At 38.3% G+C, this 57,671-nt stretch carries 48 protein-coding genes, 4 tRNA genes and 1 pseudogene (2 of these 53 only partly in view); 34 read left to right on the plus strand and 19 right to left on the minus strand.

Translation table 11 applies throughout. The annotated features are described in order from the left end of the window. Positions 1 to 815, plus strand: the 3' portion of a protein-coding gene (locus tag O1450_RS01310) for a hypothetical protein (RefSeq protein ID WP_269229426.1). It extends 796 nt beyond the left edge of the window; 815 of the gene's 1,611 nt are visible here — the last part of the coding sequence; its start codon lies off the left edge, out of view; the stop codon is at positions 813 to 815. A 179-nt stretch (positions 816 to 994) separates the two neighbouring features. After that, on the plus strand, positions 995 to 1,930 hold the full coding sequence (locus O1450_RS01315; protein WP_004660107.1) for a hypothetical protein: 936 nt from the start codon (positions 995 to 997) through the stop codon (positions 1,928 to 1,930). A gap of 42 nt (positions 1,931 to 1,972) precedes the next feature. On the opposite strand, the gene O1450_RS01320 is transcribed toward O1450_RS01315, so the two are convergent. The 7 genes from O1450_RS01320 to O1450_RS01350 all read right to left on the minus strand — a co-directional run bounded on the left by O1450_RS01320 (position 1,973) and on the right by O1450_RS01350 (position 5,991). Next, positions 1,973 to 2,048: transfer RNA gene (locus tag O1450_RS01320), tRNA-Glu, on the minus strand. Between the two features lie 37 nt (positions 2,049 to 2,085). Next, a tRNA-Glu gene (locus tag O1450_RS01325) sits at positions 2,086 to 2,161 on the minus strand. A gap of 211 nt (positions 2,162 to 2,372) precedes the next feature. Then, positions 2,373 to 3,779 (minus strand): amino acid permease, encoded by a 1,407-nt coding sequence (locus tag O1450_RS01330; RefSeq protein ID WP_269229427.1) that lies wholly within the window; start codon positions 3,777 to 3,779, stop codon positions 2,373 to 2,375. 116 nt (positions 3,780 to 3,895) lie between these two features. Continuing rightward, positions 3,896 to 3,971 (minus strand) — tRNA-Glu (locus O1450_RS01335). Positions 3,972 to 3,997: 26 nt separating this feature from the next. After that, a tRNA-Ala gene (locus tag O1450_RS01340) sits at positions 3,998 to 4,073 on the minus strand. 58 nt (positions 4,074 to 4,131) lie between these two features. Beyond that, complete coding sequence (gene gltX / locus O1450_RS01345) at positions 4,132 to 5,640, minus strand: glutamate--tRNA ligase (RefSeq protein WP_269229428.1); 1,509 nt, start codon at positions 5,638 to 5,640, stop codon at positions 4,132 to 4,134. 105 nt (positions 5,641 to 5,745) lie between these two features. Beyond that, positions 5,746 to 5,991: a DUF4179 domain-containing protein gene (locus tag O1450_RS01350; RefSeq protein WP_413772447.1), complete on the minus strand. Its 246-nt coding sequence runs from the start codon at positions 5,989 to 5,991 to the stop codon at positions 5,746 to 5,748. A 465-nt stretch (positions 5,992 to 6,456) separates the two neighbouring features. Here O1450_RS01350 and O1450_RS01355 point away from each other — a divergent pair, with 465 nt between their 5' ends. The 8 genes and pseudogenes from O1450_RS01355 (at position 6,457) to O1450_RS01390 (ending at position 15,686) form a co-directional block, all read left to right on the plus strand. Then, entirely contained in the window at positions 6,457 to 7,452 is a 996-nt protein-coding gene (locus tag O1450_RS01355; RefSeq protein WP_269229429.1) for a sulfate ABC transporter substrate-binding protein, read from the plus strand. Positions 7,453 to 7,649: 197 nt separating this feature from the next. After that, complete coding sequence (rsmH, locus tag O1450_RS01360; RefSeq protein ID WP_269229430.1) at positions 7,650 to 8,573, plus strand: 16S rRNA (cytosine(1402)-N(4))-methyltransferase RsmH; 924 nt, start codon at positions 7,650 to 7,652, stop codon at positions 8,571 to 8,573. Next, the gene (ftsL, locus tag O1450_RS01365; protein WP_241334606.1) at positions 8,573 to 8,911 is read left to right on the plus strand and encodes a cell division protein FtsL; all 339 of its coding nucleotides are present in this window, start codon (positions 8,573 to 8,575) and stop codon (positions 8,909 to 8,911) included. Before rsmH ends, ftsL begins: the two co-directional genes overlap by 1 nt. Positions 8,912 to 8,921: 10 nt before the next feature. Continuing rightward, positions 8,922 to 10,755 (plus strand): annotated as a pseudogene (gene ftsI / locus O1450_RS01370) (penicillin-binding protein PBP3). Between the two features lie 3 nt (positions 10,756 to 10,758). Further along, entirely contained in the window at positions 10,759 to 12,258 is a 1,500-nt protein-coding gene (locus tag O1450_RS01375) for a UDP-N-acetylmuramoyl-L-alanyl-D-glutamate--2,6-diaminopimelate ligase (RefSeq protein WP_269229431.1), read from the plus strand. Positions 12,259 to 12,280: 22 nt separating this feature from the next. After that, positions 12,281 to 13,690, plus strand: coding sequence for a UDP-N-acetylmuramoyl-tripeptide--D-alanyl-D-alanine ligase (locus tag O1450_RS01380; protein WP_269229432.1), 1,410 nt, complete (start codon positions 12,281 to 12,283; stop codon positions 13,688 to 13,690). Further along, a complete protein-coding gene (gene mraY, locus O1450_RS01385) occupies positions 13,691 to 14,809 on the plus strand; it encodes a phospho-N-acetylmuramoyl-pentapeptide-transferase (protein ID WP_004660135.1) in 1,119 nt (372 codons plus the stop codon). A gap of 58 nt (positions 14,810 to 14,867) precedes the next feature. Further along, positions 14,868 to 15,686 carry a putative RNA methyltransferase gene (locus O1450_RS01390; protein ID WP_269229433.1) on the plus strand — a complete coding sequence of 273 codons (819 nt, stop codon included), beginning with the start codon at positions 14,868 to 14,870 and terminating at the stop codon, positions 15,684 to 15,686. 19 nt (positions 15,687 to 15,705) lie between these two features. Here the strand turns inward: O1450_RS01390 and ponA are convergent, their stop codons facing one another. Further along, positions 15,706 to 18,276: a penicillin-binding protein PBP1a gene (ponA, locus tag O1450_RS01395; protein ID WP_269229434.1), complete on the minus strand. Its 2,571-nt coding sequence runs from the start codon at positions 18,274 to 18,276 to the stop codon at positions 15,706 to 15,708. A 162-nt stretch (positions 18,277 to 18,438) separates the two neighbouring features. Between ponA and O1450_RS01400 the strand changes: the two genes are divergently transcribed. The 20 genes from O1450_RS01400 to O1450_RS01495 all read left to right on the plus strand — a co-directional run bounded on the left by O1450_RS01400 (position 18,439) and on the right by O1450_RS01495 (position 43,222). Beyond that, positions 18,439 to 19,497, plus strand: a complete 1,059-nt coding sequence (locus tag O1450_RS01400; RefSeq protein ID WP_004660139.1) for a pilus assembly protein PilM — start codon at positions 18,439 to 18,441, stop codon at positions 19,495 to 19,497. Then, positions 19,497 to 20,138: a PilN domain-containing protein gene (locus O1450_RS01405; RefSeq protein WP_269229435.1), complete on the plus strand. Its 642-nt coding sequence runs from the start codon at positions 19,497 to 19,499 to the stop codon at positions 20,136 to 20,138. The genes O1450_RS01400 and O1450_RS01405 overlap by 1 nt, the downstream gene beginning before the upstream one ends. Next, positions 20,135 to 20,884 (plus strand): type 4a pilus biogenesis protein PilO, encoded by a 750-nt coding sequence (locus O1450_RS01410; RefSeq protein WP_269229436.1) that lies wholly within the window; start codon positions 20,135 to 20,137, stop codon positions 20,882 to 20,884. The genes O1450_RS01405 and O1450_RS01410 overlap by 4 nt, the downstream gene beginning before the upstream one ends. Then, positions 20,884 to 21,411, plus strand: coding sequence for a pilus assembly protein PilP (locus O1450_RS01415; protein ID WP_241306541.1), 528 nt, complete (start codon positions 20,884 to 20,886; stop codon positions 21,409 to 21,411). The genes O1450_RS01410 and O1450_RS01415 overlap by 1 nt, the downstream gene beginning before the upstream one ends. A gap of 61 nt (positions 21,412 to 21,472) precedes the next feature. Further along, a complete protein-coding gene (pilQ, locus tag O1450_RS01420; protein ID WP_420002342.1) occupies positions 21,473 to 23,596 on the plus strand; it encodes a type IV pilus secretin PilQ in 2,124 nt (707 codons plus the stop codon). A 10-nt stretch (positions 23,597 to 23,606) separates the two neighbouring features. Continuing rightward, on the plus strand, positions 23,607 to 24,173 hold the full coding sequence (aroK, locus tag O1450_RS01425; protein WP_087535970.1) for a shikimate kinase AroK: 567 nt from the start codon (positions 23,607 to 23,609) through the stop codon (positions 24,171 to 24,173). A gap of 24 nt (positions 24,174 to 24,197) precedes the next feature. Then, entirely contained in the window at positions 24,198 to 25,280 is a 1,083-nt protein-coding gene (gene aroB, locus O1450_RS01430) for a 3-dehydroquinate synthase (protein ID WP_269229438.1), read from the plus strand. A gap of 19 nt (positions 25,281 to 25,299) precedes the next feature. Beyond that, complete coding sequence (locus tag O1450_RS01435; RefSeq protein WP_269229439.1) at positions 25,300 to 26,166, plus strand: hypothetical protein; 867 nt, start codon at positions 25,300 to 25,302, stop codon at positions 26,164 to 26,166. Positions 26,167 to 26,629: 463 nt separating this feature from the next. Then, complete coding sequence (gltB, locus tag O1450_RS01440; RefSeq protein ID WP_269229440.1) at positions 26,630 to 31,108, plus strand: glutamate synthase large subunit; 4,479 nt, start codon at positions 26,630 to 26,632, stop codon at positions 31,106 to 31,108. Positions 31,109 to 31,179: 71 nt separating this feature from the next. Next, positions 31,180 to 32,601 carry an FAD-dependent oxidoreductase gene (locus tag O1450_RS01445; protein WP_004660164.1) on the plus strand — a complete coding sequence of 474 codons (1,422 nt, stop codon included), beginning with the start codon at positions 31,180 to 31,182 and terminating at the stop codon, positions 32,599 to 32,601. 168 nt (positions 32,602 to 32,769) lie between these two features. Further along, on the plus strand, positions 32,770 to 33,660 hold the full coding sequence (locus O1450_RS01450) for a metal-dependent hydrolase (RefSeq protein ID WP_241306546.1): 891 nt from the start codon (positions 32,770 to 32,772) through the stop codon (positions 33,658 to 33,660). A 179-nt stretch (positions 33,661 to 33,839) separates the two neighbouring features. After that, positions 33,840 to 34,430 carry a LemA family protein gene (locus tag O1450_RS01455; RefSeq protein WP_269229441.1) on the plus strand — a complete coding sequence of 197 codons (591 nt, stop codon included), beginning with the start codon at positions 33,840 to 33,842 and terminating at the stop codon, positions 34,428 to 34,430. An 85-nt stretch (positions 34,431 to 34,515) separates the two neighbouring features. Continuing rightward, complete coding sequence (locus tag O1450_RS01460; RefSeq protein ID WP_442865408.1) at positions 34,516 to 35,523, plus strand: TPM domain-containing protein; 1,008 nt, start codon at positions 34,516 to 34,518, stop codon at positions 35,521 to 35,523. Beyond that, a complete protein-coding gene (locus O1450_RS01465; RefSeq protein WP_269229443.1) occupies positions 35,517 to 36,077 on the plus strand; it encodes a TPM domain-containing protein in 561 nt (186 codons plus the stop codon). The genes O1450_RS01460 and O1450_RS01465 overlap by 7 nt, the downstream gene beginning before the upstream one ends. Positions 36,078 to 36,492: 415 nt before the next feature. After that, complete coding sequence (locus tag O1450_RS01470; RefSeq protein WP_442865409.1) at positions 36,493 to 36,885, plus strand: pilin; 393 nt, start codon at positions 36,493 to 36,495, stop codon at positions 36,883 to 36,885. A gap of 94 nt (positions 36,886 to 36,979) precedes the next feature. After that, on the plus strand, positions 36,980 to 38,926 hold the full coding sequence (locus O1450_RS01475; protein ID WP_269229445.1) for a hypothetical protein: 1,947 nt from the start codon (positions 36,980 to 36,982) through the stop codon (positions 38,924 to 38,926). Continuing rightward, entirely contained in the window at positions 38,926 to 39,783 is an 858-nt protein-coding gene (locus O1450_RS01480) for a glycosyltransferase family 2 protein (RefSeq protein WP_269229446.1), read from the plus strand. The genes O1450_RS01475 and O1450_RS01480 overlap by 1 nt, the downstream gene beginning before the upstream one ends. Positions 39,784 to 39,882: 99 nt before the next feature. After that, a complete protein-coding gene (locus O1450_RS01485; protein WP_269230390.1) occupies positions 39,883 to 41,031 on the plus strand; it encodes a lipopolysaccharide biosynthesis protein in 1,149 nt (382 codons plus the stop codon). Next, the gene (locus O1450_RS01490) at positions 41,012 to 42,211 is read left to right on the plus strand and encodes a hypothetical protein (RefSeq protein WP_269229447.1); all 1,200 of its coding nucleotides are present in this window, start codon (positions 41,012 to 41,014) and stop codon (positions 42,209 to 42,211) included. Before O1450_RS01485 ends, O1450_RS01490 begins: the two co-directional genes overlap by 20 nt. A 197-nt stretch (positions 42,212 to 42,408) precedes the next feature. Further along, a protein-coding gene (locus O1450_RS01495; RefSeq protein ID WP_269229448.1) for an IS5 family transposase occupies positions 42,409 to 43,222 on the plus strand; the annotation gives its coding sequence in 2 pieces (ribosomal slippage) (positions 42,409 to 42,791 and positions 42,790 to 43,222; 816 coding nt in all). Between the two features lie 46 nt (positions 43,223 to 43,268). Here O1450_RS01495 and O1450_RS01500 read toward each other — a convergent pair. Genes O1450_RS01500 through O1450_RS01520 form a run of 5 tightly spaced genes read right to left on the minus strand, consistent with a single transcriptional unit; the run spans position 43,269 to position 49,097 of the window. Continuing rightward, on the minus strand, positions 43,269 to 43,913 hold the full coding sequence (locus O1450_RS01500) for a class I SAM-dependent methyltransferase (RefSeq protein WP_269229449.1): 645 nt from the start codon (positions 43,911 to 43,913) through the stop codon (positions 43,269 to 43,271). Further along, on the minus strand, positions 43,903 to 45,015 hold the full coding sequence (gene wecB / locus O1450_RS01505; RefSeq protein ID WP_269229450.1) for a non-hydrolyzing UDP-N-acetylglucosamine 2-epimerase: 1,113 nt from the start codon (positions 45,013 to 45,015) through the stop codon (positions 43,903 to 43,905). Before wecB ends, O1450_RS01500 begins: the two co-directional genes overlap by 11 nt. Before the next feature lies 1 nt (position 45,016). Beyond that, complete coding sequence (locus tag O1450_RS01510; RefSeq protein ID WP_269229451.1) at positions 45,017 to 46,045, minus strand: glycosyltransferase family 4 protein; 1,029 nt, start codon at positions 46,043 to 46,045, stop codon at positions 45,017 to 45,019. Next, on the minus strand, positions 46,042 to 47,181 hold the full coding sequence (locus tag O1450_RS01515; protein ID WP_269229452.1) for a glycosyltransferase family 4 protein: 1,140 nt from the start codon (positions 47,179 to 47,181) through the stop codon (positions 46,042 to 46,044). The genes O1450_RS01510 and O1450_RS01515 overlap by 4 nt, the downstream gene beginning before the upstream one ends. Then, complete coding sequence (locus tag O1450_RS01520) at positions 47,178 to 49,097, minus strand: acyltransferase family protein (RefSeq protein WP_269229453.1); 1,920 nt, start codon at positions 49,095 to 49,097, stop codon at positions 47,178 to 47,180. Before O1450_RS01520 ends, O1450_RS01515 begins: the two co-directional genes overlap by 4 nt. Before the next feature lie 164 nt (positions 49,098 to 49,261). On the opposite strand from O1450_RS01520, the gene O1450_RS01525 reads away from it, so the two are divergent. Continuing rightward, positions 49,262 to 50,896, plus strand: coding sequence for a PglL family O-oligosaccharyltransferase (locus O1450_RS01525; RefSeq protein ID WP_269229454.1), 1,635 nt, complete (start codon positions 49,262 to 49,264; stop codon positions 50,894 to 50,896). Between the two features lie 53 nt (positions 50,897 to 50,949). On the opposite strand, the gene bfr is transcribed toward O1450_RS01525, so the two are convergent. From bfr to gmk, 6 genes are all read right to left on the minus strand, one after another. Then, complete coding sequence (gene bfr, locus O1450_RS01530; RefSeq protein ID WP_269229455.1) at positions 50,950 to 51,414, minus strand: heteropolymeric bacterioferritin subunit Bfr; 465 nt, start codon at positions 51,412 to 51,414, stop codon at positions 50,950 to 50,952. A gap of 262 nt (positions 51,415 to 51,676) precedes the next feature. Next, complete coding sequence (locus tag O1450_RS01535; RefSeq protein WP_004660183.1) at positions 51,677 to 51,871, minus strand: bacterioferritin-associated ferredoxin; 195 nt, start codon at positions 51,869 to 51,871, stop codon at positions 51,677 to 51,679. A gap of 172 nt (positions 51,872 to 52,043) precedes the next feature. Continuing rightward, positions 52,044 to 52,433: a RidA family protein gene (locus O1450_RS01540; RefSeq protein WP_269229456.1), complete on the minus strand. Its 390-nt coding sequence runs from the start codon at positions 52,431 to 52,433 to the stop codon at positions 52,044 to 52,046. 172 nt (positions 52,434 to 52,605) lie between these two features. Next, positions 52,606 to 54,714 (minus strand): RelA/SpoT family protein, encoded by a 2,109-nt coding sequence (locus O1450_RS01545; RefSeq protein WP_269229457.1) that lies wholly within the window; start codon positions 54,712 to 54,714, stop codon positions 52,606 to 52,608. A gap of 208 nt (positions 54,715 to 54,922) precedes the next feature. After that, the gene (gene rpoZ / locus O1450_RS01550) at positions 54,923 to 55,201 is read right to left on the minus strand and encodes a DNA-directed RNA polymerase subunit omega (RefSeq protein WP_004660187.1); all 279 of its coding nucleotides are present in this window, start codon (positions 55,199 to 55,201) and stop codon (positions 54,923 to 54,925) included. Between the two features lie 70 nt (positions 55,202 to 55,271). Next, the gene (gene gmk / locus O1450_RS01555; protein ID WP_004660188.1) at positions 55,272 to 55,895 is read right to left on the minus strand and encodes a guanylate kinase; all 624 of its coding nucleotides are present in this window, start codon (positions 55,893 to 55,895) and stop codon (positions 55,272 to 55,274) included. 102 nt (positions 55,896 to 55,997) lie between these two features. Between gmk and ispH the strand changes: the two genes are divergently transcribed. The 3 genes from ispH to pilV all read left to right on the plus strand — a co-directional run. Continuing rightward, positions 55,998 to 56,948, plus strand: coding sequence for a 4-hydroxy-3-methylbut-2-enyl diphosphate reductase (gene ispH / locus O1450_RS01560; RefSeq protein ID WP_269229458.1), 951 nt, complete (start codon positions 55,998 to 56,000; stop codon positions 56,946 to 56,948). A 140-nt stretch (positions 56,949 to 57,088) separates the two neighbouring features. Then, the gene (locus tag O1450_RS01565; protein ID WP_241306567.1) at positions 57,089 to 57,604 is read left to right on the plus strand and encodes a pilus assembly FimT family protein; all 516 of its coding nucleotides are present in this window, start codon (positions 57,089 to 57,091) and stop codon (positions 57,602 to 57,604) included. Further along, a protein-coding gene (gene pilV / locus O1450_RS01570) for a type IV pilus modification protein PilV (RefSeq protein ID WP_269229459.1) crosses the window boundary here: on the plus strand, positions 57,601 to 57,671 show its 5' end (the start). The gene runs 424 nt beyond the window's last position; 71 of the gene's 495 nt are visible here — the first part of the coding sequence; its start codon is at positions 57,601 to 57,603; its stop codon lies beyond the right edge, outside the window. Before O1450_RS01565 ends, pilV begins: the two co-directional genes overlap by 4 nt.

Raw genomic sequence — 57,671 nt, forward strand, 5'->3', positions numbered from 1 at the left:
TAGGCGGACGGGATTTTCAGCTTCCTTACAATAAAGAAGTGATTGCAAATGCACCACAACTTTTAACTCATCCGCTCGTATTTGCAGGTCTTGCAGAATCTAGTGCGATACAAAATGCCCTATTACGTCTTTTGAAAAATGATCAACAGTGTGCTGATACTCTATTGTTGAAGTTATGGTTGGCGATTCAAAAAGATCTGGATATTTGGAGATGGCTGGTCGAGCCGATTCAAAGTGAAGAATTTATACAGGCTTTATCTAAAGTTGAATATGAACAACAGCCGACCATTATTTCAGGACCAATACAACTAGTTCTAGAGCAAGGGCTGATGCAATTTTTGGGTGACTTTCGTCTTGATAAACAACACGCTGAAAGACCTGCTTTATATGAGCAGCGAGATATTGTTGTCAATGAAATGGTGAGCTTTGCTCACATGTTCCAAAAGAATATTTTAGAACCTTATTTGGTAAAGCAGCGTTATTGCTCGCAACAGCTACAATTGAATTGGATGGGTAAGTTGAATGAAATTGCACTTTCAAGTGGTTTATTTGCTTATCAATTTAAAGCTGAACAACGTGCGCAAGCTTTATTTGATTGGATGCAACAAAAACTAGAGAAAGGGAACGACTTTGATAAAATGCAAGCCGCTTGGGTGGCATTGCGAGAAGTTGGTCATTTAGAGACAGTCGATATACAGGAAAAACTTGTTTCTATTGAAATTGCGCTAGAAAAGTATAAACAACTTCGTCTGAATCAAATGTTATTAAAAGCAGATATGGATGAAAAAGTGCAGCTCGAAGAAGGTGAAATGTAACGTTTTCTGAAACATATTTAGAAAATGGACGATTAAATTAATTTAAAAGTGTGCAACAAAAAGACGCAAATTGCGCTAAATAGCATGCTAATCTACATAAAAACAGCCAATAAGTTTATAAAACAGATTGTTGCTCATATCAAAATTGAGTTGCTGAGAAAGGGAAGAGGGAGAACATCTTGAATCGACAAGATGATAAAAAGGCAATGTTCGATATTATGCCTGCAGATATAGAATCATCAGATGAGAAACCGTCTTTATCACGTCGGTTAATCAATAAGACATTACAGCACGCACAAGATGCTGTTGAGTTTGCGAGTGATACCTCTCGTAATATCGCAGGTGTCGCAGATGCCGCCTTAGATGCCTTAGATCAAGTTACCCATCACACCAAACGTGGTGTTGAAGGGATGCGAAATACTGTTCGTGATATGGTATCAGAAACTAGCGAAGCAGCGCGTCAAGTTGCGTTAGCAATGGCACGAGCATCGTTAGGAAAAAGTAGCCTCACCTTATATTTGCCTGAAATGCTGCTCAATAATCAAATTCGGAAACGTATGGATCGTTCTGAAATTGATGATATTAAAATTGAATGTGGCAATGATCGCTTTCATATCGAATTAGATGGCCACTATCGCCGTTTCCTATATCGTCTGTCTTTAGAATTCAATGTTTTAGAATGTCGTATTGGGCAGGAAAAATATTTACGTCTTTGTCAGGTCGATGAGCATTTGGATTTACAAATTCGTCATGGTGGTACTTTAACAAATTGGGCAGCAAGACGTGTCGGTAATATCAGCTTTGAAGTGATTAATTCCTTACCGATCCCATTTTTGATCAATCACCTCATTCGTGATGTGCCGGGGATTCAAAAAGAAGGGCATCGTTTATGGTATATCGACCTTGAAGAAGCGGGTTTTATTGATTTCATTAATAACCGCTCATGGATGGTCGATAAGCTATTAAGCTTGACTGATTTTAGTATTTTGCCAGGACTTAATATTTTGCAAGAGAGTCGCGAATTGGTACAACAATTAGTTGATCAATTTGAGATCCGAGGCTTACGTGTTCAGTCTGGACGTTTAGAAGTTCAAGTTGGAATTGGAAGTGAGTAAGTAATAAAAAAGCCACTGTCAATGCAGTGGCTTTTTAGAATTTGGCGTCCCTACGGGGATTCGAACCCCGGTTACCGCCGTGAAAGGGCGATGTCCTAGGCCTCTAGACGATAGGGACTTATATGAGGCATACATCTGAAAACAATAATAAATATTGGCGTCCCTACGGGGATTCGAACCCCGGTTACCGCCGTGAAAGGGCGATGTCCTAGGCCTCTAGACGATAGGGACGTTTCAGAGGTGGGCGTATATTAGGGTGAATTGGGTAGGGTGTCAAACACTTTTCCAAAGAAAATCCAAAAAAATCTTGTGAGTGTCTAAAAATAAAACATATCGTAGAATAAATAATCAAAATAAGGAAGTTAAAGTAAAATTGTCAAGTAAGTTAATTTAAGTTAAATAAAAAATGCAGCCTAAGCTGCATTTTTTATTTATTGCCATTTTATTTACGATCACGGTAAAAAACGTAGTAACTTAAATAACAAGCGGCAATAAACAGTAAACATCCAATAAAACCAGCCTGCATTTCAGGATCGTATGCCATGCTGAGACCTGTAATTAAACAGAAAACAAAACCTAAGATGGGAACGATTGGATAAAGTGGTGCAGCAAATTTTAAATCTTTTGCTGAATGTCCAGCCTTGTACCATTGGCGTCTAAAGTTAAACTGACTCCAACAAATACTCATCCACACGATGACCATGGTAAATGCAGCAACACCTAGTAAATTTTTGAAAATTGTCTCTGGGGCAAAATGCTCAGATAGTAATCCGGGAATTGCGCCAAACATGGTTACCACTAGCGCAATGATAGGCGTACCACTCTTAGACAATTTTGAGAATATGCTTGGTAGTTGGCGTTGATCAGATAAAGACCACATCATGCGGGAAGCCGCATAGAGACCTGAGTTTGCAGCGGATAATAAGGCAGTAATAATCACGAAGCGAATAATATCGTCAGCATATGGAATACCGATGTATTTAAATACTGTTACGAAAGGACTGCTACTCACTCCGTCACCGCCTAAGCCAGCTACATGGAATGGAAGTAATGCACTAATAACAACAATCGTACCCACAAAGAAAATTAATAGTCGCCAAATTGCTGCATTAATTGCTTTAGGAACATTTTCAGCTGGATTTTGGGTTTCACCTGCGGCAACACCAATGAGTTCAGTTCCAGAAAAGGCAAAGTTAACAATTAACATCGTGGTGAAAATTGGAAAAAGACCTTGTGGAAACCAACCATGTGCCGTTAAGTTATGAAATAACGGTGCTGATTCAGTGCCTTGGAATGGAATGAAACCAAAAATTGCGCATAAACCTAAAAGGATAAAGGCAATAACGGTAATGACTTTGACTAATGCAAGCCAAAACTCTGATTCAGCAAAAATGCGGGTTGAACTTAAATTTAATCCTAAAATTGTAATCGCAAAAATAATGGTCCAAATCCACATCGAAATATGAGGGAACCATTCTTGCATGAGTAAGGCTGCGGCAGTAAATTCTGTACCAAGCGTTGCGGTCCATGTCAGCCAATACAGCCAAGAAATCATATAACCCGTTCCTGGGCCAATATATTTTTGAGCGTATGCGCCAAAAGATCCAGCCACAGGCATATGTACTGCGAGCTCACCTAAACAGAGCATAACCATATAGGCAATTAAACCACCTAAAAAGTAGGCAATAATTGCGCCGATAGGACCCGTTTGAGCGATGACCTCTCCAGAACCTAAAAATAAACCTGTACCAATTGCACCTCCTAATGAAAGCATAACTAGGTGACGGGTGCTCATTGCACGTTTTAATGTTTTTGATTCAGAGGTAGCATTTGAGTTGGAAGATTGCATACCACAATTTGTCCAAGCGTGGAGAAGCAAGTATTTTATGTAAAATTTTGAAATGTGCAATCTGAATAAATGAATGTTTAGTTGAAAATTATAATTTTAATTATTTTGCATAAATATGGCGTCCCTACGGGGATTCGAACCCCGGTTACCGCCGTGAAAGGGCGATGTCCTAGGCCTCTAGACGATAGGGACTTATTGAGGCAACACAAATTGAAGTTTGGTGGAGCCAAGCAGGATCGAACTGCTGACCTCTACAATGCCATTGTAGCGCTCTACCAACTGAGCTATGACCCCAGTCTGTGTGAGCGCAATATTAGGGCGAATGCGCTCACACGTCAATGATTAAACTGAATTAATTCTCACTATTTGCATCATTTTTCGGCAGTTTGAGTGATTCGTTTAATTTTTCCCAAACTTTAAGTTCTTTCTTGCTTGGTGCACCTACGATTTCTAAGGCATGACGCAAACGTGCAAAAGTCAAATCAGGACCCAATGTTACCATAGATTGCATCACAGGCGTTGAACTCGTTGAACCCGCAATCGCAATAAAGAATGCTGGCATAAAGTCACGAAGTTTAACTTCCATTTGAGTGGCTAAATCCATCAGCGTTTGGCTGACAGTATCATTATTCCACGTAAACTGACTTTCTAAGCGCCAAATTGCAAATTGTAAGCTTTGACGAACTTGTTCTTCGGTCAATTTTTTGCTTTCAAACTGTTCTTTACTGATTTGTGGCATGTGATTGAAATAGAAACCAGCCCAATTCACAGCTTCTGAAAGTAGATTGATACGAGGTTGAATCGCAGCTGCAATGTCTTCAAGTGTTTGACGGTCGCTTTTCCATGTTAATAGGCGATCTAGAAGTTGCCCCGGTGTTAAGCCTTTGATCCATTGACCGTTCAGCCAATTAAGTTTTTCAACATCAAAGATTGGGCCGCCCAATGAAACACGCTGTACATCAAAGTTTTCAACCATGTCCTGTAATGTGAATACTTCACGCTCATCAGGCATTGACCAACCCATGCGACCTAAATAATTCAATAATGCTTCTGGTAATACACCGATGTCGCGATAGTAGTTAATAGAAGTTGGGTTCTTGCGTTTAGAAAGTTTTGATTTATCTGGGTTACGTAACAATGGCATATGACATAAAGTTGGCATTTCCCAACCAAAATATTGGTAAAGTAACTGATGTTTAGGCGCTGAAGGCAGCCATTCTTCCCCACGTAACACGTGAGTGATTTCCATTAAGTGGTCATCCACGACATTAGCAAGATGATAAGTTGGTAAACCATCCGTTTTTAGCAACACTTGCATGTCAACTTGTGCCCAAGGAATCTCCACTTCACCACGAAGTAAATCATTAATCTTACAAATACCATCTTCAGGTACTTTCATTCGAATGACATGTGGTTCACCCGCAGCAAGGCGTTGTTGTACTTCTTCTTGTGAAAGTTTTAAGCCGCGACCATCATATTTTGGCGTTTCACCACGTGCTTGCTGCTCTGCACGCATTTGGTCAAGTTCTTCTGCGGTTGCAAAACAGTAGAACGCATGACCCTTTTCAATCAGGTCTAAAGCGTATTGCTTATAAATTCCCATACGTTCTGACTGACGATAAGGTGCATGTGGGCCACCGACATCTGGGCCTTCTGACCAGTTCAACCCCAACCAACGTAAAGAATCTAAAATCATTTTTTCAGATTCAGGAGTTGAACGGAGTTGGTCTGTGTCCTCAATACGTAAAATAAATTCACCGCCGTGCTCTTTAGCAAAACATAAATTAAATAATGCAATATAAGCAGTACCTACATGAGGGAAACCTGTAGGAGAAGGCGCAATACGGGTACGAACTTTCATAAATTATCGAAGCTTAAATTAAAATTGAAACTATTATAACGAAAAAGCCTAGTCACGGCATGACTAGGCTTATTTAAACATGTAGAGCTTTACATATTTAAAAGATTAAGATGTATGCGGTTGAAAAATAGTCTGAACAAAGCGCGAAAAACGTTCGTGTTGGCTTGCAAAGAACGTTTGTGTTGGCGTTGTGCGGATCGTATTCAACATTTTTAATTCGTCATCTGTTGAAGGCAACATGGCCGTATTACGTTTTTGTTGATCAAGCGCTTTCACAATTAACGAAGACGATTTGTCTATCGTTTTAATATTATTGTTTTCTTTAATTGCAGCTGCATGTCCAACTTGAATAGAACACACCAAAAATAAGCTTAAGCATAGTGTTTTTTTAAGTTTTGATGCTTGCACGGTAACATCCCCTTCATGACTTCGAGTCTACAAGACTAACTAAATGACTATAGTATTGCTTTAAGCATACGATTCAAACATAAATTTTAATAAAAAAGCATAACTAAGTCACACTTTTTACAAAAAAATAATAAATAAACACACTTTTGGGTATTGTAAGCCTGATGGCTAGAATATGTGCAAATCAAATTTAACAAGCAAATGTGTAGAAAAAGTGGAGAATGATAATTTTTCTCAAAATAAAAATAACATGAATAAACATTTAGTATTTTAACTGCAATATATCCTTAATATTACGATATATAAAAAAAAGAATAATTTCTAAATTATTGATATAACCATATGATTGTAAATTATTTTTAAATAAATATAGTGGTCACAAATATACAGAAAATGAGTGAATAATAAATGAAAACAGTGATCGCAGCGGCATTGCTCACTTTAGGTTTAAATAGTGTGGCGCAAGCAGCAACAACATTTCTGAATGTATCCTATGATCCAACACGTGAATTTTATCAAGAATATAATCAAGCATTTGGTCAGTATTGGAAACAAAGAACAGGTCAAAATGTAGACTTTAAACAATCGCATGGCGGTTCGGGTAAACAGGCACGATCGGTGATTGATGGTTTGCAGGCTGATGTTGTGACCTTAGCATTAGCCAATGATATTGATGAAATTGCCAATGCAGGTCTCATTCGTAAAGATTGGCAAAAACAATTTAAAAATAATTCTGCACCCTATACATCAACGGTAGTATTCCTTGTCCGCAAAGGAAATCCGAAAAATATCCGTGATTGGAATGATCTCACCAAAGAGGGTGTCGAAATTATTACCCCAAATCCGAAAACAGGTGGAGCACCGCGTTGGATCTATTTATCGGCATGGGGCTATGCCTTGAAACAACCCGGTGGTAATGAGACTAAAGCCCGTGATTTAGTCAAAAAATTATACCAAAATGTCAAAGTGCTTGATTCGGGAGCGCGAGGTTCTTTAACTACATTCGCTGAGCGAGGTATAGGCGATGTGTTACTGTCATGGGAAAATGAAGCTTTATTGGCGACCCAAGGTTTAGGTAAAGATAAATACGATATTGTTTATCCATCAATTTCGATTTTGGCTGAGCCTTCAGTTGCGATTGTAGATAAAACCGTGGATAAAGATGGTAATCGCAATTTAGCGCGAGGCTATTTAAATTTTCTTTATTCACCTTTAGGGCAGGAACTTGCGGCAAAACATTATTTCCGTCCACGTAATCCGCAAGTTGCAGCACAATATGCGAAACAATTTCCAAAGATCAAACTCTTCAGCATTAATGATGTATTTGGTGGATGGACAAAAGCGCAGAAAACCCACTTTGTGAATGGTGCGATTTTTGATCAAATTTATGCAGATAAACAGTAAATAAATTACATATAAAATTTGTGATTGAATATGGGAAAGCAAATACACGGAGTATTTGCTTTTTTGTTGCGTAAAAAATGATAAGAAAACGGTTTTATCTATGAAAAGTTAAGAATTCTCTACAAAAAGTCGTTTGGTACTGGGATAAAACAAGGTGATAATGTGCAGTTACATTTTTAGCTGTTGATCCCATTCCTATGTCGCATATTTCTGTCTTACTTCATGAAACCGTTGATGGCGTATTGGCAGGTCGCGATACTGGTGTTTTTGTCGATGCAACGTTTGGTCGAGGAGGGCATACTAAGCTCTTACTTTCCAAATTGGATCAAAATGCACGTGTTTACGCCTTTGACAAAGATCCTCAGGCACTTGAAGTTGCCGCGCAATTAGAACAAGAAGATCCGCGGTTTAAAATTATTCATGCCAGTTTTGCCGATATTCAGGCGGAATTAACAAATATTGGTATTACCGAAGTCGATGGCATTATGGCGGACTTAGGCGTGTCCTCACCGCAACTTGACCAAGCTGAACGTGGGTTTAGCTTTATGCAAGATGGCCCGCTAGACATGCGTATGGATAATTCTCAAGGTTTGACTGCGGCTGAGTGGTTATTAAAAATCGAAGAAGAAAAATTAGCCAATATTATTTTCCAATATGGCGAAGAGCGTTATAGCCGTCGTATTGCCAAAGCGATTAAATTGGCAGGTGAAATTACGACAACTGCTCAACTTGCAGAAATTGTCAAAGTTGCTCATCCGAAATGGGAAAAGCACAAACACCCAGCAACACGTACTTTCCAAGCGATTCGTATTGCAATTAATAAAGAGCTTGATGATATTGAAACATTTTTACCGCAAGCTGTAGAATTGTTGAAAGTACAAGGACAGTTGGCTGTGATTAGCTTCCACTCTTTGGAAGATCGTTTGATTAAACAGTTTATCCAAAAAGAATCAACTTTAGCGGAAGATCATGGTTGGGGGATGCCTCAAGCACAGGTTGATACGCGACGTTTAAAGAAAGTGTCTCGTATTCGTGCGAGTGAAGCAGAAGTAAAAGCAAATCCTCGTTCACGTAGTGCATGGTTGCGTGTGGCAGAGCGTTTAGAGCAAAAAGGTAGATAATGAATAAAAAAAATGATGATGAGGTTTTATCCAGTAGTAAAAAGGGACTGAAAAAAGTTGTGGTGTATGCTGTGCTTCTTGCATTGGTCTTCATTAGTGCGATGATGGTGGTGTTTCAAGTATTTGAATATCGTCATGATTATCGTGATTTGAGTGGGTATATGCGTGAAAAAGATGATTTAAATGCCGAATGGGGGCGTTTATTGATCGAGCAACAAACCTTTGGTGCGACTGCACAGATTGGTTCTCGTGCTGTGACACAGTTACGCATGTTTTCACCGCCTGCTGCACAAACCGTCGTGATTTCTTTACCTATGACTTCAAAGCAAGACAAATAAGGCATGCTGTATGGCAGATAAGCGAAGCAAACCAATACGAAAAAAACAGCAGTCCATTTCTGAAAGACCAACACTTGCTTTGGATATGTGGCGATTTTATTTGCTTTGGGGAACAGTGCTCCTTTGCTTTATTGTCTTGATCGCGCGCGCCTTTTATGTGCAAGTGGTCAATAAAGACTTTTTGCAGAACAAAGCCAATGCCAATATTTTACGTACCGAACGCTTAGAAGCGATGCGTGGGGTGATTAGTGATCGCCATGGTGTGCCTTTGGCGATTAGTACACCGATTATGAAAATCGTGATTGACCCAAGAGATTATTGGGAGACTAAAAAGCAGTATGATGACATTACGGCAGAACTACAAAAAGACCCAACCAACCGTAAACTCAAACGTCAGTTGCCAGATAAGAATCTAAATTTAGATGAATTGGCAGATGCAGTGGGTGTTGATCGTAATGATTTGAAGAAGCAAATGAGTGATCGACCACGTTCACGTTATTTGGTATTGCAAAAGGAAATTCCACCTCAGCAAGCTGACCTCATTACCAAGCGAAACTTTCAAGGGGTTTACGCCGAAAAGACGTATAAGCGTTACTATCCGCAACCGCAGCCGAATGCACAAATTATTGGTTTAACCAATAGTGAAGGGGTTGGGGTTGAAGGTTTAGAAATGCAACTGAATAAACAGTTGTCAGGGGTAGATGGTGAACAAAAAATTATTCGGGATAAAAAAGGTAACCGTCTTAAAGTTTCAGAAGTGATTAAAGAAGTCGAGTCAGGTGAAAATGTCACACTCAGTATCGACTCACGTTTGCAATATATTATGTATCGTGAATTGACGGCTGCTGGTGTCGCAAATAATGCTCGTTCGGCAACCGCTATTGCTGTAGATGTAAAAACGGGCGAAATTTTGGCAATGACCAGTTGGCCATCGTATAACCCGAATGATAAAAATGGTTTAGCCAACAAAGATGCAATGCGTAACCGTGGCGCAATTGATATGTTTGAGCCTGGTTCGACCATGAAGCCATTTACCGTTGCGGCTGCCTTAGAAAGTGGCAAATACACACCAAACACAATTGTTAATACGTCACCAGGTTCAATGAAGTTGGGATGGCATACCATTCGTGATACACACAACTATGGTGCATTAACTCTGACAGGTATTATTGTTAAATCATCTAACGTGGGTTCAGCAAAACTCGCATTGTCACTACCAAAGGATGCAGTACCTTCATTCTTCCGTCGTGTTGGTTTTGGGCATCGTTCTGATGTGAAATTCCCGGGTGAGAGCGCTGGTCTGCTGTATTCGGGTGATAAGTTAAACCCATCTCAGTTGGGTACGATGGCGTATGGTTATGGTTTAAACGCAACCATTCTCCAAGTTGCACAAGGTTATGCGATGCTCGCAAACCATGGTGTGGAGATGCCATTAAGTCTAAGAAAATTAGATCAAGCACCTCAAGGTAAGCAAGTACTTGATCCTAAGATTGCAGATCAAGTGTTATTGATGCTTGAGCAGGTTACTATGCCTGGTGGTACAGCTACGCAGGCCAATATTCCTGGTTATCGTGTTGGTGGTAAAACAGGTACAGCACATAAATTACGAGCTGACCGTAAAGGTTATTCGAGTAATGAATATCGTGCTTTATTTGCTGGGGTTGCTCCAGTGAGTGATCCTCGTCTGGCGATGATTATCGTCGTTGAAAATCCTCAAGGCCGTTATTATGGTGGTCTCGTTGCAGCGCCCGTTTTTGCGAGAATTATGCAAGAGTCGCTACGATTACTGAATGTTCCTTTAGATAAACCACTTGATACCTCTATAAAATCCAATCCGTAGGTAGATTATGTCGATTAGTTTTCAGCAGATATATCCGATTCGTATCGATGCGGCTTGGTTCACTCAGCCTTTTCAAGGCTTTTGTCTAGACAGCCGTAAGATTGAAGTTGGACAAATTTTTATTGCTTTAAGTAGTTATAGCCAACCTGAAAAAACCCGTCAATTTGCACAAAATGCGCTGAATGCAGGGGCATTGGCGGTTATTAGTGAAACAAGTTTAGGGCTTGCGAACGAGTGGGTTTGCCCTGAAGTGCGTTTTCTTATGGGTGAATGGCAGCAGCAATATTTACAAGCGGTCGATCCTGTACAGCCATTACGAGGAATTGCAGTCACCGGCACCAATGGTAAAACCACCATTTCACGTCTGATTGCAGAATTAGTCAGTTCACAAGCGAAAGGCTGTGCAGTGATGGGGACAACAGGCAATGGTATCTTGCCAAACTTGACCCCCTCAACCCACACCACTTTAGATGCGCTGCAATTACAGCAGGCATTGCATGATTACGCTAAACAAGGGGCTAATTTTGTTGCACTTGAGGCGAGTTCCCATGGTCTGGAACAAGGTCGTCTGAATGGTTGCGATCTTGAAATTGCAGTTTATAGTAATTTAAGTCGTGATCATTTAGATTATCACGGTACTTTAGAGGCTTATGCAGAAGCTAAGGCGCTATTATTTAAATTTACCACTTTAAAAGTCGTTGTAATTAACATCGACGATGCACATGCAAACGTGATGCTAGCTGCTGCAAAACAGAATCCATCAAAACCGAAAGTTTTGACTTATTCTTTGACTCAAACTTCTGCGGATTATCATATTGATCATTTGCAATATCGCTTGAGTGGTGCAAGTTTTACATTGATTAGTCCAATAGGTACTTTTGCTGTGCAAAGCCCATTGCTTGGGCATTTTAATGTAGAAAATTTATTAGCAAGCTTGATTGCAGCAGAATATGCTGGTTTTTCGCTTGCTGATTTAGTGCAGTTCGTTCCGCAACTTAAGGGTGCCCCAGGGCGCATGCAAGTGATTCAAGATACGGATCGTCTATTTGTCGTTGATTATGCACATACACCTGATGCATTGATTCAGGTGTTAACCACGTTGAAACGTCATGTCACTGGACAATTATGGGCGGTATTTGGCTGCGGTGGTGATCGCGATCGCGGTAAGCGTCCTTTAATGACTCAGGCTGCGCTTGATCATGCTAATCCTGTAGTTCTCACCTCGGATAATCCACGAACTGAAAATCCTGAACAGATTTTTGCTGATATGAAGCAGGGAATAGATTTTTCAGAACATATCGTGCATGAAATCCATGATCGTCGTGAAGCGATTAAGTTTGTGGTTGCTCAAGCTCAAGCAGGCGATATTGTGGTGATTGCGGGCAAAGGTCATGAAAACTATCAAGAGGTGGATGGCGTTCGTCACTGGTTTGATGATGTGGTCGAGGTACAGTCTGCGATTAATGCACAAGCCCATTCAGTCGATTCAGCTTATCCTGCGCAATAAGGTTAAAAGGTAAATAAAGCGTATGCATACTTCAACAACCAGCACCGTTCCACTAGAACCTTGGACAGCAGAGCAATTACAACAAGCGACTCAAGGTGAGTGGCATAATCATAAAATTCCACAAAGCGAAATCAAGCGTATTTTGACTGACTCTCGTCATGCTGAAGCTGGAGATGTTTTTCTTGCTTTAAAAGGTGAGCGCTTTGATGCTCATAACTTTATCGCTCAAGTGGCGACGCAAGGGTGTGAGATTGCAATTGTAGAGCGCCCAATTGATGCAGATATTGCACAACTCATCGTCAAAGATACGCGTTTGGCGTTAGGGCATCTTGGAGCGTATCGCCGTCAGCAAAATCCACAGTTGAAAGTCATTGCATTAACAGGCAGTAGTGGTAAAACCACCACGAAAGAAATGTTGGGTAGTATTTTATCCCGTTTAGCACCAACGCTGATTACGCGTGGTAACCTGAATAATGATTTGGGTGCCCCGATGATGTTACTTGAGTTACGTTCAGAGCATCAATATGCTGTGATGGAGTTGGGTGCGAGTCATCAAGGTGAAATTGACTATACTTCTCATCTGGTTCAACCGCATGTGGCTGGAATTTTGAATATTGGTACGGCACATTTAGGTGAATTTGGTGGACGTGAAGGAATTTGTCGTGCCAAGTCAGAGATTTATGCACATATTTTGCCTGACGGAATATCGGTCGTTCCCGCTGATGATGATTTTACAGCGGCCATTCGTGAAAATGCTCAAGCTCATTCAATTCTGAGTTTTGGTCAGGGTGGAGATGTGTTTGCAACAGATGTTGAATTACATCCTCAATCAGCAAAATTCAATTTACATACTCCACAGGGCATCCGGACAGTAGATCTACCGTTTGCAGGTGCACATAATGTGCAAAATGCAACTGCTGCAACAGCATTTGCCTTGGCAATTGGGATTGCGCTTGATGATATTATACAAGGCTTAGAACAAGCACAGGGTGCCAAAGGGCGTCTGAATTTTATTCAACACCAAAATCACTTATTCATTGATGATACTTATAATGCCAATCCAACTTCAATGCGTGCAGCAGCAGAAGTGCTTGCTCAACAAACGGGCATTAAAGTGATGGTAATCGGGGATATTGGTGAGCTTGGAAGTACAGCAGCGCAACAACATTATTTGTTGGGTCGAGATTTGGTTTCGATGCAAGGTATTCATTTTGTAGTTGCAGTGGGTGAATTCTCACCTGCCACTCAAGAAGGTGCAAGAAGCACACAATACGGTAAAAAATTACAAGCTTTTCTGAATCAGGGGCAAGCTTTGTCATTTTTAATGAGTTTAGTAGAGACACATCAACCCCAGCACATGAGTTTCCTATTTAAAGGTTCTCGCTATACCCATATGGAAACGTTGATGGCTGACTTGATGGAGAAGATTTAAATGTTGTTATGGTTATTTGAACAATTGGCAGGCTATAACAGCTCTTTCCAAGTGGTTCGTTATTTAACATTACGCTCTTTGTTGAGTGTATTAACTGCTTTGACCATTGGCTTGGCTTTAGGGCCTGTGATGATCCGTAAATTACAAGCCTTAAAATATGGTCAGGCGGTAAGCTCATTTGCTCCTGAAAATCATGCCAAAAAGATGGGTACGCCAACCATGGGAGGGATTCTAATCCTGCTATCCATCGGTATTAGTACTTTATTGTGGGCTGATTTATCAAACCCTTATGTTTGGATTGTATTGGGTGTTATGGTGGTCTTTGGTGCTGTTGGTTGGGCTGATGACTGGATTAAAGTTCGTTATAAAGATAATGCTGGTTTGCCTGCACGTAAAAAATTCTTTTGGACTTCTGTGGCATCATTAGGTGCTGGTATTGCTTTATATCTAATTGCAAAACAACAAGATAATCCAATGAATACTGCAAATATGCTAGATTTGCTGATTCCCTTCTTTAAGAATCTCTCTATTCCACTTTCAGCGGTGCCATTTGGTCTAGCATTTATTGTTTTTACTTATTTGGTGATTAATGGGGCATCAAATGCAGTCAATCTGACGGATGGATTGGATGGATTGGCAATTATGCCAATTGTCATGGTTGCAGCAGGTTTGGGCGTATTTGCTTATTTATCAGGTGATATTCGGTTTGCCAATTATTTGCATATTTCCTATGTGAAATATACCTCTGAATTGGTTGTGGTGTGTTCCGCCATGGTTGGCGCGGGTCTGGCATTCCTTTGGTATAATGCCCATCCTGCCCAAGTATTCATGGGCGATGTCGGGGCTTTGGCACTTGGTGCGATGCTGGGTACAATTGCTGTGATGGTACGCCAAGAAATCGTATTTGCGATTATGGGTGGTGTCTTTGTGATGGAAGCCGTTTCTGTATTTTTACAAATTGGTTCATTGCGAATGCGGAATAAGCGCGTTTTCTTGATGGCACCTTTACACCATCATTATGAAAAACAAGGTTGGAAGGAAACACAGGTTGTTATTCGTTTTTGGATTATTACCATTTTCCTTGTTGTGTTAGGCTTAATGACCTTAAAGTTGCGTTAAACCATGATTCAATAAGAAGCTGGTGATCACCAGCTTTTTTTATGTTTGGAGAAAATAGATGAATTTATTGATGTGTCCTGTTTGTCGCCAATCATTGAATTTGGTTGAGCGTTCTTGGCGTTGTGAAAAAGGCCATCATTATGATGTCGCCAAACAAGGTTATGTCAATCTACATGTGGTACAGCATAAGCATAGTAAGACACCAGGGGATACTGCAGAGTCGGTATTGGCCCGTCGTGAATTTTTGCAAACAGGTGCTTATCAGCCGTTACAGCAGGCGATTGTTGAACTGTTGCAGCGGCTCAAGCCGAAAACTATTTTAGATATTGGTTGTGGTGAAGGTTATTACACCAGTGCGATGCAAGCGCATACTCAACACTGTATAGGTGTGGATATTGCTAAAACTGCTGTACAACGAGCCGCAAAACTCAACTCCAAAGTCACTTGGATTGTTGGGACGGGTGCAACATTGCCTGTACAGGATCATTCAATCGATGTATGTACTAGTTTATTTAGCCCAATTCCACAAGAAGAGATCAGACGTGTTCTTCAAGAGAATGGTCATTTGATTGTGGTGACACCTGCACCTCGACATCTCTATAGGTTGCGTGAAGCTTTATTTGAGCAAGTAAATTTACACGAACCAGAAAAATTTGTAGAACAGCTAGATGATCAATTTGAATTGCAGCAACAACAGCTTGTAGAGAGTGCAATCGAGTTGGATCAACAAGCGCTAAAAAATTTGATTGCTATGACACCTTATGCTTATAAAGCGAATCCTGAACGAAGAATGATTTTAGAACAAGAACAGCATTTCTTAGTGACAGCCGCTTTTCAAATTTATGTATTCCAGAAAAGAAAGAAGCCATCAAATTGATGGCTTCTTTTGAATTTATTTATTGAATATTATTAATTAAATTTTCAATACCATCATGTTCTTTTTGAGGTGATGCTGTTCCCATCGCTGGTGGCTGTTTTTTCGCTGGAACAATAATTTGCTCTTCATCAGATAGCGCTGTATCTGGTAAATCTGAAAAGTCAGTTTGCGCGGAGCGAGTTGGTGCAACAGGAGCAGGGCGATAAAGTGGGCGTGCCAACGGTGGGGAAGCACGATATTCTTTTTGCCCTTCATTTTTCTCCAGTTGTAATTTGTCGAATGAAATTGGATCTTTCGCGTCTTTATCGAAATGTACCCAAGCCGATGGCGTATCTTTAAGTGAGTTCGCCATGAAATTTGTCCAAATTGGTAAAGCAGCAACTCCGCCGTATTCACGTCGACCGAGTGTGCGTGGTTGATCGAAACCAACCCAAGCGATTGCAACTAACTTGCCATTAAAACCTGCAAACCAAGCATCTTTTGCATCATTGGTTGTTCCTGTTTTCCCGCCTAAATCGTCACGACCGATTTTAAGTGCTGCTCGTCCCGTACCATGCTGAATCACATCACGTAAAATGTTAGCCATATCATAAGCTGAGCTAGATTTTAAAATGCGTTGAGCTTGGCGATAATTACTATTTGTCGATGCGGCTGTTTGAGAGTTAGACGCAACAGTTTCAGATGCGGCAGATACATCATCTAAAGTTTGATTGGTGATTTCATTTACAGCATCTTGCTCTTGAATAGCATCGGCTGTTGTATAGGCATTTGGATCACTAATACAAGGGATACAAGCATATTCTGGATTTGCTTCATAAATTACTTTGCCTGATGCATCTTCTATTCGTTTAATAAAATGGGGCTGAATGCGATAACCGCCATTTGCAAAAGTGGCATAGCCTGTAGCCATTTGCACAGGGAGTACTTGAGGTGTTCCTAATGCGATTGTGTAGTTACGAGGAATTTGATCTTCTTGTAACCCAAAATCCATAAATAGTTGGCGTGTGCGTTCAATTCCTACAGTTTGTAATAAACGGACAGAAACCGTATTCCTTGACAAATATAATGCACGACGTAGAGGAATCATGCCTAAGTAACGTCCATCGGAGTTTTTTGGAGACCATTTGCCAATACTGATGGGGCTATCGTTCACCATGCTATAAGGTGTCATACCACGTTCAAGTGCCAATGCATAAACAAATGGTTTAATAGTTGAACCTGGTTGTCTCCACCCTTGTAACGCACGGTTAAACTTAGATTGATAAAAACTATAGCCACCAACCACAGCTTCTATGGAGCCATCATTTGGATTCAAGGCAATCAATTGACCCTGAACTTTAGGAACTTGTACTAAAGACCAAACGGTTTTGTTTTCATTTGGACGTAATCGAATAATATCTTTCACTTTAACGATTTGTGAAGCATTGGATATCGCGCCGCCTACACTGTTAGCATTCCGATAAGGGCGAACCCATGACATTCCTGCCCAATTTACGGTAACTGTTGAGCCATCTTGCATCAAAGCATCAAAAGAATTGTTATTCACTTTTATGACTTGTGCTGGATAGGTATTTGCATATGGGACAAACTGGTTAAGAGGTTTGTCATGTGCTTCTGGCCCACGCCAACCATGGCGGCGATCGTATGCTTCTAAACCGTCTTGAATTGATTGTTCGGCGTAACGTTGGCGATTACTATCAATCGTCGTATATACCTTATATCCTGAATCAATCGCCTGCTCGCCAAAGTTCTCAACCAATTCTGAACGAACCATTTCGCCAACATAAGGGAAAACATTACTGACAGAGCGATCAATCATATTGAGGTTGATTGGCTCAGCAACAGCTTTTTGATATTGACTCTGATTAATATAGCCAAGTTGTAGCATACGCCCTAAAATCCAATTCCTGCGTTCAAGCGCGCGTTCTGGATTTACGACGGGATTGTATTTTGATGGTGCTTTCGGTAATCCTGCAATCATTGCCATTTGTGCAATGGTGAGCTGATTAATATTTTTGTTGTAATAGATTTGTGCAGCTGCAGCAATTCCGTAAGCATTTTTGCCTAAGAAGATCTTATTGACGTATGAGCTGAGAATTTCTTGTTTGGTGAGATTTTGCTCAATTTTGCGAGCAAGAAAAACTTCAGTTAGTTTGCGTTTTAGCGTTCGTTCTGGACTCAAATAATAATTTTTTGCCACCTGCATGGTAATGGTTGAACCACCAGTTTGTACATCTGACCCTGTAATAGATTCTGTTAGTGCTCGCCCCAAGCCCTTAAAACTAATCCCATTATGCTCAAAAAATGACGAATCTTCCGCTGCTAGAAATGCATGAATAAATGCTGGTGGAATCTGCTCATATTTCACCGGAATTGAAAGTTTGCCGCCATACTCTGCAATTAACTTATTATCTGCCGTATAAACTTGCAATGGTTTTAGTAAAGGTGCCTTTTTTAATGAACTCATATCAGGCAAAGAGGGTGCTAGATAGAGATACATGCCATAAAATCCCATTGGAAGTGAGACTAATATAATAATAAGCATCAAAAAAAATGGACGAACAATACCAGAACTGGATAGCTTTTTCATAATAAGTAAGTTTTAATAAGAGCGAATGGCAAACTAATTATGGTCAGTATATCCTTTAGCCTTACGGATTGTTAGATGAGATATTGTATCCGTATCAATTAAAGACCAAAACGAATTAGTGAGTTGTATTTTTGGGGATAAAAAAATAAATAGGAATGTACTGTGCTCAGGTTATATCGTAAACCAAATAAGGGGTTAGTAGGGGTCGATATTAGTTCGACAACTGTTAAGTTATTGGAGCTCTCTGTAAAGAACGGTAGATATTGGGTTGAAAGCTATGCTGTGATGCCACTGCCTGAAAACAGTGTCGTAGAAAAAAGCATTCTCAATCCAGAAGCCGTTGGTGACGCGCTTGAAAGAGTCGTTAACCTTGCGAATCCGCGTACGACGAATGTGGCTATAGCTGTACCAACTTCAATGGTGATTAATAAAATCATTGAAATGGATGCAGATATGACAGCCGATGAACGAGAAGTTCAAATTCGTATGGATGCTGAGCAATATATTCCGTTCCCATTAGATGAAGTAAGTCTAGATTTTGAAGTCTTATCTGACAAATTAGCAAACCCAAATCGTGTAAATGTATTGTTAGTGGCAACGCGTACAGAAAATGTTGACACACGTGTAGAAGTTCTTGAGCTGGCTAATTTATCTGCAAAAATTGCTGATGTTGAAAGTTATGCCATGGAACGTGCTTTCAGTGTATTCGCAGATACTTTGCCAATGGGTGCAAACACAGTTGGTATTTTAGATATTGGTCATACTATGACAACCTTATCTGTTATGCAGAAAGGTAAAATTATCTATACACGTGAACAGGTATTTGGTGGTCGACAGCTAACCCAAGATGTTCAGAGTCGTTACGGTTTGTCTTTTGAAGAGGCTGGGCGCGCGAAAAAAGAAAGAACGCTGCCTGATGATTATGATACTGAAGTTCTCGAACCCTTTTTAGATGCTGTAGTTCAACAAGCGGCTCGTTCACTTCAATTTTTCTTTTCATCATCACAATTTAATGAGATTGATCATATTTTATTGGCAGGTGGTAATGCCAATATTCCTGGTTTAGCCAAGTTGTTACAACAAAAACTAGGTTATCGCGTCACCATTGCCAATCCATTCTTACAAATGGGCTTTTCTCCGCAGATTGATATTAAAAAAATTGAAAATGATGCTTCCTCATTGATGGTTGCATGTGGTTTAGCATTGAGGAGTTTTGATTAATGGCAAAGATTAACTTACTCCCTTGGCGTGATGAGCTAAGAGAACAAAAAAAGAAACAGTTCGTTGCATTTTGTGCTGGGGTAGCAGCATTAGGCGTAGTATCAGTTTTCTCTGGGTGGATGTACTTTGATCATAAGTTGAATGATCAAGAACAGGCAAATCAGCTAATTGTAAGTACTAACCAGAATTTAGATACTCAACTTAAGTCATTAGATGGTTTGCAAGAACGACGTAATGCAATCATTGAGCGTATGAAACTAATTCAAGGATTGCAGGGGCAGCGTCCAATTACAGTACGTTTAGTTGATGAGCTAGTACGAGTAACACCACCTACAATGTATTTGACAAAATTTACCCGTACAGGTGATAAATTTACCATTGAGGGTAAGGCAGAAAGCCCAAATACCGTTGCTGAGCTTTTAAGAAATCTAGAAGCTTCACCTTGGTATCGTAACGCGTTTATGAATTCTTTTTTAGCGGCAGATGATAAAAAAGATAAAACAGCAAGCTCTTTAGTTCCTCGAGTTGAAGAAAACTATGGAAGTTTTGTGGTAACTGTTGATTTGGGAGAAATAGGCACAACAGCTGAGGCTGACCCAACTTTAGAAGCAGTTGCATCAGGATCAGGGGTAGTGAAATGAGCCAAGAAGATTTAAACGAATTTGATCAAGAGATTGTTGCTTCGAAAAAGAAAAAAATGACATTAGAGCAATTTTTTCAACAATTCAATACATTGGATATGAATAATTATGGAGGGTGGCCACTTTCTGTAAAAATTACCTGTTGGATTTTTGTTTTTTTGGCAGTGCTCGCTCTAGGGTATTTTGTCGTAATTAGAGGTCAACTTGATGGTATTGCAAATGCTCAAGCACAAGAGCAAAGTTTGTTAAATGAGTTTAGGGAAAAAGACTCTAAATTACGTAATTTGCAACAATATCAAGCCCAATTACAAGAAATGGAAGCGAATTTTAATCAGCAACTTGAACAATTGCCGAAAGAAACTGAAATTCCAAGTTTAGTTGAAGATATTAATTTAACTGGTGTGAACTCTGGATTAAAGTTTAAAAATATCCGCTTAGAAAATGAAGTAAAGCAAGAGTTTTTTATTGAACAGCCAATTAGTATTGAAGCAACTGGTGATTATCATGCGTTTGGTGCTTTTGTAACAGGGATTGCTGCGTTACCTAGGATTGTGACATTGCATGATTTTATCGTTGAGGCGCAGCAAGATTCTCAGAAAAAATCAGATATCCCTGTGATTAATTACTCAATTAAGGCAAAAACTTATCGATACATTGGTTCTGACGAGCAACCAGGGTTTAGTGGTGAGCAGGATAATACATCTGCTATGAATCAGGCTCCATCAGTTCAAGGAGGTCAGCACTAATGACTAGTTATAAATTATTGTGCGGTCTATTGATTAGTCTCGTTTTAGTTGGATGTGATTCTCGTATAGATGCTGTAAATCAACAGATGGCTGATATTCGTAATCAACAACCGTTACCTATCGAACCTGCTCCTGTATTTGCTCCAGTACCATTATTTAATTACGCATCGCACCAGTTGAAAAGTCCGTTTATGCCAAGTTCATTAGCTGCTGAATTAAAAATTATGGCTGGTAAGCGTGTTTATCCTAACCTTAACCGGCAGTCACAACCTTTAGAGAGTTATGCTCTTGAGGCCTTGAATATGAAAGGTAGTATGCGTGGTAAGCAAAATGACACGATCGCCTTGATTCAAACACCAGATGGTCAGATTGAGCGTGTACAGGTTGGTAGTTATTTGGGTATGAACCAAGGGCGTATTGTAAAAATTAGCCCAACACAAATTGATTTAGTTGAAATTGTGCCAGATGGGCGAGAAGGTTATGTTGAGAGACCGCGTACGCTCGTTTTAATTGGTCCGGTATCGTGAGATTAAGGGAATAACAATGAAAAAGCAGTTAAAAAGTTCTTTATTTGGGGAAGTCAAGACCATGAATCATGCATTCCGTCAATTTTCAATGGGTGTAGTGGCTATTGCAATTATGCAAGCTGCATCTGCACAAGTGAGTATGACGAATATTGTTCCAATGAGTTTGGCTGATCAAGGTACAGAAATTCGTATCATGTTTAACGGTTTGCCTCCACAGCCACAAGCGTATCAACTAGAACAACCTTCTCGATTGATTTTAGATTTTGATAAAACGCAACAAAATTTGAAACAGGCATCAATACCAGTTTCAACTAATGAAGCATCAACAATTGATGTTGCAGCTGATGATCAGCGTTCACGTCTGGTTGTTAATTTAAAGGAAGCAGGAGCTTTTACGACACGTGTTGAAGGGAATACGTTTATTCTTAAAATAAATGCAGTTCAACCAGTAAATGCTGCTCGTAATGCTACGGTTGTCAGAAAACCACAGCAAGGTGTATCAAATATTGGTTTCCAGCGCGGTGCTCAAGGTGAAGGATTAGTTGTTGTTGATCTATTGGGTAGTAACACTCCCGTAGATGTGCAGCAACAGGGAAGTAAAATTGTTATTAGAACGATGGGAAATAAAATTCCAACGCATTTAGCTCGTCGTTTAAATACCAACGATTTTGCTACACCTGTCGCAAGTGTAGATGCTTATAATGATAAAGGGAATGGTGTTATCACCATTCAGTCTGCTGGTAGTTATGAGTATATGGCTTACCAAGCGGAAAATAAATTAACGATTAGTCTGAAGCGTCCAGAAGATAAGTCTTCTCCGAAAGCTAAAGCCCAGGTCTATACTGGGAATAAAATTTCATTAGATTTTCAAGATATTGAGGTGCGTCGAGTTCTGCAGCTGTTGGCTGATTTTACCAGTATAAATATGGTTGCAGCTGATACTGTACAAGGGAACATTACTTTACGCCTTAAGGATGTACCATGGGATCAAGCTTTAGATATTGTGCTTAAAACAAAGAATTTAGATAAACGCCGAAATGGAAACGTAATCTGGATTGCACCAGTTTCTGAATTAATTAAGTCAGAAGAAGAGGAAGCTAAAGCAATCGCACAAAGCATTAAACTGGCTCCAATTCAAACAGAATATATTAAATTAAGTTATGCAAAAGCTGCGGATATTTTAAAACTTATAGAGGACTCTCGCGATAATAAAGCGGCGAGTTCAAACCGAACAACTAATTCAGATTCTTTAGCTTTAGAAAGCTTATTGAGCTCACGCGGGAGTGCTGTCGCAGATACACGTACAAATACTTTAATTGTTAATGATGCTGCCGTAAATATAGATAAAATTCGTAAATTAATTGATTTATTAGATGTTTCAGTAAAACAGGTTATGATTGAAGCACGAATTGTGAGTGCGAGTACTGATTTTACAAAAGAAATGGGTGTTAAGTGGGGTATTTTATCTCAGGGCATTACTAGCAATAACGATTTATTAGTTGGTGGTAGTGATACTACTTTATGGAACTTAAGAAAGCCTACTAAAGATAGTGACACTGGTGGTTGGAAATATGAGATCGAACGCCCGGATAACTTGAATGTAGATTTGGGGGCTGTAACACCTGGTGCAAGCCGGATTGCATTCGGTTTGATTAGTTTATCTGATTTTATGTTGGATTTGGAGTTGTCAGCAGTTCAAGCTGATGGCTATGGTGAAGTGATATCTACGCCAAAAGTTATGACAGCTGATAAGCAGTCAGCTAAAATTTCATCTGGTAAACGTATCCCTTATGCAACATCTAGTGGGAATGATGGACCAAAAACTGAATTTGTTGATGCGGTATTGAGTTTAGATGTAACACCTAGTATTACCCCAGAAGGTAAAGTTATGTTGAAGCTGAATATTACTAAAGACTCGCAGAGTAACCCTACTCCAACAGGTCAATTGACCATTAATAAAAATGAAATAAATACTAATGTATTGGTCGATAATGGTGAAACGGTTGTGTTAGGTGGTATTTTTGAACAAGAAAATATTAACTCGCAAACTAAAGTCCCTTTTTTAGGCGATTTACCTTATTTGGGTAAGTTTTTCCGAAATGATAGAAAGACTGATACGAAACGCGAATTACTTATTTTTGTGACACCAAGAATTGTTAATGACACTTTGACGAGAAATCATTAATATATTTTGAATAATTGCAATTAATATAGGTGGCGCGTTGCAAGGCAAAGCGTTTGAAACCCTACCAAATATTTATTTGGTAGGGCCAATGGGGGCAGGGAAAACAACAGTTGGTCGACATTTAGCAGAGTTGTTGGGGCGTGAATTCATTGATAGTGATCATGAAATTGAGCGTAAAACAGGTGCTACAATCCCTTGGATTTTTGAAAAAGAGGGTGAATCTGGTTTTCGAGCACGTGAAACTAATGTGTTAAATGACCTAACTGCACGTTCTGCTCTTGTTTTGGCGACTGGTGGTGGTGCGGTAACACAATCGGAAAATCGAAAATTTTTAAAACAGCGAGGCATCGTTGTTTATCTATATACTCCTGTAGAGCTTCAGCTACAGCGAACTCATCGCGATAAGAATCGTCCATTGTTGCAAGTAGAAAACCCAGAAAAGAAATTAAGAGATTTGTTAACTGTGCGAGATCCACTTTATCGTGAGGTTGCACATTTTATTGTTGAAACAAATCAGGGTGCAGCGCGAGATTTAGCGCAAAAAATTCTACAGCTTATTTTATCTAAACAAATTTAGTCATTTTCTTGTTGGTCTAATTTTATGCAAACACTACATGTTGAATTGGGTGATCGTCGCTATCCTATTTTTATTGGAAGTAATTTAAATCCCAGAGATTTGCTAGCGCCATATATTCATGGTCGACAAGTGATGTTAGTTTCCAATACAACAGTCGCACCATTATATTTGCAACATTATATTGAAGGATTACGCCAGTTAGATAAACAGATTGCACAATGTATTTTACCCGACGGGGAGCAATTTAAAGACATTCAGCATTTGAATTTAATTTTTGATGCGCTTTTGGAATCAGGTTTTAATCGTGATTGCACAGTGCTTGCATTAGGTGGTGGTGTCATTGGTGATATGGCTGGTTTTGCATCAGCTTGTTTCCAGCGAGGAGTGAATTTTATTCAAGTACCAACTACATTATTATCTCAAGTTGATTCAAGTGTGGGTGGGAAGACAGGAATCAATCATCCGCTAGGTAAAAATATGTTGGGTGCGTTTCAGCAACCTCAAGTTGTATTAGCGGATATGGCGCAGCTTGATACTTTACCAGATCGTGAACTTTCTGCTGGTTTGGCTGAAGTGATTAAATATGCATTACTAGGCGATGTGGATTTTCTAGTATGGTTAGAGCAGAACATGGATGCGCTTGTTGCACGTGATGCGAATTTACTCGCAGAAGCAGTTTATCGCTCATGCGCACATAAAGCTAGAATTGTGGCTAATGATGAAAAAGAGCAGGGCGAGCGTGCACTTCTAAATTTAGGGCATACTTTTGGGCATGCAATCGAATCCTATCTAGGTTATGGGGTATGGTTACATGGTGAAGCGGTTGCAACAGGTATGGTCATGGCGGCAGATTTGTCACATCGTCTAGGTTGGATATCTGCTGAAGATGTTGAGCGTACAAAAAGAATTATTCTACGTGCCCATTTACCGATATCATGTCCACAAATTCCACTCGACGAATTTTTGGCTTATATGTCACATGATAAAAAAGTGCTCAATGGCAAATTGCGCTTGGTTTTACTTAAAAAGTTAGGTCAAGCCATCATTACCAAAGATTTTGATGTAGATTTAATGAAGCAAACGATTCTTGTGAACCAATCTTCATAATCAATATATTGAGAAAAATATGCTTATTTCTAGATCAATTTGGCAAAATATTCAACAATACAGCTGGCTCACACTTGCAATTGTATGCTTGATTGCTGCATTGGTCTTTTGGGGCGTTACTGATGGAGATGCTTTGGTTGAAGTAGATCAACCAGCTAAAACTGAAGTTCAAATTCAACCTGAAAAAGTGACTGCGACTGTTCATTTAGGTGCCTTTTCTAATGAGGTGAAACCGCTAGATTTAACAACCAGAGTTGTTGTTTCTAATGAGCATGCACCAGAATTTCGTGGCACTAAATTTATTAAAGAAAATCAGCAACAATGGACGATGGAAATTTTTCGTAGTTCAGATGAAGCAATTGTTAAAAATTTCTTATTAAGTCGATCAGATCGGAAAAAGTTTATTTATTTCCGCTTAACTGGAGAGGACCGCGCAGAACAATATATTCTTGCTTATGGTATGTCACCCAATATGGAGGAAGCAAATCGTCAGTTTGCTCAACTAAATTTGGTACTTCCTCAATCCGTGCAACCTAAAGCGCAGCAATTATCAAAATATGCTGATTTTGTGAATGACTTAGGGTCGGATGAATTAAAAACAGCGACAAATCAGCTTTATGAAATTCAGTTAAAACCAGCAGCGCTACCTAAAGTGGACGAAAGTTTGTTGGCTGCAGGGGCTGTGGCTTCACAAGGCACTTTGGGTGTTGGTGCGAGAAAACCAGCAGTTGATCCTGCAATAGCAACACAGACTACAGTCACCCAGCGTGATGCTCAAGGTAACGTGGTAAACGTCAAACAAAGCCAATCTTCAACACAAAACCCTGAAAAATTAAAAGAAAATTCAGATTCTTCTAAACGAGATGTGGTAGATCCATTTAATTAGTGTTGCACTAATTTTGAGCATTATTAGCGCCTTTTAAAGGCAAAATGATTTATTTTGGTGCAATAAAACTTCATAAGATATAGCTTTAGTCTATTATAAATTAAGGTTATTTTAATTTTTTTAATGATTTAGTAAATTTATAGTTAATTGGTATGTTTTTTGCTTCCTTGTGGTGCTAATTTATCTGCTCATTGCGCTTTTTCACACTAAATACCCAATTAATTTAGTGAAATGGAAAGTTTTTGTGCTTTACAAATATTGGTGAAGGTGTAATAACTGAAAACACTTTATATGCTTGGGTACGCTGTTTCTTGTTAAAGAAAGGCGTATATTGCAAATCCGCCAGGAAAAATGTTTTTGCGAAGCATTGAACTTTATATGAGTTGATCGGCAATATCGCAGAAAATGAATTGATTGTTTGTTGCTCGAAAGAGCCATGTTGAAAGAAGGGTACGCTATGCACATGCCATCGCCTAATACTGTAGCTCCCGCTCAAGGCTTATATCAGCCTGATGAGTTTAAGGATAACTGTGGTTTTGGTCTGATTGCCCATATGAAGGGTGAATCAAGCCATCATCTGGTCGAAACTGCGATTCACAGTTTAAGTTGCATGACGCACCGTGGTGGTATTGCCGCGGATGGTAAAACAGGAGATGGTTGCGGATTGTTATTGGCAATGCCAAAACAATTTTTCCGTGAAGAAGCTCAGAAGCTAGGCAGTAATCTAACTGAGATTTTTGCTGCGGGTACAGTATTTCTGAATATTGACCCTGCTTTAGCTCAAAATGCAAAGAATATTTTAAACAAAGAAATTGCAGCAGAAGGTTTAACGGTTGCGGCATGGCGTGTTGTACCAACAAATAATGATGCTTTAGGTGAAATTGCATTACAATCACTCCCAGCATTTGAACAAATTTTAGTTAACTGCCCAATGGGTTTGACTGAAGTTGAATTTAACCGTAAGTTATTTTTAGCTCGTCGCCGTGCAGAACAACAATTACAAAACGACCCATTATTCTATGTGACAACACTTGCAACAACTGTCATCACATATAAAGGCTTAATGATGCCAGCAGCGATTGCTGACTTCTATACAGACTTAGCTGATGAACGTCTAAAATCGCACATTGTGGTATTCCATCAGCGTTTCTCAACCAATACTTTGCCACGTTGGCCATTGGCTCAGCCATTCCGTTATCTTGCACATAATGGTGAAATTAATACTATTACGGCAAACCGTAACTGGGCACTGGCTCGTACGCCAAAGTTTGAAAATCCATTACTGCCGGGTTTAACTGAGTTAAATCCGATTGTAAACCGTACTGGTTCGGATTCATCAAGCCTAGACAATATGCTTGAAATTCTTGTTGGTGGCGGAATGGACTTATTCCGTGCACTGCGTATGTTAGTTCCACCAGCATGGCAAAATGTTGAAACTTTAGATGCTGATTTGCGTGCATTCTATGAATTCAACTCTAAGCATATGGAAGCTTGGGATGGTCCAGCAGGTCTTGTGATTCAAGATGGTCGTCACGCGATTTGTATGTTGGATCGTAATGGTTTACGCCCTGCACGTTGGGTGATCACCAAAAATGATTACATCACGCTTGCATCAGAGATTGGTGTATGGGGTTATGAACCAGAAGATGTTGTGTCTAAAGGTCGTGTTGGTCCAGGTCAGATCTTAGTTGTTGATACTTTGACTGGTAAAGTGCTTGATACAAAAGACGTCAGCAATCACCTTAAAAACATGCGTCCGTATCGTGAATGGTTGCGTGACCATGCGATTCGTTTGAAAGCAGATCCTCAGCTTGAAGAAAAATTGAGTGATCAGGGTTTAACTGGTGATGCATTAAAAGCGGCTCAAAAAATGTTTATGGTGACATTTGAAGAGCGTGATCAAATTTTGCGTCCAATCGCAGAAAGTGGTCAGGAAGCTGTTGGTTCAATGGGGGATGATACGCCAATGGCAGTCTTGTCTCGTCAAGTTCGCCATGTATCAGACTATTTCCGTCAACAGTTTGCGCAAGTAACGAACCCACCAATCGATCCATTACGTGAATCGATCGTAATGTCATTAGAAACATGTTTGGGTCGTGAGCAAAACGTATTTGAGCAGGGCCCTGAACACGCTGACCGCATTATTATTTCAAGCCCTGTATTGTCACATTCAAAAATGCAGCAGCTTCGTGATGTTGAAAAAGAACGTGCGGGTTATGCTGTTGCTGATATCAATCTGAATTATGCAGAAACCGAAGGTTTACAAGCCGCAGTTGCTCGTATTTGTGAAGAAGCTGCGCAAGCTGTTCGTGATGGCAAAACTTTAATCGTTTTGACCGATAAAAATATTCGTGAAGGTTTCTTGCCAGCAAACTCGGCATTGGTAACAGGTGCAGTACATCACTACTTGATTCAAGTTGGTTTACGTACTGATGCAAATATTTTGGTTGAGACTGGTTTCGCACGTGACCCACATCAATTTGCAGTACTACTAGGTTTTGGTGCGACAGCAATTTACCCGTATTTGGCTTATGACGTGATCAATGATTTGGTTGCGAAAGGCGAATTATTGGGTGACCCAATTTATGCGCAAGCAAACTTCCGTAAAGGGATTGAGAAAGGCCTATTAAAAGTTCTTTCTAAAATGGGGATCTCGACAGTTGCTTCTTATCGTGGCGGTCAATTGTTTGAAGCGGTAGGTTTGTCATCTGAAGTCGTGGATAAATGTTTCCTTGGCGTACCAAGCCGTATCCAAGGCGCGACTTTTGCTGATTTAGAAAATGACCAGAAAAAATTGGCAAGCACAGCTTGGTCAAATCGTAAACCAATTGATCAGGGTGGTTTACTGAAATTCGTATTTGGTAAAGAGTATCATGCGTTCAACCCTGACGTAATTAACTCATTACATAAGGCGGTACGTTCAGGTCAATACCAAGACTTTAAAGAATATGCTGAGCTGGTGAACAACCGTCCTGTTGCTACAATTCGTGACTTATTCAAGTTAAAAACAACTGATTCAATTGCATTGGATCAAGTTGAAACGATTGAAGAAATTCTACCGCGTTTTGACTCTGCGGGAATGTCTTTAGGTGCGTTGTCTCCAGAAGCACATGAAGCAATTGCAATTGCAATGAATACCATTGGTGGTCGTTCAAACTCTGGTGAGGGTGGTGAAGATCCTTCACGTTACGGTACGATTCGTAACTCGAAAATCAAACAAATTGCATCAGGTCGCTTTGGTGTAACGCCAGCATATTTAACGTCTGCTGAAGTGTTGCAGATTAAAGTAGCGCAGGGTGCAAAACCAGGTGAAGGTGGTCAGTTACCAGGTGGTAAAGTGAATGGCTTAATTGCACGTTTACGTTACTCAGTACCAGGTGTGACTTTGATTTCTCCGCCTCCACATCATGACATTTACTCAATTGAAGATTTGTCACAATTGATTTTTGACTTGAAGCAAGTCAATCCTCAAGCAATGGTTTCAGTAAAATTAGTATCTGAACCAGGTGTAGGAACAATTGCTGCTGGTGTGGCAAAAGCGTATGCAGATTTCATTACCATTTCAGGTTATGACGGTGGTACAGCGGCATCTCCACTTTCATCAATTCACCATGCGGGTTCACCATGGGAATTAGGTTTGAGTGAAGCGCATCAAGCCCTTCGTGTAAATGATTTACGTGGTAAAGTTCGTGTTCAAACCGACGGTGGCTTAAAAACAGGTCTAGATGTCATTAAAGCTGCAATTTTAGGTGCGGAAAGCTTTGGTTTTGGTTCTACACCAATGATCGCATTAGGTTGTAAATATCTTCGTATCTGTCACTTAAACAACTGTGCAACTGGTGTTGCAACACAGCAAGATCATTTACGTCAAGAGCACTATATTGGCGAGCCAGAAATGCTCATCAACTTCTTCAAATTTATTGCTGAAGAAACGCGTGAATGGTTGGCTGCTCTAGGTGTTGTAAGTCTTAAAGATTTGATTGGGCGTACTGACTTACTTGAAGTATTACCAGGTGAAACAGAGAAACACGCTCACCTTGATCTCAATGCTCTATTAACTTCACATCCATCTGCTGAAGGTAAAGCACAGTATTGCCAAGTTCAAGGTAATGCACCATTTGATAAAGGTGTATTGGCTGAGAAAATGGTTGCTGAGATGTTACCAGCAATTGAAGCAGGTACAGGTGGTTCGTTTAACTTCACTGTAGGTAACTGTGACCGTTCGATTGGTGCGCGTATTTCAGGTGAAATCGCACGTCGTTATGGCAACTTGGGTATGGAAAATAGCCCAGTGGTGATGAACCTTGTCGGTACTGCTGGTCAGTCACTAGGTGTTTGGAATGCGGGTGGTTTGCATATCAAACTGGAAGGTGATGCCAACGACTACGTGGGTAAAGGTATGGCGGGTGGTCGTGTGTCGATCTTCCCACCAAAAGGTTCACCATTCCAAACGCAAAATACTGCAATTATTGGTAACACCTGTTTATATGGTGCGACTGGCGGTAAGGTCTTTGCTGCGGGAACTGCGGGCGAGCGTTTTGCGGTTCGTAACTCTGGCGCATTTGCTGTGATTGAAGGTGCAGGCGACCACTGTTGTGAATATATGACAGGTGGTGTCGTGACAGTACTGGGTAAAGTCGGTCATAACTTCGGTGCAGGTATGACGGGTGGTTTTGCTTATGTCCTTGACCTTGATAACGACTTTGTCGATTACTATAACCACGAGCTGATTGACCTAAATCGTATCTCTACAGAGGCGATGGAAGATCATAAAGAAAACCTCCTTCGTATTCTTGATGAACATATTCAAGAGACAGGAAGTGCTTGGGCATATAAAATCCGTAATGAGTTCGACTTCTATAGTCGTAAGTTCTGGCTTGTAAAACCAAAAGCTGCTAATTTGCAATCGCTTTTGAAAACAACCCAAGCTGACCCACAATAATTCCACGACTGCAAAGACATAGGCAGGTGCAGAGGTGAAGGACATCGCTGCGCCTACCCACGGAGAGAGACATGGCAGAACGCCTCAATAATGACTTTCAATTTCTGGATGTAGCACGCCAAGATCCAGAGAAAAAAGATATTACTGTCCGCAAAGCAGAGTTTGTGGAAATTTATAAACCCTTTACTGCGGAAGTTGCTGCGAATCAAACGCACCGCTGTTTAGGGTGTGGTAACCCGTATTGTGAATGGAAATGTCCAGTACATAACTACATTCCAAACTGGTTAAAGTTGATTGCAGAAGGTCAAATTTTCCAAGCGGCCGAGCTTTGCCATCAAACCAATACCTTGCCAGAAGTATGTGGTCGTGTTTGTCCGCAAGACCGTTTGTGTGAAGGTGCATGTACCTTAAATGATGGTTTTGGTGCTGTCACGATTGGTAATGCAGAAAAATATATCAATGATACAGCCTTCGCTTTGGGCTGGCGTCCAGATATGTCTGGCGTGAAATGGACCAATAAAAAAGTTGCCATTATTGGTGCGGGTCCAGCAGGTTTAGGCTGTGCTGATATTCTTGCTCGTGGCGGTGTGAAACCAGTTGTATTTGATAAACGCCCTGAAATTGGTGGTTTACTTACATTTGGTATTCCAGAATTTAAAATGGAAAAAGATGTAATGAAACGTCGTCGTGAAATCTTCACGGGGATGGGTATCGAATTCCGCTTAAATACTGAAATCGGTGTCGATGTAACGATTGAACAACTCCTTGCTGAATACGATGCCGTATTTATGGGGATGGGAACTTATACCTACATGAAAGGTGGTTTCCCTGGTGAAGATCTTGATGGTGTTTACGATGCCTTAGATTTCTTAATTGCTAATGTCAATCGTTGCCAAGGTTGGGAAAAAGATCCAAGCGAATACATCAGTGTTGATGGTAAGAAAGTGATTGTTCTTGGTGGTGGTGACACTGCAATGGACTGTAACCGTACTTCATTACGCCAAGGTGCGCATGATGTCACATGTGCTTACCGTCGTGATGAAAGCAACATGCCAGGTTCTGCTCGTGAAGTGAAGAATGCCTATGAAGAGGGTGTGAAATTCCTGTTCAACCGTCAGCCAATTGAGGTTGTTGGTGAAAATGGTAAGGTAACTGGCGTTAAGGTTGTCACTACACAAATGGGTGAGCCTGACAGCCGTGGTCGTCGTAGCCCTGAACCTGTTCCGGGTTCTGAAGAAATTTTGCCGGCAGATGCAGTATTACTTGCATTTGGTTTCCGTCCAAGTCCTGCTGATTGGTTTGGCTCTGCAAATGTAAGTTTAGATGGTTCAGGTCGTGTCGTTGCGGCTGAACAACAAGAATTTAAATTCCAAACGTCTAATCCAAAAATCTTCGCTGGCGGAGATATGGTGCGTGGTTCTGACCTTGTTGTTACTGCAATTTGGGAAGGTCGCCAAGCAGCAGAAGGTATTTTAGATTACTTAGGTGTCTAACTAATCTTTATGGTTTGATTGCGATAAAGCCTGCTCAAGCAGGCTTTATTTTTTTCATCTTATCTTTTTGGTAGTTTTAGCAAATCTTGTAAGCTTTTTTGCCCTGTCGCTGATCATTTTTCAGCATGATACTCGAAGACCAATCAGGAAATTGTGCAGGCAATAAAGATGGCTCTTGCAAATGTGAATGCTGAAAAAACCTATTTAAATAGACCAAAAGCTTTGGGTATTACGGTACGTCGTTTGCAGTTTAATCCAAAAAAAATTAAACGACATTATTTCGCTAATTCTCCACTAATGTCACATCTCTTAACCGCTTTGTCTTCAACATTTCCAATCGGTGAACAATATTTTGTAAATAGCGTGAGGAATGTTAGGGATAAAGTCCAAGAGCCACAGTTACAAGCACAAATTGCAGCATTTATCGGGCAAGAAGCGATGCATTCTAAAGCACATACTGAATTTAATGATGCATGGCGAAGAGATGATTACAATCTAGACCGTTTTCAAGCGTGGCTTGCAAAACGTGATGACACACTGAGAAATATTCACCCTAAATTACAGCTTGCGTTGACCTGTGCATTTGAACATTTTACAGCGATGTTAGGTGGTTATATTCTGAAGCATCCAGAGATTCTAAGTACTTTAGATGATGATGCGATGAAACTTTGGGTGTGGCACGCGATTGAAGAAATCGAGCATCGCTCGGTTGCTTTTGATGTCTATCAAGAGGTCTATGGTGATGACCGAATTCGTCGCCTGTTGATGCGTAGCGTGACCACTGGATTTGCAAGTCTCACTTTTTATGCAACATCACGTTTAATTTGGCAAGATAAGTGGAAAAGTTTGCCAAAAGTTGGTGGCAATGTATTTGGGATGTATTTGCTTGGGAAAATGTTTATTCAACTGATTCCAGAATACTTGTCTTATTATCAAGCGGATTTTCATCCTGCAAAGCACGACTATACAAAATTAGTGAATTATTGGAAAGCACGTATGGCAGATGAGTATGGTATGGTCAGTTTTCAAGAAGAAAAAGTTTCAAAATTATACAGTTAATCTATTTTTATAAACATAAATGTTGTGCTTAAAAAGGCATTACTCGAGGCCATTGAGTAATGTCTTTTTTATTTAAATACGTATAAAGTAACTTTAATAAATGTTACACAGCGAACAAAAAATCACATTACAATGAATTATTGCAAAAAATATAAAGAAAAACCTGAGGATAAATTTTTATGAAAGTTATTAAGAAAACCGCATTAGCAACAGTATTAACAAGCACCTTGTTGTTCACAGGTTGTGGATATAATACTTTACAAGTGAAAGATGAAGCCGTAAGTGCTTCATGGTCTGAGGTGCAAAACCAATATCAACGACGTGCTGACCTTGTTCCAAATCTTGTCAATGTCGTGAAAGGTTACGCTAAACATGAAGAACAAGTACTGGTAGAGGTGACACAAGCACGTTCCAATGTTGCGGGTTTAAAAGTGGATAAAGAGGTTTTGGAAGACCCAGCACTTTTTGCAAAATATCAACAAGCGCAAAGCCAGTTGACAGGTGCATTATCTCGTTTGATTGCAGTTTCAGAAAGTTATCCTGACTTAAAAGCCAATGAACAATTCCGTGATTTACAAGCACAATTGGAAGGTACAGAAAATCGAATTGCGGTTGCTCGTAATCGTTATATTACGACAGTGCAAGATTACAACTCATATGTGCGTCAGTTCCCACAAGCAATGACGGCAAAAGTGATTGGTATGAAAACCAAAGAGAATTTTAAAGCAGAGCAATCTGCGCAACAAGCGCCAACAGTTTCATTTAATTAAGATTTGAAATTGTTCTTGATGGGTTTGGAGTTGCCATATGTTGGAAGAAATTAGACAAAAACTTAAGCAGCTTTCGGCTGTTCTCATGATTGTTTTTGTAACACTATTTTTTCAACATACAGTTTGGGCTGAGGTTGCGACTGCAACAGATGAAACTGATTTAGTTGTTGCAGGTAAAATGATTCAGCAGCCACAACAAAATCAATTACAACCAAGCACTACAGCACAACAAGCACCTATTTTACCACAAGTTGCGAATGATATGGCTGAGGGTGAATCCATACGTGGTTTACCAACTTTAAATCAGCCCATCATAGATCAAGCCAAAATATTAAGTGAGGCGGAAATACACCAACTCAATCAAAAAATACTGACGTTGTATCAGCAGGGTAAAGCCCAGATTGGGGTGATTATTGTACCAACTACTGGACAGGAGGCTATTTTTGATTTTGCTTTACGTACAGGTGAAAAATGGCAATTAGGTTCTGCTAAACGTGATAATGGTTTGTTGATGGCAATTGCAGTCAATGATCGCAAAATTCAGATTCTAACAGGCTATGGTCTCGAAGGTGTTTTACCTGATGTGGTACTGAGCCGTATTATTCGTAATCAAATTACACCTTATTTTAAACAAGGTCAGTATGCTCAAGGAATCTCATCAGGTTTGGATGAGATAAGCCAGATTGTAAATCAAGATCCAGAAATTGCACAACAGGCTGCCCAAGAATTAAAAGACCGTCATGAACAAGCTTTACGTGAGCAACAAGCGAAAGATAATACGCTAACTATGGCGCTATTTATCCTTATAGCCGGTGTTGTGGGTTCATTCATTGTTGGCAATCGTTTAAGCGCTGCGACGGCTGGCGTTACCGCTGCTGCTGCTGGACTTTTAAATGGTGCAGGTATTTTGATGAGCTTATTGCTTGGTTTTGGTATTTTCTTTTTACTGATTACCTCACTAGCTCAGCTTATTTTTCAAGCTTTTCTATCTGGAGGGGGACGAGGTGGCGGTGGTTTTGGTGGAGGAAGCGGTGGCGGATATAGTGGCGGTGGTGGTAGTTTTGGTGGAGGAGGAGCATCAGGTTCATGGTGACAAAGACGGATACAACAGAAATCATTACGCAATCGAAACTGGAAGAATATGCACAACCTAGTCTAAAACGCTGGTTCAAACATTTTTTCTATATTTCTTCGGCACATCGTTTTTTCAATAAAAAAGATCGCTTAGATATTGCACAAGCTGTGCAGCAAGCCGAAAAAGGGCATGTTGGGGAAATTCAAGTGGTAATAGAAGGGCATATACCATGTTCACAGGCTTATCATCAAAACACACGGCTACGTGCTCAGCAGCTATTTGCTGAATTAGGTGTATGGGATACTGAATTGAATAGTGGGGTTTTGCTTTATTTGAACCTTTGTGAGCGCAAAGTTGAGATTGTGATTGATCGTGGTCTTAAAAATGCGACTCAAACTGAGATTTGGAATCAGATTTGTCAAAATATTGTCTTTCAACTTGCTCAAAAACAACATCTAGAAGCTATAAAAAATGGAATTGCTGAGATTGGTCAAGTATTGGATCATTATTATGTTAATTCTAAGATAGATAACAAAAATGAATTGCCAAATGAGCCTATCATTCTAAATTGAACGATTTAATAGTTTTATGATCTTTTTGACACATTGATAGTAGGCCTATGTAGTAAATAGCTCTGTAAAGAATCATTTCTGAAAATAAATCTTTTTATCTTCCGATAAACGGTTATGTAAATATTCATAATTTTTATGTGATTTGTTTCGCTCAATTTTACGCCTCTTCGATAAAAATCATGCTTAATTGGTACGTAGTTTGAAAATAAGTTGTGAAAGGTGACGAATATTGTCACATATTGTCATATATTGGAATAACTGGGTTGTTTATCACCAATAATAATATTCTTTTAAGTCTCTGTTTTTTTGAGTTAAAATTGGCTAAGCTAAGGATTGGCATAGAACATGCTAAATACAAAGTAGCTGAATAAAGGCTCATAAAAATTTATATCATTGGAGAAATGTTATGAAATCAATGCAAAAAGGTTTTACTCTTATCGAATTAATGATCGTTGTAGCGATCATTGGTATTTTGGCTGCATTCGCAATCCCTGCATATCAAGATTACATCGCACGTTCACAAGCAACTGAAGGTGTTGCTATGGCGAGTGGTAAGAAAACTGATGTAACAGACAACTTGCAGAATGGTAGTTGTGGTGGTGGTACATTTAGTGGTAAGTATGTACAGTCTATGGTAATTAGTAATGGTAATGCGCCATGTACGTTTACGATTACTTATAGAACTACTGGGACTTCAGAGTTAATTAGAACCCAGACTTTAGTATTAAGTATGGGTAATAATGGTTCTTTAGTTAAGTCAGGTGGTACTATTAACAATAAATATGTACCTAAAGCAAACTTACCTTAATATTTATTTGTATCAAATATAAAAATAGCCCTACAAAGGGCTATTTTTATTATAATTTAACAAAAAATTTAAATATATTGGATGTATGGTTAAGATGTTTGAATCAAAAAAAATATTACCAATAGGGGCTTTAATATTTAGTTTGTTATTTACTTTTCTTATATATTATCCAGGCTTAAAAGGCGGTTTTCTTTTTGATGATTATTATAATTTAGCTGAAATAAGCCGCTATGGCGATCCTCATGATTGGAGTGCAGCTGAAAAATTTGTTACAGAAGGTGGTTCTGGACCGACGGGTCGACCTATTGCTTTAGCTAGTTTCTTATTACATATAAACAGTTGGACAGAAGAAATGGGGTGGTTGGGAAATGCTCAACCCTTTAAGCAAGTCAATTTATTTATTCATTTACTCTGTGGTCTACTATTGTTTTTTGTAACACGCTTGTTGTTACGTAGTTATGGTTATGCAGAACAAAAAATCACATGGATTGCTTTATTAGCAACAAGTTTTTGGCTATTACATCCCCTATTTGTTTCAACTACTCTTTATGTCATTCAACGAATGGCACAATTACCACTATTATTTAGTTTGATTGCAATGATTGGCTATTTAAAAGGTCGTGCACTAATTGTGCATAAACCTTTGAAAGCTTATTTCATTATGACCATATCGATTGGTTTAGGTACAATATTGGCAACCTTCAGTAAAGAAAATGGTGCATTATTACCTTTATTAATTTTGGTTATTGAATTTTGTAACCCCAAGCGAGATGGAAAACCAATTTTGCTATGGAGGGTTATTTGCCTTTGGCTGCCATCTTTACTAATTGCTGCCTTACTTATTCATTATATTGATTTTTCAGGAAACCCTTGGTCAAATCGTACATTTAATCAGATTGAACGTTTGTGGAGTGAGGGGCGAATTTTAACCGATTATTTAAGGTGGTTGTGGATTCCTCGTATTGAGGGTACGGGACTGTTGCAAGATGGTTTTCTTGTTTCTAAAGGTTGGTTAAGTCCTGCTTCTACATTATATTCCGCTTTTTTCTTATTATGTTTATTGATTGTTGGTTTTGCTGTTCGTAATAGATATCCTCTAATTGCACTGGCAATTTTGTTCTTTTTTGCAGCTCATTTAATAGAATCTACGGTAATAGGTTTAGAGCTATATTTTGAGCATAGAAATTATGTAGCTGCTATATTTATGTTTTTACCCCTAGCTGCTGGTTTGAGTAGTTTATCTGAGAAAGTAAAACCGAGTATTGTTATTCTGATTAGTGTCTTGATACTAAGTGTTTTGTCATTTATGACATGGCAGCGTACTATGTTGTGGGCAGATACTGATAAATTACAAATGTACTGGGCACAGAATAATCCTAATTCAGAACGTGGATTGGTCTTTATGGCAAATTATTGGGCTAGCCATGGAGAAAATGAAAGAGCAAATCAGCTATTAGTTGAAGCATCGCAAAAACATCCTGAAAGTGGCTTAATCGCATTTCAACTATTATTACAACAGGTGAATGATAAAACCGTAACAGAACAGGACTTTGTTAGTTTACAGAAAAAAATACCTCAACAGCGTTCTGATCCTCAAGTGATGATACGTGTACGAGATATTGTTGTGAGTATTGTTAGTGATCAACAGAAAGTGGTTGATGCTAGAGTGATGATGAAAGTGTTAGATGCTTTCATGTTACCAAATTCAGCATATCGAGATATACCGAACTTAGATGCTATGATTCTTGTGTTAAAAGGTTTGTTATTTGTTGATATGGGAGATGTTTCAAATGGTTATGATTCTTACCATAAAGCTATTTTACTAAATCCAGATATTGATAAAGCTCTTGCTATGGTGTCAGATCTAGGTAACCATGGATATCGTCAGCAGGCTTTGCAGTTGTTAGGTGTTGCAGAGGCTGAGTATGTTAAACAGCCAGATCTAATGCTAGCAAAACCAAGAGCATATTCTAACGAACAAATTGTGCAGTTAAGGCAAGCAATACAAATAGACTTAAAAAATTCTGAGGATAGTAATTGATGGCAATTAGTGTGGTGCTGCCTGCTAAAAATGAAGCAGCTGCAATTGGACAAACAATTGAGAAGATTAAGCAGCTGCAGGCTATTGATGAAATTGAAATTATTGTAGTAAATGATGGTTCGACTGATTCAACCAAAGTTGTTGCTGAGCAGGCTGGAGCAAGAGTTGTATCGCATCCATACTCTAAAGGAAATGGTGCCGCAATTAAGACAGGAGCTAGGGAGGCTATTGGGGACATTATTATATTTATGGATGCCGATGGGCAACATGATCCACAAGATATCCCGCGTTTGATAGAGAAAATTGGGCAAGGTTATGATTTGGTTGTTGGGGCAAGACAAAAAGGTTCACAAGCAAGTATTGGTCGTGGTATTGCAAATAAGCTCTATAATAATTTAGCAACTTATATGACAGAGCATCCAGTAGAAGATCTTACTTCTGGTTTTAGAATTGTGCGAGCAGATAAATTTAGAGAGTTCTTATATTTATTACCAAATGGTTTTTCTTATCCCACCACCAGTACGATGGCTTTTTTTCGTGCAGGATATTCTGTTGGTTATGTCCCTATTCATGCGGCTAAACGAATTGGAAAAAGTCATATTAAGCCCATTAAAGATGGTGTAAGGTTTTTCTTGATTATCTTTAAAATAGCAACACTTTTCTCGCCATTAAAAATGTTTCTGCCAATTGCCATGATTTTATTTGTGATGGCAACAGGATGGTATGGCTATACCTTGTATGAATTCGGGCGGTTTACTAATATGAGTGCGTTACTTTATACAGGTAGTGTAATGGTGTTCTTGATGGGGTTGATTAGTGAGCAGATTACGGCGTTGATGTATAAGGATAGTCAATAATTTTTTATGGGCCCAATCGCTTGCTCTACATTACGCACCAGTGTCGTACTGGGTTTACGTTTACTCATCCAAGCAGGTACTTTGCTTGTCATCGCCCGCATGCTTGGACCCGACCAATACGCTGCTTTCGCTGGCATAGCAGCTTTAGCCGTATTACTGGGTACGTTTTCAACTTTTGGGACGCATCTTGTTTTGTTTGCTGAGGTTGCCAAAGATCCAGAGCGACGGTCACATGTACTCAGCTATGCTGTACCGACGACGTTGATCACGGGCAGTATGCTATTTTTTGTTTATATTACCAGCTATCTGTTATTTTTTCAAAATATTGGATTATCTGGGTCGATTATATTTTGTATTGGGCTAACGGAAACCATACTGCTTCCCTTGCTCTTGATTCCTGCCACCGAAGAGCTGGCGCTTGAAAAAACCGCCCGTTCGCAACTATTGATGATTTTTCCTTTAGCTTTACGAACTTTAGCAGCATTCGTGATCATGCTGCTCGCGGTATCTCATCCTTTGGTTGTCTTTGCTTGGCTATACTTGATTAGTGCGGTAGTGGCATTATTCTGTATGAAATGGTACAAACAAAACGCTTGGCTTAATCCTCACCAGTGGCAACTGGCAACCCCACCACAGCTTAGACATAGTGCAGGCTATGCCACATTGGCACTTACCGCTGCAGGACCTAGCGAGCTGGATAAGATGCTGGCTGTAAAGCTACTGCCTCTAGGGGTAGGCGGGCTCTATATTGCAGCCTCAAGGGTAGTGGGTGCTGCCACTTTGCCTGTCACCGCCTTATTACTGGCGGCATTACCTCGATTATTCCGAGGGCAGCTTGAGACAAAAGCACAGTCAGAACGGTTGAATCGTTGGATATTGGTCTCGGTGCTGGTATATGGTGTTATTTTGGCTGGGCTGTTATGGTTGTTTGCACCGTGGGTAGAGTGGCTATTTGGGCAACAATACCAAGGTATTACTCAAATCCTACAATGGCTCTGCTGGGTTGTACCTGCTCTTGCGCTTAGGCTTAGTCTTGCGAGTATGTTAATGGCAGTAGACAGACCTTGGGCTAGAGCAGGTGTCGAAATTTTTGGTATGCTTGCACTTGTTGTTGGGGCTGTTATTCTTTATCCTTTGCTTGGTGTGGTCGGTATGGTATGGGCACTGGCTATTTCGGAATGGGGAATGGTGGGTATAAGTTTATTCATAACTATTAAAGGGAACCAAAGTGAAAGTTCTTATAATTAGTAAACACCTTCTAAACTTAACAGACGCTCAGTCACAACAAACTCTTGCTTTTATTGAAGCTATGCAAGAAATTTGTGAGCGAATTGACATTATAACCGCAACAACTATTCCTGCTGAACTATCTTCGTTAAGCTATCTTACTCAAAAAAATACTACAATCTATACCAATAATGCAGAGTGGATTACTAATGGAAATAGTTTATTTGATAAAATAAAGAGAAAAATACATAGAAATATATTAGCGATTATGGAAAGTAAATGGGTTATTAGCTCTCAAATTTTAGCAAATAACCTTGATTTAGAATACAATTATTCAGCAATTATTAGTATAGGATTACCTATCGAATCTCATATAGTTGGATTGAAACTAAAAAATAAATCTAAGTGGATAGCTCATTTCAGTGACCCATGGCCAGAATCTATTATGCCAAAACCCTATTCAGACTATAGTATACCTATAATAAATAAATTACAGAAAAATGTGGTAAAAAAAGTTCTCAACTGCGCCAAAATCATCACATTTACTTGTACACAGAGCAGAGATTTATTTCTAAATCATTACAGTTTTGATGCTAAAAAATCATATATTCTCCCACATATAGCTCCTAATCCAGTATGTTCAGTGAGAAAATCAGAAGATTCTTTTTTGATAACTTATGCTGGATCTCTTTCTAGGGAAAGGTTTTTCTCTGATTTTTTCATTGCTATTGCTAACTTACCTAAAAGTAGTAATATTGTAATTCAATTTATTGGTTATATTCACGAAAATGCAATCAATTTAATCAAAAATTTAAATATAGAAAATAGATTTATAATTAGAGGTCAATTAAATAAAGAGGAAACTTTAAGGTATATGCAACAATCCAATGCTTTATTGTTAATTGAGGCAAAAATGGAAATATATCCATTTTTACCAAGTAAATTGGCAGACTACTCAGCTATAAAAAATATACCTATATATGCTGTAACTGGTGAAAATTCAGCTACATCAAAACTAATATTAAAGTACAACGCTGGTTTTGTTTCCACATATAATAAAGATGAGATAAAAAATACTCTACTAACAATGGAAAAAATAAAGTTCGAACGAAACAATAAAGCAGAAAGCCTTTATGATTTTTTCAGCCAACACAATGTAAAATATATTATACAATACATTATTTCTAACATAATCGTGTAATCTTTATCAAATATAAAAATTAGTTCCAAATATATTTATGCTTTATTAAATTAATTCTATGTATTTAAATACTATCTGGAAAGTAATCCTGCAAAAATGATTTTTACAGGATAGCCAGATTTGTAAGCACACCAAGTAAAAACCAAAGTATTAAATAGACCTCTTGCGAAAGTATAAAATCGTTTATACTATTTTCTATGAGATATGAAAATTTAACACGATTTAATGATGAAGAATTTAAACGTTTAGTTGGGGTTCCTCGTCCTTTATTTTCTAAAATGATGACGATTTTAGAAAATTCTGAGCGCGCAAAGAAAAAATCTGGGCGTCCGCATTCTTTAACTTTAGAAGATCAATTATTATTATCTTTGAATTACTTACGATCATATAGAACACAGCTAGAATTATCAGTTGATTATGGTATAGCTGAAAGTAATGTTAATCGCACGATTCAAAAAGTTGAAAATGCCCTGATTCAATCTCGATATTTTGCTTTACCTAAACGAAATCAACATGTGGCAAATGATGATTTTGTAATCATAGATGTTACAGAATCACAAATTGAACGTCCCAAAAAAACAAAGAAAATTCTATAGTGGGAAAAAGAAGAAGCATACATTAAAAACACAGGTTATTTTTAGTCCAAAATTAAATCAAATTGTGAGTATTCAAGTTGAAATAGGGACAATGCATGATCTTAAAATAGCTCGAAAATATGCTAAAGAATTTGCCAATTTTACATGTGTTTTGGGGGATTTAGCCTATAAAGGGTTCAAAGAAATAAAGAGTAAGTTATTAATTCCAATTAAAAAACCAAGGAAAATGAGCTTACCGAAAGAAGCTAAGCAAATCAACAAGGAAATAAGTCGTCGTCGAATTCCGATTGAACATATCAATTCAAGACTTAAAGTCTTTCGTATTCTGAGTGAACGATATAGAAATAGACGAAAAAGATTCGGATTAAGAGTAAATTTAATTTCTGGGCTTATCAATTGGATGATCAAAAAATAACTTTCGCAAGAGGTCTAATGTTTATTTTCTGAATCCAATTTAATACTTATCTAATCTGCGATAAACAAAACATAATTTGTTTAGCCCTAGGTCTAATATTTAGTTTAAAAAAATATCTAAAAATATTTTTAATTCTTAGTTTAAACAATCTAAATCCATACTCACTCCACCCTCTTGAGTAAAAGGTCTTAAACCACAAAACACCTAAACTGTTAAAGTAATCTTCACTATATGAATTAATGTGTTCTCCAAATAGAGGAGATTCTTGATATGGTACAATTATATATAGTTTTTTAGTTTTTTTTAAAATATTTTCTGCAAGATAAAGGTCATTACTTAAATGTTCAAAAACATTTGAGCTAATTATTACATCAACATTGGGTATATCCTCAGCAGTTCCACAAATAAACTCAGCTAAATTTCCATATTTTTCTCTACATTTATCTATGGCTATAGAGCTAATATCAATACCTATTAGCTTGGCTTTTGGGAAGTTTTTTCTATAGATAGGCATTGCATCACCCAAACCACAACCAAAGTCTAAAATTATTCCGTCAAAGTTTGGTGGAAGTTCAAGATAGGGAGCTTGATCTTCGGCAAAGTATTGGGTCTGCAGCCTACCATTCCATTTCTCCCAATTATGGGTAAATCTATTATCCCAGTACTGTTTAGTATTAATATTAACCATCATTTAAAACTCTACAAATTAATCGCCCTGCTTTTCCATCACCATAAGGCATATATACCTTAGCCATACGCTGGTAATATTCCCTATCATCCAATAAATTTTTAGCACTTGAGATAATATCATGCACTTCTGTACCTACTAGTTTTGCCACACCTTCCATAACAGGTTCTGGGCGTTCTGTAGTTTTTCGCAAAACAAGGACAGGTTTACCTAGAGCGGGTGCTTCTTCTTGTACGCCTCCGCTATCTGTCATGATGAAGTATGCAGCCTGCATAGCAGATACAAACTCGAAATAATCCAAAGGCTCTACTAGCTTAATTCTAGCATGCTTCCCGAGCATATCATGTGCTAATTGCTGTACATTTGGGTTTGGGTGTACTGGATATAAGATATGGACATCCGAATATTGGTCTAAAATCGCCAAGACTGCTGTAAAAATATTTTTTAGTGGCTCACCAAAACTTTCTCTACGGTGTGCCGTAAGCAATATAACCCGTTTATCATTCTGTGCGGATGGTGCTGGATGTGTTTGTACAGTTTGTAGCAATGTATCAATACATGTATTGCCAACCACATAGATTTGTTTTGGACTAACACCTTCTTGTTGTAATGCCTGAGATGCCGACTTTGTCGGAGCAAAGTTCCAGCGAGTAATGTGAGAAACCATTTGCCGATAACCTTCCTCTGGAAAGGGTTGCTCAAGGTTATACGTTCTTAGCCCTGCTTCTATATGCCCAAAAGAAACGTTTGTATGAAAAGCTGCCAATGCTGCACCAAATACAGTTGCAGTATCTCCTTGTGCTAATACTGCATAGGGCTGCTCTTTTTGAATAATCTCTTCTAGAGTGGGTAACATACGAGCAAGTACTGTAGTAAGCCCTTGATTCGCCTGCATCAAGTTTAGATCGTAGTCGGCTACTATACCAAACCGTGTCAACATCTGATCCAATAGATCTCGGTGTTGAGCTGTTACCACAACCACACAGTTAGCCCAGTCACTATTCTTTAGTGCTCGGATAACGGGTACCATTTTTATCGCTTCAGGGCGTGTACCGAAGATACATATTATGGTTCTATGCTGACCTGTTTTTAACTCTTCTTTCATTCTAATAACTCATGCTACCTTTACTTGTTATATTTTTATAGAATTCGACATATTCATCTACCATTTTAGTATGTGCGAAAAAGCTGCAAGCTCTAAGTCTAGCCTTTTGACTAAACTGCAGCCCCCCTTTATCTATTTGCTGTACAGCTTGTACAAAATTTTTTAGCAAATTTTGTGTGCATAAATACCCTGTTACCTCATGCTCTATAACATCATCTACCGCTGTTCCTCTCATAGCAATTACAGGTAAACCACACGCCATCGCCTCAGCTACTACTAAACCAAACCCCTCACTTCGAGAAGGGAAGAGTAGTGCATCTGAATTTTGCATTTCCAGAATCACCTCTTGCTGGCTGAGTCGCCCCAAGTCATACATATTATTTGGCATATTTACTTTGTCTTTTTCAGCAGCCGCACCGCCAGTATAATATAGCTCAAACCCTTCTCCTAGTTCTTGCATAATGGGTGCAAGCAAATCTACCCCTTTAAGCTTACGCCAAGCTCCTACATATAAAAGACGAAAAGGTTGATCTTTTTGTTTATCTTTCATTTTAGGGTGGAATAGCTCGGTATCTACGCCATTATAGATAACCTGTATTGGAACATCGCACAATGTTTTTTTTGCCACATCTGCAGCAAATTGGCTAACAGCCGTAACGCGTGCTGCTTGTCGCATAACACGCCGTTCATTGGGTGCGATCCAGTATCGGTGATACAAGGCTCTTAGCAATCCTTTGTAAGGGCGCAGTTTTGGGTCATGTACAGAGTGGTGTAGCGTCGCAACAACTGGTAAACTCTTAGGCAAAAACCGATGATGCAGCCATGTATTTACATGTACTATGGTTGCCCATTTTGGGGGAGATGGAATGGGTACAGTCCAAGGTAGATATTCAGCTCGTAATGGTAACCAAGTTATTTCTGCTTTTATTCCTTGTTTATTTAATCCTTCTACTAATCGTTCTGTAAAAACATCTGTACCAGTATGTGTTCTTATTGCAGGGAACCATATAGCTGGTTTGCTAGTTGTCATAAATTATCCATTAAAGACTGTAATTTACTTTTTAAATTATACCAAGAAAATTGTTCAGCATAGTTCTTGCATAGCCTTTCGTTTAATACAAGTTCATTTTGCAAAAGCTGTATTGTAAATTTATTAAACATAGAATAACTCTGATTTTTAATTAAATATCCTGTCTCTGCATGTTTAACAGCATCCACAATTCCTCCTGTAGCAAAAGCGATTGTTGGTATACCGTGTGCTGCTGCTTCAATAGCAACCATCCCAAAACCTTCAGGATCATTGGGAATATTTTTAACAGGAAAAATATGAATATCTGCTAGATAATACCAAGAAGAAAGTAGCTCATCATCAGAGATATTGCCAGTGAAAAGTATATTATTCTGAATATTATATTTTTTTGCTGCAATAAGGATCGACTCTTTGCTTTGTAGGTTTTTATTTAATGATTGAGATGGAGTATCACCAATAATCACTAATATTGTATTTGGACAAGATTGAATAATTGTTGAAAGGCTATTTTCTATAAATTCAAGAATACCCTTACGTGTTGTTAGGCGACCAACAGAGATTAGAATTTTTTTATCTTCCAGTTGAAACTGTGCTTTTAAAATATTTATAAGATTTTGATTTTTGTTAGGGGCAGGGAAACTTACTCCTGGAAAAATAATTTCTAGTTTATCTTGATGGACTCCTTTTTGCACACAAATATTAGATGTTGGAGTGCTATTCGCAATTATTTTATCAGCCATTCTAATTGAAGGAACCCAAATTAAATTATAGATTGGGTTGTCCGTCCCTATATCTAATCCATGGATGTAGACTAAACTTTTCTTACGGAAAATCTTAGCCCAAAAAACAGTAATTGGGGCTGTTAAGCCACTACCAGCAAATAAAATGTCTGGACGTTGTGTTAAGCAGATCCAAAAAGTTTTGATAAAAGCTAATATAAGGAAAAAAAATAATGGATTTAATTTTACTCCGTAAAATGAGACTTTTGCTGGTACAATTTTTCTTGCATCAAGATGGCTAATCAGCAGAACATCATGATCCGTAGATAACTCATCTATTATATGCCAATTTAAGCGTTCCATACCTCCAATAAGAGGAGGTAAATTGCGTGTAATAAATAAAATTTTTTTTTTCAATTGTTATGACCTTGCAAAAAAGGATTGGTATGCTTTTGAAGGTAAATTTTACCTAAAATACTTGAACCTTCATAGGTTAGATGCTGTTGATCTCGATATAAAGAAGTATTTTGCAGTGATGAAAAGCATTCCTCTTTATTGCAAATGATATCTGTAAAATCAATTACAATAAGTGATGGGAATGACTTTTGCAGTTCGATTAGCATTCTTTGCCATTCAGTAAAATCACTGTCATGCTTGATCCGAGGGAAATTACAGCTTTTTTTGAATGATCGAAGATGGCAATTTACGTCAACATCCATCAAAATTGGATTGTCATTAATGATAATTGGTTTGGCTCCAGATTGTATAATAGATAAAATGGTTTTTTTTAGCCCCCAATAAAAAAATTCTTTTGACTTTGATTTGTCGATAAAATTATTATTTTTTCTTGAATAAATACTTCTTTCCCAATTATGTGGAAAATATCCGCCCATAACCACATATTTAAAATTATTGTTATAAATATGTTTTTCTATAAATTTGTTTATATTATAAAAATTATCCTCTTTTTTGATTTCTTTTGTTTTATTGTTTATTGTATATCTATCTAAATTTATTAGATATGCTGTGGAAGAATATGTTATTTCATAACCTTTCATATTTGCATCTTTGGCAAATATATCAATCATTCCTGACTGAGAATTTGAATGACTATCACCAACTAAGAGGATATCTATATTTGTTTTTTTTATTTCTCCAAAATAACAACTTTCAATTGGGTGATTATTATTATCTATGCATTTAATTGATGTTTCAGAAGTGGTAGTGTTTTTACTATCCTTTAATTGGTAATTTCTGTATTGGTATATGCTAATAATTATTATAGCTGGAAAAATGAATAAAAAAACAATTATTATATTGTTATTTTTAAAAATATTTTTAATTTTCTTTTCAATTAATTCATAGCTAAGTATGGAAAGCATTATTGTTAGTAGGAAAATTATAATTTTTTGGTTTGTATCTAAATTTAAGGATAAAATTGTAAAATATGAAATAATTGGCCAATGCCACAAATACATCGGGTAGGATATTTTTCCTATATATTCAAGTGGTTGTAGGATTTTATATTTTACTTCTGTACCATAAGTAATATATATGGCAGAAAGTATACATATAACTGCTGCATTGTATGATGGGAATATGGATTCATTATTAATAAAGACATTTGTAATAAAAAGTAATATGATTGCAATAGATGCTATTGGAGTTGAATATTTTTTTAATACTATATGTGGTTTGTGGAAATTAATGCAAGCACCAAGTAGAAATTCAAAAAGGCGAGAAGTTAATAGATAGTATGCTTTAATGGGGTCTTTAACTGCGTAAATATGTGAAATTAAAATTGATACTAAAATTGTAATTGTTAATAATATTAATATAGTTTTATTTTTAAATTTAAGCAATGCTATTAATGTGAGTGGCCAGATTAAATAGAACTGTTCTTCTAGACTTAAAGACCATAAGTGAAGTAATGGAGTGGTTTCAGCATTAATTTTGAAATAATTTCCTAATAAAATCGAGTAATAAATATTTGAATTTAGTGTAATTGCTGAAAGTGCAGTTTTAAACAACTCATTCAATTCCGTAGGTGTTAGAATGAGAGAGAAAACAATTATTACGGTGAAAACAACCAAGAAAAATGATGGTGCTAAGCGAGAAATGCGTCTGCTGTAAAATGATTTAAGTGAAAAGTGCTGGGTTGTTAATTTTTCATATTTTATATTTTTTGTTATGAGATATCCTGATATGACTAGAAATATATCTACACCAATAAATCCTCCATTAAAGTAAGGAACTTTAAGATGGTGTAAAATCACCAGTAAAACGGCTATTGCCCTTAATATATCAATGTGACTCAGGTAGCTTTTATTCATAAAAATGCTATATTTATCTTCATTTTACATAAGATACTGATAAATATATACTATTTTTTTTGTTGTGTCATTTTAAATTAAAATTCAAATTGAATACATGTGAAATTAGCATGAATGTTAGACTCATCATATAATCTCTAGATAGCTTTTCCTTTGAGCAAAATATGTTTTTCCTGAGCCTAATTCTGTCAGCTGCCTTATTTAGTTTTGCTTGGCTGTCACCATTTCATACCTATCCCTGGGTGACATTTTCTAGTGAGTTGGCAAGCTTCGGAGCTGCGTTGGCGTTACTAGGTGTTCTGTTCAAACAAAATATTAAAATTCCTAAACCACAACTTTTGATGTTGCCTTTGCTTTTGATTCCTATATTTCAATGGCTATTTGGACTCGTTCCAGATTTTAGTGTGGCATTGCTAAGTTTTTCATATGTTTTTATGTTCTGGTTGATGATGATAGGTGGATATAACCTGTCCTCTACATCTGAAAATCGTCAACGCTCTATGCAAGGGGCGAGTTATGTAGTACTAAGCGTTGCTTTTATAAGTAGTTTGATTGCGATTGTTCAATGGTTGAATCTAGAGTCAAATTTTAGTTGGATTATTCAGCTCAAAGGAAGCCGACCATATGCGAATTTTGGTCAACCTAATAATTTAGCTACATTTTTGATTGTAGGTTTAATGGGTGCGTTGTTCTTATATGAAAAGCATAAAGCATCTTTGTGGCTACTTATTCCATCAAGCTTATCTATCTTATTTGCGATTTGCTTAACGCAATCACGGACTTCTTGGCTAGTCTGTATTTTTATTTGTATCTATTGGGTGATTAAGCAATATAAGAATAAACCAAGGCTTAATTTTATTAAGTTATTGGGTTGGGCTGCTACGTATTTTTTAATTGCGGGCTATTTATTGCCTATTATCGCACAATTCATGACGATAAGTGTTGGAGAGGCGGTAACCCATACAGCATCACTAGCAGAACGTGCAGGTTCAGGGCATGAGCGTCTTGGGATGTGGATGCAAATTATACATGCCATAGGTGAGCGTCCGTGGTTTGGTTATGGCTGGAATCAAACAAGTGTCGCGGTTGTGGAAAGTATCCATTTTAATACCGTACAAGTTTGGTTTAATAGCGCACATAATATCCTGTTAGATCTGTTGGTTTGGAATGGTTTGCCATTAGGCTTTTTAATTATTGCTTACTTTGCGATTTGGTTGTTTTGGTTAAGTAAAAATGCAAAAGATACTATTTCGATTGTAGCAATATTAATGGTCAGTGCAATTTTGATTCATGCAATGTTGGAGTTTCCGCAGCGTTATGCTTACTTTTTATTGCCAATCGGCTTTTTGTTGGGGTTGATTCAAGCCCAAACGCCAAATTTAAACGGTGTTAGCTTACATCGGAATATTATTCGTTGTGTATGGCTCATTTCTCTGATTGTTTTACTGTTGATTTGGCGAGATTACAAACTGTTCCAAGATAATAGTCAATTGGTTTTTAAGCAAAAAACAGCTTCAGAAGAGATATTGGGTAGTTCTAAAATATTGATACTCACTCAATTTCAACAACGATTAGATTGGATTGCTTTAAAGCCTCAGACATTGATGTCCGATTCAGATCTTAGCGTAATTGGCGAAATGGTTGAAAATAAGGCTACACCTTATAATTTAAAAAAATATGCACAATTACTTGTTTATAATCATAAGCTTGATGAAGCGGAGCAACAATTATTTGTTTTGCAACAATTGTATAAGCAAAAAATAAGCTTGGCAGAAATTATGGAATTAAATAATAAATAAACTTGTAAAATTCATCTACTTTATCTTTTAAGGGATAAAGTAGATGGCATGCTTTAAATTTGGCTTTGGATATAGTTTTCGATGCCAATATTTTCAACTAAATCAAGTTGCGTGTCGAGCCAATCCCAATATTCTTCTTCTTTCTCTAAAATTTCCTGAACTAAATCACGTGTAACGTAGTCTTGTTGTGCTTCAGCAAGTTCAACAGCTTGTTTAATCGCTTCAATGTTTTCTTTTACTTTACGAATGTCGCAATTGAGGACTTCGATGGTATGTTGCCCAATATATAACTTACCTAGATGCTGTAAATTAGGTAGGCCTTCTAAGAATAAGATCCGTTCAATGACCTTATCAGCGTGTTTCATTTGACGAATTGATTCTTTATATTCAGCAGAACCAAGTTTTTCAATTCCCCAGTCATTAAACATACGAGAGTGTAAAAAATATTGGTTAATTGCAGTTAAATGGTGATAAAGCACCTGATTCAGTTGATTAATCACGTCTCGATTGCCTTTCATTGCACTTACTCCATAAACACCACGTGATGCCCTAGTTGCTAAGGCAATTTATATGATTTTAATCAACAAATCGTGATATGGCGAGTAAATTATAGAACGGCAAATGAAAATCACAATCAAAATACGAAGAGGGTTTGAAGTTAAATCGGTAGCTATGATTTATTAAAAAAACCGCTTATCGGAGGAATGGTTAAAGTTCTACAAGAAGCGGCGGAGTCGTAAACCGAAAGTTAAAGATGTAGATATTATAAATTTGGCGGAATCAGGCAGCAACAGAAATACGGGCGGCAATTTCTGCTAATTCATCGCTAATAATTGAACGTGCTTCAGGTGCACAACGACCACAGCAAGTGCCTAAGTCGAGTAAATCACGAATTTCACGATAACTTTCAGCACCGTTTGCAACAGCGTCTTTGATATCTTGATCTGTGATTCCACGGCATAAACAGACATACATGGGAGTGATCCACAAATATTAATGCGATAATTGATATTATTGATAATTATTATCGTTTGTCAATGAATTTCATTCTTAGAGTGAATATATTCTTATTGAGAATTTGAATAAAAAAATACCACCTGATCGGTAGTATTTTTTCTTTATTTTATCTATTTGATAAATATTGTATTTAATTCTGTGTTGGAATAATAACAATACCATCCATTTCGACTAATGCGCTTTTAGGTAGGCTTGCTACACCTAATGCTGCACGAGCTGGATATGGCTGAGCAAAATATTCGCCCATAATTTGATTCACCAATTGGAAGTGAGAAAGATCTGTAAGGAAGATATTCAATTTAGCGATATCTGCTAAGCTGCCACCTGCGGCTGCACATACTGCTTTTAGATTATCGAATACACGACGAATCTGAGCCTCAATACCTTCTACAAGTTCCATACTGTATGGGTCTAAGCCAATTTGACCTGAAAGATAGAGCGTATCGCCAACAAGAATTGCTTGAGAATATGTTCCGATAGCAGCAGGGGCGTGTTCAGTATGAATAACTTGACGTGACATTAAGCTCTCCTATGTCATTGTTTCTATCTTAAACAATGTGACTTTAACACAAAAGTTTGGCTCGGAAACGGTCGAATACTGTTTAGTCGCAATTGTTTGCAAATGATTCATTAGCTTTAATAATAAGGAATCTTTCAATTTTAATTCTGGGCGAACATCGTGTATTAAACGATTAACTGACTTTTTCAACCTCTGGTTGAGCGGTTGGCATATTTAAGCGCTCAATTCTTGGGAAGCCAAAATGCATGCGTAAATCACGAATAATTTGGGCAATTTGATTTCGATTACTCACGACTATATTCACATAGGTTTTCTGTTCTTGTGAATAGACCATTTCTACGCCTGTTTTGGCCTTTCGGCATTGATAAATCAGGTCAGAAATTTGTTCGTCACTCATCGTCATATGAATACATAAGAATGCACTAAAGCGAACATCATCAATTTCTTCTGATTGCCAGTGTAAAGGCATAATGTTTTCAGGATGGAGGTGTTGTTCATGCAGTAAATTACGGCAGCGTGAACGATGTACGATTAAACCACGTCGAGATAAATGTCCTTGAATTGGATCTCCAAGCACAGGATTACAACAGTGTGCATATTTTACATCAACACCCTCAGTCCCTAAAATCAAGCGATCGGAAGTTTCATGATGCTGAGAGTGGTAATCTTGAGCAAATAAATGATTGGCAACCAATTGAGGTAATAAATCCCCAACTGCGATTTGTTCAAATAGCGTATCTTTATTAGCTAAATGTCGCCATTCAAGTACACTAATCCAGTCTTCTGCTGAAAGGTCATCTATAGAGCGATGAAATAGTTTTAAAGCGCGGTTAAGTGCTTGTTGACCTACAAGACGTTGCTCATCAATATCTTGTTCTCTTAGTAGATTCTGTAATGCACGACGTGCTTTTTGAGTATTAATAAAACTGAGCCAATCTGGATTCGGTGTTGCTAATACGTCTGTGATAATTTCAACTACTTGTCCGCTATGTAATGGAGTTGAAAGAGGGCGGATTTCACTATCCACTTTTGCGCCAACAGCATGATTGCCTAAAAATAGGCTAGCTGAGTAGGCGAAATCAACGACAGTGGCGCCTTGAGGAAGCTCGTGTAATTGACCATGCGGCGTATAGACCCAAATTTTTTCCTGATGTAAATAATCAAGTAAATCGCTAAAAGTGGTTTTTGCACAATCACTATCTATGAGCGTATTTAGGTTCTGCATCGAAGCTTGAATTGCCGAACGGCATGCTTGAGGTGCATTTTCTCCGAGTACTACACCAAAACGAGCAGCTTTACGCATTAATTCGGTTTGGATCGTCAAAGATAATGTGGTTTTTTCACCTTTTAGCTTAATCATTAATGATTGATTGCCACCTGGTAAAGGGCGGCGAATATGATCGTGATATTGTAAGACTTGAAAATTATCTTTGAGTGCTTCAACTAGACGGTCGCAATCAGCAATACTTTGCAGAATAATTTCAAAAGCATGGCTATGGCTTAATTCATTTAAATCAATTTCATTTTTTACAAAATGACGTAGTAATTCGATGTTATTATTTTTCTTCTTAATACGCCCTTGTAGATTATATTTTTTAAGCAAATCTGATAATTTTTGTTCCCATACCGCTTGGTATTCACAACGTTTGGGTTTGGTTTCTAAGAGTGCGGTTTGCACATCATTAAACATATCTAAGTCAAGATTTTGATAACATAAGTGTTCTAGGTTATCGGCCATTTCATTCATACCGACAAGACGTGCCATGGGTACGAAAATATCAAAGGTTTCTTGCGCGATACGTGCTCGTTTATCTGGACGTAATGCGCCTAAAGTCGTCATATTATGATAGCGATCAGCGAGTTTAATAATAATGACACGCGGATCTTGTAAGGTGGCTTGTAGAATTTTGCGGAATGATGCTGCCTTATTATATTCTTTATCACTTGAATGGCTGAGTTTGGTGACACCATCAACAAGTTCGGCAACGACAGATCCAAATTTTTCACCAATCTCATCTTTAGTAAATTCAGTATCTTCAATGACATCGTGTAATAAAGCTGCCATAAGCGTGTCGGCATCTAAACGCATATGCGCCAGAATGCAACTCACAGCAATAGGATGAAGAACGTAGGGCTCACCACTTTTTCGTGTAATACCACTATGTGCTAAATCAGCAAAATCACAGGCAGCAAGTACACTCTGAATATCACTATCTTTGAGATAGGCTTCAATAATGACCTTGAGTTGTTGCTTGGCTTGGCTGACCTCTTCGCCTGGCATAAAACACCTTTTATAACATGAATTCAGGAATAGATAAGATTAGCTTCTAATGAAAAGCATATTGTGGAACTTGTCAATTTGTTCATTAGAAAAACTCGTAAATTTTTTCAATGAAATATATTGTTTTTACCAATATAGCGCTGAAATTTTCAACAAACAAAAAAGCCCAGTGTATTCACAATGGGCTTTTAGACAAAGCAAATCCAATTTAGAAAGAGAAGCCTTCTAAATTTAATGAGTTTGTAGACAACACCATATCAAGATTTGAAGTCTGATAATCTTGATCGCGTTGTTTTAAAATTTCTTTAGTGACATGACCTGCCGCAATTTCGCGTAATGAAACGACTGTTGGTTTATCATTATCCCATTCTACAGTTGGTTCCATACCTTGACGTGCTAATTGGCGTGCACGTTTACTCGCTACCAGTACTAACTCAAAACGGTTATCTACGTGGTCTAAACAATCTTCAACGGTTACACGTGCCATAAGTTGTCTCGTTTGAACATTACATTTGAAAAGACTAAGTAGTATAAAAGGCTTTTAAATAAGACTCAAGTTATTCGCGATTAAGGGTGATTAACTTTTCAATTAATTGCTGGTGACGAGCACTTTGCTGTAAGGTAACTAAACGATTTGCTGTAATAATTGCTTCTAAATCATGAACAGCTTTATTGAAATCATCATTGATGATGATGTAATCGAAATTTGCGAAATGACGCATATCTTCTACAGCACAACTTAAACGATGTTCAATTACTTCAACTGAATCTGTTCCGCGATTAGATAATCGTTGTCTTAAATCATATTGAGTTGGCGGTAAGATAAAAATTTGTTTTGATTCAGGAAAAAGTCGACGAACTTGATCAGCACCCTGCCAGTCAATTTCGAGTAACACATCATGACCTTGTTGTAATTGTTCTTTGACTTTGGCTTGAGATGTGCCGTAGTAATTACCAAATACTTCTGCATACTCAATAAAACCACCTTGTTCTACTTGAGCTAAAAAAGTTTCAGTATCAGTAAAATGATAGTGAACACCATCTAGTTCACCAGGGCGTTGACCGCGTGTCGTATGTGAGACAGAAACATGTAGATTGCTGACTCGATCGAGTAGGGCTTTAACGAGAGATGTTTTGCCTGTTCCTGATGCCGCAGAAACGACAAACAATAGACCCGACATGATATTTTTCCTGATATGATAAAATATCTTGGCTATTGTAGTGTAGCGTGCCATTAAACGAAATAGTTTGGCATAAATATTCAGGTGATAAGAGAGGATGTTATGGAAATTGTGTTGGCCAATCCACGAGGCTTTTGTGCTGGTGTTGACCGTGCTATAGCAATCGTTAATCGGGCACTAGAATGTTTTAATCCGCCAATTTATGTACGTCATGAAGTGGTACATAACAAGTTTGTTGTTGATGATCTGCGTCAGCGTGGTGCGGTTTTTGTAGATGAGCTTGACCAAGTGCCTGATGATTCGATTGTAATCTTTAGTGCGCATGGCGTGTCTAAAGCAGTACAACAAGAAGCAGATCGCCGTGGTCTAAAAGTCTTTGACGCGACTTGCCCTCTAGTAACTAAGGTGCATATTGAGGTCACGAAATATGCCAGAGAAGGAACTGAAGCAATCTTAATTGGGCATGAGGGGCATCCTGAGGTCGAAGGTACAATGGGGCAATATGATAAATCTGGTGGTGGAAAGATTTATTTGGTTGAAGATGAAGAAGATGTTGCAGCTTTAGTGGTTGAACATCCTCATAAAGTTGCATTTGTCACTCAAACGACGCTTTCGATTGATGATACGGCTAAGGTCATCGATGCCTTAAGAACAAAATTTCCTAAGATCCAAGGTCCGAGGAAAGATGATATCTGTTATGCCACTCAAAATCGTCAAGATGCAGTACGTGATTTGGCGGAACAATGTGATGTAGTGTTGGTAGTAGGTTCTCCGAATTCATCGAATTCAAATCGCTTACGTGAATTGGCAGAGCGGATGGGTAAATCTGCTTATCTCGTGGATAATGCTGATCAGCTTGAAAAAGAATGGTTTAAGCAGGAAAGTAAAATTGGTGTGACTGCAGGTGCATCAGCCCCAGAGATACTGATTAAACAAGTGATTCAACGGTTACAAGATTGGGGGGCAACCCCTCCTAAAGAGTTGGATGGACGAGAAGAGAACATTACATTTAGCTTACCTAAAGAGCTACGTATTCAGGTGATACAAGCCTAATTTTTATAGAAAAATGTGAACTTGAAACGGATAGGGTGCAGCCTATCCGTTTTTTTATGGAGTTTATCTGCTTTGTATTGGTTCTGTAAAAATAAGATTTAATATAGAGTAAGGGAATTTGGATGATTAGGTGTAAAACGATGGGGAACAATCGAGGATTCACCTTAATAGAGATGGCGGTAACGATTGCCATATTGGCAGTTGTAGCAGTAATGACGATACCGCCCCTAAGTGATTTAATCGCTAAGCAGCGTTTAAATACTACAGCGAAAGATTTAGCCTATATTTTTGGGCAGGCAAGGGCTCAATCTGCGGTGTTACGAAAAGAGGTAACCGTAAAGTTTAGCGATGGCACAAGTGATGCCACTAACTTTTTTTGGATATCAAAATATGATGATATTAAATTAACAAGTGATACAACAGACGTTGTTTTTCAACCTATAGGGTTAGTTACTATAAGACAAAAAGAAATTAATAATCCTTCTTTTAATCCTAGCCAACCAGAAGACCCTATCACTAATCCTAAAAAAATAAAACAGCCTGTTCCTTTAGTTTTTACTGTATGTAGCCAAAAATTGAGCTCATCCAAACAAATCAGTATCTCTAAAACGGGAGTAATTCAAAAAATTGAGGATAAATCAGGGGGCTGCTCATGATTAAGCAACAGCATGGTATAGGAATGGTAGAGATTTTGGTTGCCTTATTTATTTTGGCAATAGGTGT

This window comes from Acinetobacter sp. TR11, from assembly GCF_027105035.1.
In the GTDB taxonomy this organism is placed as follows: domain Bacteria; phylum Pseudomonadota; class Gammaproteobacteria; order Pseudomonadales; family Moraxellaceae; genus Acinetobacter.

What these genes read in the sequence shown, in the direction of transcription:
- O1450_RS01330 (WP_269229427.1), bottom strand. Translation starts at nt 3,779, where the DNA reads ATGCAATCTTCCAACTCAAATGCTACCTCTGAATCAAAAACATTAAAA.
- gltX (WP_269229428.1), bottom strand. Translation starts at nt 5,640, where the DNA reads ATGAAAGTTCGTACCCGTATTGCGCCTTCTCCTACAGGTTTCCCTCAT.
- O1450_RS01355 (WP_269229429.1), top strand. Translation starts at nt 6,457, where the DNA reads ATGAAAACAGTGATCGCAGCGGCATTGCTCACTTTAGGTTTAAATAGT.
- rsmH (WP_269229430.1), top strand. Translation starts at nt 7,650, where the DNA reads ATGTCGCATATTTCTGTCTTACTTCATGAAACCGTTGATGGCGTATTG.
- ftsL (WP_241334606.1), top strand. Translation starts at nt 8,573, where the DNA reads ATGAATAAAAAAAATGATGATGAGGTTTTATCCAGTAGTAAAAAGGGA.
- O1450_RS01375 (WP_269229431.1), top strand. Translation starts at nt 10,759, where the DNA reads ATGTCGATTAGTTTTCAGCAGATATATCCGATTCGTATCGATGCGGCT.
- O1450_RS01380 (WP_269229432.1), top strand. Translation starts at nt 12,281, where the DNA reads ATGCATACTTCAACAACCAGCACCGTTCCACTAGAACCTTGGACAGCA.
- mraY (WP_004660135.1), top strand. Translation starts at nt 13,691, where the DNA reads ATGTTGTTATGGTTATTTGAACAATTGGCAGGCTATAACAGCTCTTTC.
- O1450_RS01390 (WP_269229433.1), top strand. Translation starts at nt 14,868, where the DNA reads ATGAATTTATTGATGTGTCCTGTTTGTCGCCAATCATTGAATTTGGTT.
- ponA (WP_269229434.1), bottom strand. Translation starts at nt 18,276, where the DNA reads ATGAAAAAGCTATCCAGTTCTGGTATTGTTCGTCCATTTTTTTTGATG.
- O1450_RS01405 (WP_269229435.1), top strand. Translation starts at nt 19,497, where the DNA reads ATGGCAAAGATTAACTTACTCCCTTGGCGTGATGAGCTAAGAGAACAA.
- O1450_RS01410 (WP_269229436.1), top strand. Translation starts at nt 20,135, where the DNA reads ATGAGCCAAGAAGATTTAAACGAATTTGATCAAGAGATTGTTGCTTCG.
- O1450_RS01415 (WP_241306541.1), top strand. Translation starts at nt 20,884, where the DNA reads ATGACTAGTTATAAATTATTGTGCGGTCTATTGATTAGTCTCGTTTTA.
- pilQ (WP_420002342.1), top strand. Translation starts at nt 21,473, where the DNA reads ATGAATCATGCATTCCGTCAATTTTCAATGGGTGTAGTGGCTATTGCA.
- aroB (WP_269229438.1), top strand. Translation starts at nt 24,198, where the DNA reads ATGCAAACACTACATGTTGAATTGGGTGATCGTCGCTATCCTATTTTT.
- O1450_RS01435 (WP_269229439.1), top strand. Translation starts at nt 25,300, where the DNA reads ATGCTTATTTCTAGATCAATTTGGCAAAATATTCAACAATACAGCTGG.
- gltB (WP_269229440.1), top strand. Translation starts at nt 26,630, where the DNA reads ATGCCATCGCCTAATACTGTAGCTCCCGCTCAAGGCTTATATCAGCCT.
- O1450_RS01445 (WP_004660164.1), top strand. Translation starts at nt 31,180, where the DNA reads ATGGCAGAACGCCTCAATAATGACTTTCAATTTCTGGATGTAGCACGC.
- O1450_RS01450 (WP_241306546.1), top strand. Translation starts at nt 32,770, where the DNA reads ATGGCTCTTGCAAATGTGAATGCTGAAAAAACCTATTTAAATAGACCA.
- O1450_RS01455 (WP_269229441.1), top strand. Translation starts at nt 33,840, where the DNA reads ATGAAAGTTATTAAGAAAACCGCATTAGCAACAGTATTAACAAGCACC.
- O1450_RS01460 (WP_442865408.1), top strand. Translation starts at nt 34,516, where the DNA reads ATGATTGTTTTTGTAACACTATTTTTTCAACATACAGTTTGGGCTGAG.
- O1450_RS01465 (WP_269229443.1), top strand. Translation starts at nt 35,517, where the DNA reads ATGGTGACAAAGACGGATACAACAGAAATCATTACGCAATCGAAACTG.
- O1450_RS01470 (WP_442865409.1), top strand. Translation starts at nt 36,493, where the DNA reads ATGCAAAAAGGTTTTACTCTTATCGAATTAATGATCGTTGTAGCGATC.
- O1450_RS01475 (WP_269229445.1), top strand. Translation starts at nt 36,980, where the DNA reads ATGTTTGAATCAAAAAAAATATTACCAATAGGGGCTTTAATATTTAGT.
- O1450_RS01480 (WP_269229446.1), top strand. Translation starts at nt 38,926, where the DNA reads ATGGCAATTAGTGTGGTGCTGCCTGCTAAAAATGAAGCAGCTGCAATT.
- O1450_RS01485 (WP_269230390.1), top strand. Translation starts at nt 39,883, where the DNA reads ATGCTTGGACCCGACCAATACGCTGCTTTCGCTGGCATAGCAGCTTTA.
- O1450_RS01500 (WP_269229449.1), bottom strand. Translation starts at nt 43,913, where the DNA reads ATGATGGTTAATATTAATACTAAACAGTACTGGGATAATAGATTTACC.
- wecB (WP_269229450.1), bottom strand. Translation starts at nt 45,015, where the DNA reads ATGAAAGAAGAGTTAAAAACAGGTCAGCATAGAACCATAATATGTATC.
- O1450_RS01510 (WP_269229451.1), bottom strand. Translation starts at nt 46,045, where the DNA reads ATGACAACTAGCAAACCAGCTATATGGTTCCCTGCAATAAGAACACAT.
- O1450_RS01520 (WP_269229453.1), bottom strand. Translation starts at nt 49,097, where the DNA reads ATGAATAAAAGCTACCTGAGTCACATTGATATATTAAGGGCAATAGCC.
- O1450_RS01525 (WP_269229454.1), top strand. Translation starts at nt 49,262, where the DNA reads ATGTTTTTCCTGAGCCTAATTCTGTCAGCTGCCTTATTTAGTTTTGCT.
- bfr (WP_269229455.1), bottom strand. Translation starts at nt 51,414, where the DNA reads ATGAAAGGCAATCGAGACGTGATTAATCAACTGAATCAGGTGCTTTAT.
- O1450_RS01535 (WP_004660183.1), bottom strand. Translation starts at nt 51,871, where the DNA reads ATGTATGTCTGTTTATGCCGTGGAATCACAGATCAAGATATCAAAGAC.
- O1450_RS01540 (WP_269229456.1), bottom strand. Translation starts at nt 52,433, where the DNA reads ATGTCACGTCAAGTTATTCATACTGAACACGCCCCTGCTGCTATCGGA.
- O1450_RS01545 (WP_269229457.1), bottom strand. Translation starts at nt 54,714, where the DNA reads ATGCCAGGCGAAGAGGTCAGCCAAGCCAAGCAACAACTCAAGGTCATT.
- rpoZ (WP_004660187.1), bottom strand. Translation starts at nt 55,201, where the DNA reads ATGGCACGTGTAACCGTTGAAGATTGTTTAGACCACGTAGATAACCGT.
- gmk (WP_004660188.1), bottom strand. Translation starts at nt 55,895, where the DNA reads ATGTCGGGTCTATTGTTTGTCGTTTCTGCGGCATCAGGAACAGGCAAA.
- ispH (WP_269229458.1), top strand. Translation starts at nt 55,998, where the DNA reads ATGGAAATTGTGTTGGCCAATCCACGAGGCTTTTGTGCTGGTGTTGAC.
- O1450_RS01565 (WP_241306567.1), top strand. Translation starts at nt 57,089, where the DNA reads ATGGGGAACAATCGAGGATTCACCTTAATAGAGATGGCGGTAACGATT.